This window comes from Duganella sp. FT27W (assembly GCF_009295655.1).
GTDB classification, from domain to species: domain Bacteria; phylum Pseudomonadota; class Gammaproteobacteria; order Burkholderiales; family Burkholderiaceae_D; genus Rugamonas; species Rugamonas zoogloeoides.
Map to the genome: position 1 here is coordinate 278,635 of NZ_WHIV01000002.1, position 57,671 is coordinate 336,305.

Below are 57,671 nucleotides of genomic sequence, written 5' to 3' on the forward strand. Positions count from 1 at the left end.
TCCTGAAGAACGATAAAGGGAACCCAGTTTACTACCATTTGAGCTTATTTTTTGCGTTCGCCGTGCACCATCTGGCGCGCGTGCTTGCGGCGCAGCGCCTGTTCCCAGCGCTGTTTTTGTTCGTCGGTTTCCAGCACCAGCTTGGGTACCGGCAGCGGCTTGCGGTGTTCGTCCACGGCCACCATGGTGAAGTAACAGCTGTTGGCGTGGCGCACCAGCCGCTTCTGGATGTTCTCGGTCACCACGCGGATGCCCACTTCCATCGACGTGTTACCGGTGTAATTGATCGACGCCAGGAACGTCACCAGCTCGCCCACGTGGATCGGCTGCAAAAACATCACCTGGTCCACCGACAAGGTCACCGTGTAGCTGCCGCAGTAGCGGCTGGCGCAGGCATAGGCCACGCTGTCGAGGTATTTCAAAATGGTGCCGCCGTGGACGTTGCCGGAGAAATTGGCCATATCGGGCGTCATCAGCACGGTCATGCTCAACTCGTGAGCGACCCAGGCCATCGGTTTTTCCATCTGCTGCTCCCTGGTTTTTAGTTCCTGTCATGCTATCTGCTAAGCTTGCCATCCGCAAATAATTAACGACAATATTGCCGGATATCGTATGCTTTATGCTTCAATACAAGGAGCGCATATGAAATGGAAAGTCCTGGCCGCCAGCATACTGCTCGGCATGGCCGCCACCGCGCAGGCCAAGGAAGCGAACCTGGCCGACGAGGTGCAGACCTTCACGCTGGCCAACGGCATGAAGTTCATCGTGCTGGAATCGCACACCATCCCCAACGCCAATATGTACACGTTCTGGAAAGTCGGTTCGCGCAACGAGGCGCCCGGCACCACGGGCCTGTCGCACTTCTTTGAACACATGATGTTCAACGGCTCGAAAAACTTCGGCCCGAAAATGTTCGACCGCACCATGGAAGCCAAGGGCGGCTCCAACAACGCCTATACCAGCAACGACCTGACCGTGTACCAGGACTGGTTCCCGGCCAGCTCGCTGGAGACCATCTTCACGCTCGAGAGCGACCGCATCGCCCACCTGAACATCGATCCGAAAATGGTCGCCAGCGAACGCGGCGTAGTGCTGTCCGAGCGCAGCACCGGCCTGGAAAACTCGAATATCCGCGCCCTGCACCAGGCCGTCAATGGCGTGGCCTTCTCGGCCCACCCGTATTCCTGGCCCGTGATCGGCCACGAGTCCGACATCAAGGCCTGGACCCAGCAAGACCTCGAACACTACTTCAAAACGTACTACGCACCGAATAACGCGGTGGCGGTGATCGTCGGCGACGTCAAGGCCGATGAAGTGAAGAAGCTGGCCACGCGCTACTTCGGCAAGATTCCGAAAGGCGCACCGCCGCCGGCCGTGCGCACGGTGGAGCCGCCGCAAACCGGCGAGCGCCGCATTTTCGTGACCAAGGAATCGGCGACGTCGCCCAACCTCGCGGTCGCCTTCAAGATCCCGGCGGCCAACAGCCCCGACTACTACGCGCTGGAAGTGCTGCAAAGCATACTGGCCGACGGCAAGACCTCGCGCCTGTACAAGGCGCTGGTCGAGCAGCAACTGGCCACGCAAGTGTCGGCCAATGCCGCCGAGGGTTTCGATCCCGGCCTGCTGTACGTGTTTGCCGTGGCGGCCGCCAAGGTCGATCCGGGTACGCTGGAAAAAGCAGTGCTGGCCGAGCTCGATAAAGTGGTCAAGGATGGCGTCACCGCCGAGGAACTCGACAAGGTGCGCAACCAGAAGCTGGTCAACCTGTACCGCGAGCAGGAAACCATCAACGGCAAGGCCCAGCAACTGGGCAATTACGAGATGTTCTTCGGCGACTACAAGAAAATGTTCGACGCCCCCGCCGCGTACGCCAAGCTTACGCCCGCCGACATCCAGGCCGTGGCCGCCAAATACCTGAAAAAGTCGCAGCGCACCATCGGCGTGCTTGCTGCGAAGGAGGACTGATTACATGACATACACCAAGATAGCTGTTTTGGCAGCAGGCACCGTGCTGGCCGCCGCCACACTGCCGGCCACCGCCGCTGAATTCCGCCTGCCCGCGTTCGAGACAGTCAAGCTGCCCAACGGTCTGACCGTGTACTTGATGGAACGCCACGAAGTGCCGCTGATCTCGGTGCGCGCCGTGGTCAAGGCTGGCGCCGTCAACGACGCCGCCCAGCCGGGCCTGTCCAACCTTACCGGCGACGCCCTGCTGCTGGGCACCACGTCCCGCAACAAGAAGGCCATCGACGAGGCGTTCGACTTCCGCGGTGCACGCCTGGCCGGCGGCGCCGGCGCCGAAGCCAGCACGGTGCAAGCCAACTTCGCCCGCAAGGATGCCGCCGCCCTGCTGCCGCTGTTTGCCGAAATCGTCCAGCAGCCGTCGTTCGACGAGGCCGAACTGGCCAAGCTGCGCGACCGCAAGGTCATCGGCCTGAAGCAAGCCAAGGAAGCGCCGCGCAACGTGGTGAACACGTATTACCGCGCCATGCTGTTCGGCAGCGCGCCGTATGGCATTCCCGCCAGCGGCACCGTGGGCAGCGTCAGCGCGCTCAAGCAGGCCGACGTGCAGCGCTACTACGGCCAGTTCTACCGTCCGGACAACGCCGCCATCGTGGTGGTGGGCGACTTCCAGAAGGACGAGATGCGCCGCCAGATCGAATCGCTGTTCGGCGCCTGGAAAGCCACCGGCCCGGCGCCACAGCAGCAGGACAACGGCAAAGTGCAGGCCGACAAGTCGCGCGTGTGGCTGGTGAACAAGCCCGACGCCATCGAGACCACGTTCCTGATCGGCGGCGCCGGCATCGCCCGCAACGACGCCGACTACGTGCCGCTGCAAGTGCTCAACACCATCCTGGGCGGACGCTTCACGTCGTGGCTCAACGACGAGCTGCGCGTGAACTCCGGCCTGACCTACGGCGCCAACAGCCAGTTCAGCGTGCTGTCGCAAACCGGCACCTTTGCCATCTCGAGTTTCACGGCCTCGGCCAAGACCGGCGATGCGCTGGCCCTGGCGCACAAGACCTACCAGCGCCTGTGGGACAAGGGCATCGACAAGGCCACGCTCGATTCGGCCAAGGCCTACGTGAAAGGCCAGTTCCCGCCGCGCTATGAAACCGGCGAGCAACTGGCCGGGCTACTCGGCGATATGTACGCGTCCAACGTCGGTCGCGAGCAGATCGACAACTTTACGCGCGACGTCGACAGCCTCACGCCCGAGCGCGCCAAGGCACTGGTGAACCAGCACTTCCCGCGCAACAACCTGCAAACGGTGTTGATCGGCAAGGCTGACGATATCCGCGACGTCGCCAAAAAATATGGCGACGTGACGGAGCTCGACATCGGCACCGACGGCTTCCAGCCAGCCGCCAAATAGGGAGCGGATCATGCCGGCTTTGCGTATCGAGGTCGATGATGTGGTGGTGGCGACAGTCAGCACGGCCGGCATGACCATGATCGATGTGCGGCCCGCTAACTAGTACTGGGGCATGCAGCAGTATGCTGCCCTCCCGGTACTGCAAGCGCTAGTGCTTTAGCAGTCAAACCGCAGGTGGCGCAGCAAGCGTCGCAACCAGCGCGGCAATCTCGTCGCCCAATCCTGTGGTTTCCTCCACTACCGGCCTCAGTACCTCCCAGGCGTCCGGCGCGTTCTTCAACGCGATTTCCGCCGTGCGCGCCAGCGCTTGCAGGCGTTCGGCGCCGATGGTGCCGGCCAGTCCCTTCAGGGTATGCAGCGGCAGCAGTGCGGCCTGCACATCATGGATCAGGCGGGCGCTATCGATTTGCGCGAGCAGCCGCGCGGCTTCCTCGACGAAACCGTGCAAGGCCATCAGGTAGATCGACTTCAGGCCGCCCATGCGCTTGAGCGCGGCTTCGCTGTTGATGCCGGGGGCGGGCAAGCTGCGCTCATGCCCCAGGGACACAGCGGCGATCTCGGACGTCGATGCCGGCGTCAATACGGGAATCACTGCGTCCACCGGCGATACCGACAATACCGGTGCACGACCCACATGGCGCAAGATCACATCGATCAACTGCGCCAGATCGAACGGCTTGCCCACATGGTCGGCCATGCCGGCGTTGAGCGCGGCGGTGCGGTCGGCGGCCATGGCGTTGGCGGTCATGGCCACGATCGGCGGTGCTGCCGGGCCCAGCTGGCGCAGGATCGCTTGCGTGGTTTCGTAGCCGTCCATTTCCGGCATCTGGATATCCATCAGGATCAGGTCCGGCAACGGCGCCTGGCCGGAGAGCGCCTGCAGCGCCAGCAGGCCGGAACTGGCCACCTGCACGCGGGCGCCGTCATTGCTCAACAGCTCGCTGGCCACTTGCTGGTTGGCCGGATTGTCGTCCACCAGCAGCAGCCGCAATCCCGCCAGGCGGGCGCCGGCCGGCATCGGCACGGCCGGGCGGTTCACGCGGTGCTCGAGGCGGGCGTCGGCCACGGCGTCGAACAGCATCGACGCCGTCACCGGCTTGACGACAAAGCCGTCGAGCACCGGCGACAGGTCCTGCTGACGTTGGGCCAGCATTTCGCGGTCGTAGGCGGTGACCATCACGATCAGCGGCAACTTGCCGCTGGCACCCAGCTGGCGGATGCGGCAACTGGTTTCCCAACCGTCGAGCTCGGGCATGCGCCAGTCGATGAACACCACGTCGTAGGCACTGCCAGCTTCGATCCTGGCCGAGATCATCGCCAGCGCCTGCTCACCGCCGGCCGCCAGGTCCACCCGCCAGCCGAACGAGGTGGCCATTTCGCCCAGCACCGCGCGCGCGGTGGGATTGTCGTCCACCACCAGGCACGACAGGTCGGCCAGCGCATGGAACGGCACCGGCGCCAGCGCCGCGCCGTCGCCGATTTCGAACTCGAGCGTGAAGTCGAAAGCGCTGCCCTTGCCCACCGTGCTCTGCACGCCCAGCTGGCCGCCCATCAGCGCCACCAGGCGCTGGCTGATGGCCAGGCCCAGGCCGGTGCCGCCGTAACGGCGCGCGGTCGATGCCTCGGCTTGTGAGAAGCCGTCGAAAATGCGCTGGCGCTGTTCGTCCGAGATACCGATGCCGGTATCGCTGATGGCAAAGCACACGGCCAGCCGCGTGCCGCTGCGCGCTGCCAGCCGCGCCGACACCACCACTTCGCCGCGCTCGGTAAATTTGATGGCGTTGCCGGCCAGGTTGAGCAGGATCTGTTGCAGGCGCAGGTCGTCCCCCACCGCTGCCGCCGGCAGCGCCGGGTCGATGCGGAACAGCACCTCCACCTGCTTGGCGCCGACGTTGGCCGACAGGATCACCGCCAGGTCGCGCCACAATTTATCGAAGCGGAACGGGTGTGGGTCGAGCGCCAGCTTGCCGGCCTCCACCTTGGAAAAATCGAGGATGTCGTTGAGCAGACCCAGCAATGCACGTGCGGCCGAGCCGGCCTTGGCCACGTAGTCCTGCTGGCGCTCGTTCATGCCGGTTTGCTGCAGCAACTGCAGCATGCCGAGCACGGCGTTCATCGGCGAGCGGATTTCGTGACTCATATTGGCCACGAACTCGGTCTTGGCGCGGCCGGCCTTGAGCGCCTCCTCCTTCGCCAGCAACAGCGCCTCGTGGGCCGCGCGCGATTCGGTGCGATCGGTGCTGCTGCCCACCCAGCTCAGCACGTTGCCGTGGGCATCCTGCTGGGCCAGCGCATGGTGGTCGAACACGCGCCACACGCCGTCGTGGCGGCGCAGGCGGGCATCGCAACGAAACTCGCGTCCGTCCTGCCTGGCGCGCTGCCATTCGGCAGCGAGCGGGGCCATGTCGTCGGGATGGATCACGCGCGACCAGTTACCGTCGCCCATCATTTCCTGTGCTGCAATGCCGCTGAACTCTTGCCAGTGGTGGCTCAGAAAATCGAGGCGCAGGTCGGCACGCGCGGTCCACACCATTTGCGGCAAGCCTTCGGTCAGCGAGCGCCAGCGTGATTCGGAAGCGGTCAACCGCGCCAGCGACTGTTGCAGCGCGTCTTCGGCCTCCACCAGTTGCTGCACCGATTGCCACTGCTTGCGCAAGCCGACCCGCAAGCTCTGCAGCAGCGCAGCGGCCAGCAGCAACATCAGCGCCATGAAGATGCCGACGTTGCGAATTTCCTTGTGATACCACGGCGCCAAAAAATCCTTGCTGGCAAGGCCGACGACCACGTACACCGGGTAGCTACCCACCTGCTCCATGCTCAAGGTGCGTTCGAGCTGGTCACGCGGGCTGATCACGGTAAACGTACCGCGCCGGCTCTTGCCGTCGAGGATGTCCTGGGTGAGCGGGTTGACCTTGATAACGCTGCCGATCTCCATACCCTCTACCTGCGGATACCGGTGCAGCACGCGCTTGCGCGCATCGAGCAGCACGATCGACCCGTGGGCGCCAATCTTGAGCGCGGCAAACGATTCATCCAGCGTACTGCTGTTGATCGTGACATAGGCCGTGCCGCCGAAGCTGCCATCGGGCAAAGTAAGCGGCGCCGCGACCGGCAACACCCACTTGCCGGTAATACGCGACTGCACCGGCAAGCCAAAGGTCAGCTTGCGCTCCAGGCGGGCGCGCTGGAAGAATTCGCGGATGCTGAGGTCTTGCGGATGGGCGGGATCGACCTCGTCGCCAAAAATCACCCGGCCGCTGGCGTCGGACCCGCGCACCGCCTGCGCCTGCGGCACGCGCTCCTTCAGGCTGCTCAGATAGGTGCTGAACGCCTGGTCGGTGTAGGTGCCGGTCGCGTGCATGGCGCCAAACTCGGCGTTGGCGCGCCGCAGCGCCAGGTCTACTTCCAGGAAATGCGCCTGTAAAAAGCCTTCGAGCGTGATGGCCAGATTGCGCGCGGTTTCATCGGCCGTGGCGTAGTAGCGCAGGCGGCTCTGGTTGAGCACATGGGTCAGGCCTATGACGAGAATCAACACCACCACCGCGACGGCGACCACCAGCACGCCGAACAGCTTCCTGAATTTTTGCAGGGTATCGATTCTTTTCACGGGCGGCGCAGTGGTGTGGTGGCAATGCTAGGATACAACAAAAAAAAACGCTCCAGCGGAGCGTTTTTGGTGATACCTGGTCGTTACAGACCCTGTTGTTCGATATCGGCCAGCGATTCGCGGCCCTTGTCGGAAATCTCGAAGCCGCCTTCGGCGCGCGGCACGATATGGGATTTTTTGCCGAGGAACAGGGCCACGTCGGCACCGATCGGGCTTGCGCCATCGTCGGCAATGGCGCGCAGCGCCAGGATGCAGCGGCGCAGGAACAGGGTCTGCTCGCCCTTGTCGGTCAGGGAAATACGGCCGTTGCGGGCAACGCTGAACAATTTCAGGCCAGCTAAGCGCTTGGTATTGCGGCCCACGCAGGCGCTGTAGCGCTCGGTCTTGACGCCGGCCTTGATCTCATCGAGCGCGTTGTATTCGTCTTGCGTTAATTTGTCGTTCTTCATTGCCATTTTTTCCATAAGAGACTGCTGCGGCCCTCATGGTACGCGCACCACGGCACGACGGCAAGGCGCGTAGCCCTGCATCGTCCGCAGGCAAGGCAATTACAACGCGCGGATCAGCAGCCAGACCGCGCCGATGCTGGCAAACGCCGCTACGCACAGCAGTGCTTGTACGCGCTTGGTGCCCAGGGCAACGCTACGACGGCCGAGGTAGATTTTATTGTGCAGTGAATTGCCCATGATGCTCTCCGTTGTGAAAAACGATGATCTGACTAAATTATAGAAACACTTCGATGACAGCAGTGTGACGCACCGAAGAAATATGAAAATATGTAACTCAAGAGCAACAACTGTCACACTTTCTATCATGTTTGCACCACCGCCAGCGCGTGCGCCGGACCGGGGATGAACATGCTAGGCTGTGACGACACACCAACGGGAGACCATATGAATCAAGCAGCCAAACCGGGCACCAGCGACCACGATCCGGCGCGCGATGCAGACCACCTGACCGAGGAAGCCGATATCGGCAGCGGCGAACCTTCGCCAGGCAAGCAGGAGACTGACGAAGCGATCAAAAGCATTCCGCCGTTACCGAAGGACGGTAACGCGGCGCCATCCAAACCTTAAACCTTCATTGGCGGCTGCTTGGGGGTAGGCTCTTCGATCGGAGGCTCCTCCGGCAGCGGCGTGTTGTCGGGCGGTGGATCTTTTTCCGGCGGTGGTGGCGGCACGTCCGGGTCAGGAGTAATGTGCGCGTGCAGCTCGGCTGGGGTATTTGACATGGCAGGCATGGTGCTCTCCTCATTGAATACCGCCATTCTCGGCCATGCGGTCCAATTACTTAGTGCGCCACCGCACCCAAGCCTTACCAATTGCTTGCAATACCAGCCGTCGTGTTGCAACGGGTACAATGTCGCCTCGATTAGCCCACCACCAGATTGCCGCCATGCTCAACACTCCGCTCAACGATGACGAATACGACCAACTCGACGACCTGCTGGCCGCAATTTCGCCGCAGGCGCTGGACGTCGCCGGACTTGAGGGTTTGTTGACGGCGCTGGTGATCGGCCCCGGCGAGGTCGCCCGCGCAGCGTGGTTGCCCGTGGTCTGGGGCGATGCCGCGCCGGCCGACACCAAAGCGGTCGAGGCAGCTACCGTGCTGGTGTTGCGCCATGAACAGTACATGCGCACCTGGATGCAAAAAGATTCGGCCAGTTTCGAGCCGATCTATGAATGCGGCGGCGCCTGGACGCCCGAAGCCTGGACCGCCGGCTTTGAAGCCGGCATGCAACTCGACGCCGCTAGCTGGGATGCCTTGCGCGCCGCCGAGCCCACCTGGTTGGCGCCATTCGCGCGCGCCGGCGAGGATTGGGAGGCGGCAGTGACGCCCTCCGTGATCCGTATCCACGCCCACTTCCACCCGGCCGCCCCCGCCAAGACCGCCAAGGTGGGCCGTAACGATCCCTGCCCTTGCGGCAGCGGCAAGAAGTACAAGAAGTGCTGCGGCGAAGGCAAGTAAGCCGGGTTAATTCACCGGCACGCGGTTGACCAATTCTTCGCCGCGCTCGAAAGCGGTGATGCTCTCGATGGTGGTGCGCATGATCTGGCCGATCGCTTCCACCGTGAAGAAAGCCTGGTGGCCGGTAACGATGACGTTGGGGAACGACACCAGGCGCTGGATCACGTCGTCGCAGATGATGGTTGACGATAAATCCTGGAAGAACAGGTTCGCTTCCTGTTCATAGACGTCGATCGCCAGCCCACCCAACTGGCCCGTTTTAAGGGCCTGGATGGCGGCGTCGGTGTCGATCAGGCCACCCCGGCTGGTATTGACCAGCACGCTGCCGCGCTTGGCCCGCGCCAGCGATTCGGCGTTGACGATGTGACGCGTGTCGTCGGTGAGCGGACAATGCAGCGACACCACGTCGCTGCAGGCGAGCAATTCATCGACTCCCACGTAGCGCCCGCCCAGCGCCTCGAATGCCGGTGACGGGTAACGATCATGGCCCACCACCGTGCAGCCGAAGCCGGCCATGATGCGGGCGAAAATGGTGCCGATCTTGCCGGTGCCGATCACGCCCACGGTCTTGCCGTGCAAGTCAAAACCCATCAGGCCGTCGAGGTCGAAATTGCCGTCGCGCGTGCGCGCGCTGGCGCGGGCGATCTTGCGGTTAACCGCCAGCAGCAGGCCCACCGCGAACTCGGCCACCGAATGCGGCGAGTAGTCGGTTACCCGCACCACTGCAATGCCCAGCCGCGCCGCCGCTTCGGTGTCGATCTGGTTGTAGCCGGTGGAGCGCGTGGCCACCAACTTCGTGCCTTGCGCGGCCAGCAGCGCCAGCACTTCGGCATCGACGGTATCGTTGACGAACACGCACACGGCGCCGCAACCTTCGGCCAGCGCCGCCGTGTGGGCGGTGAGGCGGTCTTCCAGGAAGCGCAGCGTGTGGCCGCCCTGCTCATTCGCTTCCTTGTTGGCCTGCCCCAGCAGTGCCTTGTCGTAGCGCCGCGCGCTATATACCGCAACTTTCATGGTCTCTCCCTGGTCGATTGTGCTGCATGGCGACCATGTTAGCCCCTGCTTGCAATAAAGTCATCACCAACGACCGGGGCATCGTCCACTAGCGCGGCAATGCACGGCGCGCGGTCCGGGAAGTGCCGGCGACTACCGTTGCTGCTCCGGCGCGCAGCTTGAACGCGCTGACCACCTGCGCCAGCTGTTGCGACTGGTTCTGCATGGCGGCAGCGGCCGCGGCCGACTGCTCGACCAGCGCGGCGTTCTGCTGGGTCACATCGTCCATCTCGGTGACGGCCTGGTTGATCTGCTCGATGCCGGCATGCTGCTCGACGCTGGCGGCGCTAATCTCGGAGACGATGTCGGTCACCCGGCGCACGCTATCGACCAGCTCGGTGATGGTATCGCCGGCCTGGTTGACCAGCGCGCTGCCGCTGGCCACCGTGCTCGACGAGGCGTCGATCAGGTCCTTGATTTCCTTGGCGGCGGCCGCCGATCGCTGCGCCAGGTTGCGCACCTCGGTGGCGACCACCGCGAAGCCACGGCCCTGCTCGCCGGCGCGGGCTGCTTCCACGGCCGCGTTCAGCGCCAGGATGTTGGTCTGGAAAGCGATCCCGTCGATCACGCCGATGATGTCGCCGATCTTGTTCGACGACTGGTTGATCTGCTCCATGGTGGCCACCACCCGGGTAATGACCTCGCCGCCGCGATGGGCGATCACCGACGCCGATTCGGCCAGCTTGTAGGCCTGGCGCGCATTGTCGGCATTCTGCTTGACGGTGGAAGTGAGCTCCTCCATCGACGATGCGGTTTCTTCCAGCGAGCTGGCCTGCTGTTCCGTGCGGGCCGAAAGATCCATGCTGCCGGCCGCCACTTCGCTGGCCGACATGGCGATACTGTCGGTACCGCTGCGCACCGTGCTCACGGTATCGGCCAGGCCGTCGTTCATGCGCTTGAGCGCTTCGAGCAACTGGCCCATTTCGTCGCGCGACTCGACCACGATGTCGCTGGTCAGGTCACCGGCAGCCACGGTATTGGCCACCAGCAGCGCGCGCGCCACCGGCTTCGTAATCGAGGCAGTAATGATGTAGCCGAGCAGCGCCGCCAGCACGATGGCTGCCCCGGTGAGCACCAGCATTAGGTTGCGGGCGTTGGTATAAGTCTGGCCGGCATCGACGCCGGCCTGGGCGGCGTTGGCGTTCTGCGACTTGATTTTCTCAGCAACCAGGTCCTTGAGCTGGCCCAGCGCCGGACGCAACTTGTCCGACAGGTAGGCGCGGCTTTCCTCCGGCGTACCTTGCAGAATCAGCTTGATCAGGTCGAGCTGGCCCTGCGTGTAGCGAACATTGGCGGCGGCGATGCGGTTCAGTTGCTCCGCGTCCTGCGGCAGCAGCGACAGGCGTTCGAGCGCCGCGATGTCCTTGAGCGCGTCCGCACGGTTGGTCTCGATAATCTTGAGCTGGTTGGCGCGGTCAGTCTCGTTATCGGTCAGCATCATGTTACGCAGCGAAATCGCGATATTGTTGACCTTGTTGATCAGGTCGTTCGAGTGCTCGAGCTGCGGCATATTGTTTTCAACAATATTGCTGGTGCCATGATTCAGACGGCCCAGCATGATGATGCTGATGATGGCAATCGCCAGCAAAAGTGCACCGATGGCGGCAAGTGCGACCGTGAGGCGTACGCCGATATGAAGGTTCTTAAAAAATTGCATGGAAATCCTGGCAGAGGCGGAAGGTGGCGAACATGCTAGCCCGTCTGCAACAATTTTTCCACAAGGAAATTACAGTTCTGTTACATTTACGCACCATGCCCGTGCAATGCGCACCTGTTTGGACACTACCGTATCAGTTTGAACACGCTGACCACGCCGGCCAGGTGCGCGGATTGTTCCTGCATGGCGGCAGCAGCGGCGGCCGACTGCTCGACCAGCGCGGCGTTCTGCTGGGTGACGTTATCCATGTCGATCATGGCCTGGTTCACCTGCTCGATGCCCGCTTGCTGCTCCACGCTGGCCGACGAGATTTCGGCCACGATATCGGTCACGCGCTGCACGCTCCCCACCAGTTCGCTGATGGTGGCGCCCGCGTCATGCACCAGCACGCTGCCGCTGGCAACGGTGCGGCTGGAGTCGTCGATCAGGGACTTGATTTCCCTGGCGGCCGCCGCCGAGCGCTGCGCCAGGTTGCGTACTTCCGATGCCACGACTGCGAAGCCCCTGCCTTGTTCGCCGGCGCGCGCTGCTTCCACCGCAGCGTTCAGCGCCAGGATATTGGTCTGGAACGCAATGCCGTCGATGACGCCGATGATGTCGCCGATCTTGCCCGACGATTGATCGATCTGCTCCATGGTACTGACCACGCGGCCGATTACCTCGCCGCCGCGCCGGGCAATCACGGAGGCCGACTCGGCCAGCTTGTGGGCCTGGCGCGCGTTGTCGGCGTTTTGCCTGACAGTGGCCGTGAGTTCTTCCATCGACGACGCGGTCTCCTCCAGCGAACCGGCTTGCTGTTCGGTCCGGGACGACAAGTCGAGACTGCCTGCGGCCACTTCCGCAGCAGCGGTGGCGATGGTCTCGGTGCCGCTGCGCACCGTGCTCACGGTGTCGGCCAGGCGCTCGTTCATGGTCTTGAGCGCTTGCAGCAACTGACCGATTTCGTCGCGCGACTCGATCTCGATCACGCTGGTCAGGTCGCCCGCTGCCACCGTGTTGGCAACCGCGAGCGCGCGCGCCACCGGCTTCGTGATCGACACGGTCAATACGAACGCCAGCACCGCGCCCAGCGCCACGGCCGCCGCCGACAAGCCTGTCATCAGGGTCCGCGTGGAATCATAGGTATCGTGGGCGTCCTGCCCCGCCTGCCTGGCGGCTGTATTCTGCGCCTTGAGCTTGGCGTTGACCAGATCCTTGAGTTCGCCAAGCACCGGGCGCAGCTGGTCGGACAGGTACGCCCGGCTTTGCTCGGGTGTGCCCTCCTCGACCAGCTTGATCAGGGCGATCTGACCGTCGATGTAGCGGCCGTTGGCGGCCTCGATGCTGGCGACGCCGGCGCGGTCCTGCGGCAACGACACACCCGCCAGTGTGGCGATCACCTTGCGCGAACCTTCGCGGTTGGCCTCGATCACTTGCCGCTGGGTGGCGCGGTCGCTGTCCTTGTCGGTCAACATCATGTTGCGCAAGGCGATGGCGATATTGTTGACGTTATCGATCAGGTCGTTCGACATTTCCAGCTGGGCGATATTGACTTCGACCAGGTCGGTGGTGTTCTGGTTGATCTTGCCCAGCATGTGAACGCTGGTGGCTGAAATCAGCAGCAGCAGTGCGCCAATCAGCGCGAGCGACAAGCTGAGTCGCTTGCCGATATTCAGATTCTTGAAAAATTGCACGGTAGTCCCCGATAACGATGTGGACGCCATGCTAGCCGCGCTACGATTAATTTTCCACAGAGAAATACTATTGTGTTGCAAGTAATTTTTATTTTGGTTCGGCAGCGTACTGAGGACGTTATTTATGCTAAACATGAAACTGCGTTCATGCTAGATACCGAAGATCAGGCGCCGATATGCAAGGTTGCCACCAGGTGCGCAATCAGTGCTTGCACCTTGGGCGCATGCGAACGGCTGCACTGCCAGACGATGTGCAGCGGCAAACCCTGCGTGGTCAGCTGCGGCAGGATCGCCACCAGCCGTCCTTCGGCAATCTGGCGCGCCACCAGCCAGGTCGCCAGTTGCGCCACGCCGAGGCCGGCCTCTACCGCACTGACCAGGGCTTCGGCGTTACCCAGTACGGCGCGCCCGGTCATGGGCTGTCGCACCACCGGCCCCGATTCTGCGCGGAGCAGCCACGGCGATGCGCTGCCGTCCGCTCGGCCGTACAACACCGCTGCATGCTCGAGCAATTCCACACGGGATGACGGTGCGCCATGGATGTCCAGGTACGCAGGCGCCGCGCAAAAAATCAGTTCCTCGTGTCCCAGCGTGCGATGGTCGAGCGCGGCCGGCCAGACGTCATTGTCGGCGCCGCCGATGCGCACAGCTACATCCACACCGTCCTCCACCAGGTCCACGAAACGGTCGGTGAAGGAAACGTGCGGCATCACTTGCGGGTGCATGCCTGCAAATTGCAGTAACGCCGGCCAGGCGCGCAAGCGGCCGAAGGTCGCTGGCAAGTCCACCCGCAAGCGCCCGGACGGCACCGCATCGTCGGACGTCAGCGCGCGCTCGGCCGCTTCCAGGTCTTCCAGCACCTGCACGCACACCTGCCGGTAGGCGTGGCCGGCGTCGGTCAGGCGCAGGCGGCGCGTGCTGCGCTCGAACAGCCGGTTGCCCAGCCGTTCTTCCAGGCGGGCAATCGCCTTGCCCACCGCCGAGTTGGTGAGATTGAGGCGCTGGGCGGCAGCGGTAAAACTGCCAACTTCGGCAACGGCAACAAAGATGGCAATGCCTTTTAAACGTTCGGTCGGATGCACTGGAATTATTTTCTTAAATTGAGTGGAATTCTTATCCAACAGTGGAATATTTTTCTTTTATATCATATGTCCCTGTTTAACCTGACAATTCACAAGAAAAACATGGCTACCTCATCTTCGAGAGCCTCGATTGCCATCCTGGCGATTGCCGCCTTCATCATCGTCACCACCGAATTCCTGATCGTCGGCCTGCTGCCGGCACTGGCGCGCGACCTGGCAATATCCGTTACCTCGGCCGGCCAGCTGGTGACGCTGTTTGCCGTGGTCGTGATGGTGGCGGGACCTTTCCTGACCGCCGCGCTGGCCCACTTCGACCGCAAGAAGCTGTTCATTGCCATCCTGGCGCTGTTTGCCGCCGCCAATGCGCTGGCCGCCGTGGCGCCGAATATCTGGGTACTGGCGATAGCCCGCCTGTTGCCCGCACTGGCGCTGCCCGTGTTCTGGGGCACGGCCAGCGATACCGCTGCGCAAATTGCCGGCCCGGGCAACAGCGGCCGTGCCGTCTCGACCGTGTACCTGGGGATTTCGGCGGCGATGCTGTTCGGCATTCCGCTTGGCACCCTGGCGGCAGACGCCATCGGCTGGCGCGGTGCGTTCGCGTTGCTGGCCGCGCTGTCGGCCGTGATTGCAGTATTGATGACCATCAGCATGCCCACCGTGCAGGCCACCGAAGCGGTGCCGCTGCGCACCCAGGCGGCCGTGCTCAAGCGCCCTTATTTCCTGGCCAACTTGGCGCTGTCGGTGCTGGTGTTTACTGCCATGTTTACCGGCTACACATACCTGGCCGAACTGCTGGAAAAATCGGCCGGCATTGCGCCGTCGCTGGTGGGCTGGTGGCTGATGGGCTTTGGTGCGGTCGGTTTGTTCGGCAACTGGCTCGGCGGCCTGTGGGTGGACAGCAAGCCGCTGGCCACCACGGCGCTGTTTTGCGTAGTCCTGGCGCTCGGTATGGCAGCCACCACGGCGCTGGCCGGCTTCGGCAGCAATAGCGTGTGGTTTGCGCTGGCGCTCGGCGTGTGGGGCATTGCCAACACGGCGCTGTATCCGATCTGCCAGATCCGCGTGATGAAGGCCGCGACCGGCGCCCAGGCGCTGGCGGGCACCATCAATGTGTCGGCGGCCAATGGTGGTATCGCGCTGGGGGCGGCGCTCGGTGGCCTGGCCATCTCGACCTGGGGCGTGCATGCGGTGGGGTATGCGGCAGCGGCGCTGGCCGTGGTGGCGGTGATCGTGGCGGCAGTAGTGTCGGCAGCGATTGCGCCAACGGCAGTCCAGCACGCGCCGGCCGCGAAGCCGGCGCGCTAATTCACCCTACTCTCAGGATTCCGCTACCTGCACCGCGTCGCTGGCGCCAGTGCTGGCGGCGCGTACCTTTTCGGCTGCGGTCCGGCCGGCCAGGAACGCGTGGTCGGAATTGTAGTATTCCCACTCGCTGTATCGTCCGGCCAGCACGATGTCGTGCTGCGCCATCCAGTCGCGCACCACGGCCACATTGTGGGCGCGTTCGTGGTCGTACACCACGTAGGCGTACGGCATATCGACCTGGTTGGCCACCAGCACCCGGTCGTCCTCCGTCATCATGCCCACCGCGATGCAGTCGTCGATGCAGCGCTGGATCAGAGCGTCGCCGTCGAGCGGCAGCGGCTTCCAGGGCGAATACGAAATCTCGCAGGTGAAGCCGAAGCCGCCGGGGGCGTTGCACTCGGGGCTGGCGTTACCCTGCACGAAGATACGGTGGAAGATGCTGTCTTCCGGGTAGTAGATCCAGTGCTTGTCGGTGACGTTTTCGCGGGCAATGCCGATATTGACGCAGCGAATCGAGATATGGCACAGCCCGCGCGCAGCAAGCCGCACTTCCTCGGGTGCTTCGGCGCCGATCAGCTTGACGAGTTCCGGCAGCGGCATGGTGCTGACCAGGTTGTCGTAGTGGAAGCGGCGGCCGTCTGCCAGCGCCACCGCGTGCTCTTTCGGCAGCACCTGCACCACGTCGGCATTGAGTTCGATCCGGCCCTTGATATGCGGCAGGAAGCCCGACACCAGCGCCTGGAAACCGCCTTTTTTCGGATAGCCGAAGCGGGCGTTCGGGCCCATCGGCCGCGCCACCGGTTGCAGTGCGCCGTCGATGATCTGGCCCAAGTCCGGCAGCGGCACCCGGCCACCGAGCCACGAGGTTTCCATTTCCGACAGTGGCACGGTCCACAGCTTCTTGTTGTAGGGAATGGCAAAGTGCTTGGCGATGCCGCTGCCCCACACTTTATAGATGAACTCCTCGAAGCTCTGGGTGCGTTCCTGGCGCACCGCGCCGCTGCCGTTCGCCACGTCGGCGGTGCCATCGGCGCAGCAGTCTTCCACCGTGTCCGGTTCGCACGCAGGTGCGGCGGCGTTACCGTAGCGGGCGTCGATCGCGCCCACGATGCACTCCTTGATCACGTCCGGCGGCAAGCCGTACAAGGCGCCCTGGAACGGGTAGCGGGTAAATACCTGCTTGCTGTACACCCATGCCTCGCGCATCTGCCAATGCTGGTTGTCGCCGAGCAGGATGTCGTAGAGCTTGAGCACGTACGGGTCGTTGGAGAACATGATGTGGCCGGCGTAGTCGAACGTGAAGCCCGCATCTTCGATCGAGCGGCACCAGCCGCCCACCGTGGCGTTACGTTCGAGCAGCACCGTGTTGGCGTCGCTATGGTAAGCCGCCGACAGGCCGGTAGGACCGCCGCCGATGATCAGGCAACCGATGGCCGGAGCGCCCGCGCGCAGCGGGTTGATCTTGCCCGCTTCGCCGTAGTTGGGCACCTGGCCAGCAGCAAGCGCGGCAGTCTGCTCGACGGCCAGCGCTGCGACATTGCCCGGCAGGCGCGCCGAGGTGTTGGCAGGCATGCCTTCGATCAAGGTGCGCATCTGGTCGGCGGTGCCGTCCCACGAGGTGCGGGCGGCCACTTCGCGCATCTGGCCGGCCATCTCCAGGCGCCGCGCAGTCGTGAGTTGCAATGCCGCTTCGCAGTGGGCGATGAATTCGGCATGGTCGTGGCCGATCGCGACGATGTCGCCGTACGGCACTTCCACGTCGGTAATTGCCGTGCTGACGATCGGCAATTCGGCCGCCATGTATTCGAGCACCTTGGTCGGGCTGATGAATTTGGTCGATTCATTGAGCGCGAACGGCAGCAGGCACACGTCCCAGCCCGCCAGAAATTGCGGCAGCGCCTGGTAAGCCTGCTGGCCCAGGTAGTGGATGTTGGGCCGCTGCGGCAGCGCCGACGGCTCGATCTTGACCACCGGTCCCACCAGCACCATGTGCCACTCGGGATGGGCATCGGCCATGGCGGCGATCAGCGCGGTGTCGAAGCGCTCGTCGATGACGCCATAAAAACCCAGGCGCGGACGCGGAATGTCGGCGTGCAGCGGGTGGGCGTTGCTGCGGTCCAGCGCCTGTTCGAAATGTACGGTATCGACGCTGCTGGGGAAGCAATGCACGTTGGTATGGCGTGGACGCTTCGCTTCATACAGGCTGGGGCCGCCGGTAAACACCAGGTCGGCAATATTGAGCAAGGCGCTTTCGCGTTGCAGCAACTGCCTGGGCGGGTTCTTGAACGCGGACAGCTCGTCCATGCAGTCGTACACGACCAGCGACGGGTGCATGGTGGCCAGCAGCGGCAAGGCCATTGGCGTATAGAACCATACCACCGGGTCTTCGCCGTCCGGCACCAGGTTGTTCAGCAGTGCTTGCAGCACCGGGATCTGGTCGTCATGGAAACCGGGAGCGTGCACCGGCGTGTGGGGCTGGCACACGGTGACGTTGGGCGCCGGGTGGTAGGTGCGCAAGTGCGGTTCGGCCTCGTCGAACACCGGCTCTTCGACGAACAGTACTTTGTAGTGTTGGGCCAGGCGGGTCAGCAAGTGTTGCGGACGCTGATAAACGAAATCCCAGCGCAGGTGACAAAAAACGATTACGGTATGCATGACTCTCTCCCTGAGTTGCCCTTGCGGGTGATGGCCTGTTTCAAACTCTGCAAACAGGCGTGTGATCAGGCGCTGCCCCTGTTGCAGGGCAATGCCATATGGCGCCACCAGCTGCCGCGCCAGCGGGTCCGGACCGGCGCGGTCCAGATCCCACAGGCCGCTGCGGTGCCAGTGGTGTTCGTGCTCCCAGTCGTTGCGATCGACGATCGGGTAAAGACAGATGCCCTGCATGACCACGCCATGTTGCAGGGCCAGTGCGGTTTGACTGGCCATCTCGGCAATCCAGGCGCCCCTGCCGCTGCCGACGTGGCTGGTCTCGGCCAGCAGCACCGGGCGGTGGTAGCGCCGGTGCACGTCCAGCAGGCACTGATGCAGCGGCTTGCGGCGGATGTCGCCCAGGTGCCACCACAGGCGCGCATTGGTGCCGCTTTCCCACTGGTTGGTGTCGTAGTAATTGGCGCCGATAATGTCGAGGTAGCGCGGCGCGCCGCCCAGTTCCGGCTCGCGCTTGCCGCACAACATGTCCCAGGCGTCGTACTGGGCGGCGCTGGCGCCGTCCGCCTCAGGCTGCCATTCGGGACGGCCGGTGGGGGCAATCACGTGGATCAGGGGGTCGCAATGGAGGATGCGCGCGCCGGGCGTCACTTCCCAGATGGCGTCGCAGCCGGCCAGGGTGGCGCGCACCAGCTGGCGCTTGCCTTCGGTGGCGGCGCGCGGGTCGAACATGTTTTTGCACCGGAACATGTGGACCGACAGGCCCCAGCTGGTAAACGAAATCTCGTTGATCGGCGAGTACACCGGGGCCGCGCCTGTGAATGGCGCCAGGTACATGGCGGCGGCACGGCAAAAGCGCGCGAAGCGGGTGACGAATTCGGGCGCGTACACGTCGATCTCGGGCGGCCAGCCGTAGTGGCAGAAGGTCCAGCAAATCTGCATGCCCAGCTCGCGCGCGGCCAGCAGGCGCGCGTCGAGACTGGAGAAATCGAATACGCCGTCGCGCTCGGTCAGGCGCCAGCCGATCGATTCGCGCACGGTGGTGATGCCGAACTGCTGTAGTAGAAGATAGTCGGCGCGGGCGCGCTCGCGGTGGCCGTTGGCCGTGTTCATGTCGAGCGGGCGCTCGCCGTGGTTGACGTGGTCGGCCCCTTCGTAGCCGCCCTGCCAGAACGAATCGAAGGGCGTGGCGCGCGGCGGCCGGGCGGTTGGCGGTGTGGACATGGCGCGTTATCAGTACGGAACGTTGCGGGTAGCGGCGCTGATCTGCTCGAGGGGAATCTTGGGACTGCGGTCGGCATTGAGCAGGCCGTTGGTTTCCTGGAAGGTGTCGGCAAACTGGGTGTAGCAAAAGCCGCTGAACATCGCGGTTTCATTGACCACCCGCAGCAGGTCACGGTACAGCGCGTGAAAGGCCTCGGCCGTGTTGGTGCGCGAATAGCCCCAGGTGTGGTGTTCGGGCGCGCGCGGGTCGTAAGCCACGCCGCCAAATTCGGTCAGCACGATCGGCTGGCCGCGATGGGGAAAACCGTCGAGCGTGAGTATGCGGCCGCCGGGGCGGCGCCGGTCGAACAGGGTGTTGGACTGGTGCTCGGCCTCGTAGCGGGCGCGCAGCTTGTGCGGGTCGCCGTCGTAGTCGTGGATGCCGAGGATGTCGGTGGCCGAGGCTTCCCAGCCGTCGTTGCCGATCACCGGACGGGTGGCGTCGAGCATGCGCGTGAGGTGGTACAGCGCTTCGACCGCGTTGCGGTGCGCCTGCATGGCCGTGAGATTCGGCACGCCCCACGACTCGTTGAACGGCACCCAGACGATTACGCATGGGTGGCTGTAATCGCGTTCGATCGCTTCGGTCCATTCACTCACCAGGCGCGTCATCGCGCGAGGGCTGAACGCGTAGGCTGACGGCATCTCTTCCCATACCAAGAGGCCCAGGCGGTCGGCCCAGTACAGGTAGCGCGGGTCCTCGATTTTCTGGTGCTTGCGCACGCCATTGAAACCCATGGCCTTGGCCAGTTCCACGTCGCGCCGCAGCGCCTGGTCGGACGGCGCCGTCATCAGCGTGTCGGGCCAGTAGCCCTGGTCCAGCACCAGCCGCAACTGGTACGGCCGACCGTTGAGCATCAGGCGGTCGCGGGTGATCGAGACCGAGCGCAGCGCAGTGTACGAGCGCACGGTATCGAGCACGGTGTCGCCGCAGCGCAGCACCACTTCGGCGTCGAACAGCGTGGGGTGTTCGGGACTCCACAGCAATGCGTTGCGCGAGTCGTCGATGCCGGGATCGGGCAGCGCGATCTTGCGCATGGTGTCCTGCCCCATCAACGAATACCGGTCGTCGGCCAGCAGCTTGTCGCCGTGCCACAGCCGTACTTCGACCGATAGGCCGGTGCGCTGGGCGCCGGCCACGGCCACTTCGCAGCCGATCTCGAAACCGTCGAAGATCGGCGTCCAGCGCAGGCGGTCGATATAGGTCTCGCCCACGGTTTCAAGCCACACGGTTTGCCAGATGCCGGTGGTGCGCGGATACCAGATCGAGTGCGGCTGCAACTGCCAGTCTTGCTTGCCGCGCGGCTTGGCCAGGTCGGCCGGATCGTCTTCCACCCGCACCACCAGTACTTGCGGAGCATCGCTCAACAGGGCGTCGGTGATGTCGGCAGTAAATGGCGTGTGACCGCCCTCGTGCTGCGCCACCAGGTGGCCGTTGAGCCATACCCGCGCAGCGTAATCGACCGCGCCGAAGTGCAGCAAGGTACGTCCGCCGGTCGCGATACCGTCGAGCGTGCGGCGGTACCACACGCATGGATGGAAACCCTGGTCGCCGATGCCGCTCGCTGCCGCTTCCGGTGCAAACGGCACCAGGATGCGATGGGTCCAGTCGATGGCATCCTGCGGACCGCGATGCTGGCGCGCATCGTCGAATGCCAGGTCCCACTCGCCGTTGAGCGACGTCCAGCCATCGCGTACCAGCTGGGGCCGCGGATATTCAAACTGGAGCATGGGATTCTTTCGCTGACAGCGCAGTGGATGAGAAAAAACATTACAAAAATAGTAGCAATTCTTATATGTTTTTTTCTACTGCTTCCACCCGCAAGCGAGTAGGACACTACCTACGGTGCCTACCGTCCCACCGCACGGAGTGACCGCCGGTCCCCTGCCATGCTGGCAGTTCAGCAACCCAACCCACAAGGAGTAGCCATGAGTTCCATAGCCAAACCACGCGATGCCGTCGCCCTGCTCAAGCAGGACCATGACGAAGTCAAAGCGATGTTCAAGCAATACGAAGAACTGGGTGACCGCGCGTTTGCGACCAAACAGAAGCTGGCCGAAAAAATCTGCCTGGAATTGACCAAGCACGCGATTGCGGAAGAAGAAATTTTCTATCCGGCCGTGCGCGCCGACGTCAAGGAAGGCGACGACCTGGTCGATGAGGCGACGGTCGAACATGCCTCCGCCAAAGACCTGATCGCGCAAATCCACGCCATGGATCCGCACGACGACCTGTACGACGCGAAAGTGAAAGTGCTGGGCGAATACATCGACCACCACGTCAAGGAAGAAGAAGAGGAAATGTTCCCGCAGGCTAAAAAGGCCGGCATCGACCTGGTCGCGCTCGGCGAGCAGATCCAGGCGCGCAAGGACGAGATCGAAGAGATTCCTCCGCCGATGATCCCGCCAGGCGCCATGGAAGGCCGGCGCCCTTCGCTGTAAGGGCAGCGCATACCGCGACAGGTCAGGCAGGCTGCTGTTTGCCTGGCATGTCGGACAATCCACGCTGCGGCCGGTGCGCCTGCGCGCACAGCGCCACGCCACCGAGCAGCAACAGCAGCGCTGCGCCCTCCGCGACCGTGGGCCAGCGCTGCTCCCACATAAATCCGTACAACACGGCAAACACCGTCTCAAATACGATCAACTGGCCGGTCATGGTGAGCGGCAGCGTACGGCTGGCAACATTCCACAGGCCGTTACCGATCACCGAGCACAATACCGCCACCCCGGTGACAATGCCGATGAATACCAGCCAGCCCGAGGTGCCATGGTCGGCGTTTGGCGCGGCCAGCAGAAAGGCCGGCACTGCCAGCACCAGCGCCAGCGCGCCCGTCACCAGCCCGGTCAGCAAGCTCCACTCATGCGCCGATACCTGCTGCAAGCGGCCCAGCCAGCGGCTGTTGGCAACCACGTAGGCCGTCCACGACAGCAAGGCGCCCAGCGCGCACAGCAGCCCCAACGTCGATTGATGACCAGGCGCGGCCAGCGATTGCCAGCTAATGCACAGCAACCCCGCCATGCTCAGCGCCAGCGATGGCAGCAGGCGTTTGAGCGGCACCGCGTGGCGGTCGCGCGCGCCCACCAGCGTTACGATCACCGGCAACAGCCCGATCACCAACGACGTCATCGCCACCCCGCCGGCCTGAACGGCCTTGGCCAGCAACACGTAATAGACCAGGTTGCCGGTGAGCGCCAGCCACACCAGGCCGCGCCATTCACGCCAGGTCAGACGCCCGCGCAGGCGGCGCCAGCCCGGCCCGATCAGCAGCGCCGCCACCAGCCCGTAAGCCAGGTAGCGGCCGGCCGACAATTGCAGCGGCGTGAAACTGGGCGTGAGTTCGGGCGCCAGGAACACCAGCCCCCACAGTGCGCAGGCGAGCACGCCGGCGGCGATGCCCAGTCGATGATTGTTCAATAGCATGGAGATCCTTCCGAAAGAAGTGATTCTCCCTGCTGGCGCGATGAAATTCTTGGCGCTGGCTACTGCTTTGTTGACGCCAGCTCCTGCTTGCTGCGGCGATAGGCGGCGGGGGTGGTATCGAGGTGAGTGCGCATGGCGCGGGTGAGCGCGCTCTGCTCGGAAAAGCCGCAAGCGAGCGCCACCTCGGCGAGCGGCCGGTTGCCCTCCGCCAGTTGCGCGCAGGCCAGATCCAGACGCTGGTGCAGCAGCCACAGGTGCGGACTGGTATCGAGTTCTTCGCGAAACAGCGCATGCAGGCGGCTCGTGCTCAGGCGCGCAAACCTGGCCATCGACTCGGTGCTCCACGCGGCACCGGGATCGGCCGCCACCTGCGCCAGCAATGCGGACAGGCGCGAGCGCGCTTGCGGCACGCCGAGCGCCAGCGTATCGAGCAACAACGGCGTCCAGCCGCGCAACATGCCAGGCTGCACGGTCTGCTGCTCGGCCATCAGGTGCATGAACTCGATCAGCTTGCGCGCAGCCGGGCCGATGGCAGCAAACGGCCGCTCCAGCAGCAACTGGCGGTTCGGCTGTTCGAGCTCGGCCTGGTCGAAATCGAGGATGATGGAGCGGTTATCCACGTCGCTGCGCTGGGCATGCCAGGCACCGGCCACCACCACCGCGCCATGCAACGGATCGAGCCGGGCCTGGCGACCCAGCACCTCGACCTCCACCACCCCGGCAACCGGCAGCACCAGCTGCGCAAACTCGTGGCGATCAGTCCCCCAGCGCTCACCGTAGCTGCGCAGATCGATATCGACAAAGGGAGGGACAAGCGCAGACATGGCGGACGGACGGAATGTGTAACGCCCGAGTCTAGCATGGCGGGGCGTTCGTCGCAGCGGGCAACGGTGTAGTGAGCAATCCAATATCAACAGGGCCAATAAGCGGCAGCCACTACCGAGTCATCACGACTGTAATGTGTAAGGGACGATGACCCCAATATTTTTATAACCCGAGGGCAGCTGTGCCAACGATGCGAAGTCCTTGGGGTCGCGCGTAACAATGTCCCAGCCATTGAGTAGCGCAGTCGCGTGAATAACGGAGTCTGGCAACCTCGAACGAGTCTGCTTTCTCACCTCGATCGCAAGCTCGGCGGTCGGATCATCAATTGGCAGTATGACGAAAGTATTGCTGATCCAGAGACGGGTGACTTTTTCAGCGCTGAGAAGCGCATCATCATAATTGTCCGGAGTAGCCATGCGCACCAATGCGGAATACTTGCATCCGACCATCACCTCCATATACGCAATTTTGCTGATCGCCGGATAAGCGCAAGCATCGATTACTGAGAGCGCGTCGAGATTGCCGCCCAAGTAGTCGATCAAAATATTGCTATCGAAGATAGCGTGGTTCATTCGTTACGCAACGCGTTCTGGTACGCAACGCCATCAACATTAGCGCCCTTCCAGGCACCGAACACACTATGGTCGCGTTGAGGATGTTTTAACGCGGCAAAGATCGCATCACGCCGGGTATCGTAAGCGACATCCACCAAATACTTTTCCACTGCCTCGCGTACCAGATTTTGCGGCGGTTCGTTGCGACTGCGGGCCAGGGCAATCAGCTGTGAATTTTGCGGCTCGTTTAATTCGTAGCCTTCGTAAGATGCGATCTCTTCCATGGAAAACCTCCAGGTCCGATTATTCACTCAAGTGTACACCCGCAGCTACAAACGCCACGTGGGCCACGTCTGAGAAGACTACTGCCGAGTAGTCTTTTCGCGTCATGTTATCGTCATGGAATTCCCCTTCATTGCGGAGCTGCCCATGCCTGTCGTCGACCCACGCATCGATGCCTATATCGCCAACTCGGCCGGGTTTGCCCAGCCCATTCTGCAACATCTGCGCGCAGTGGTGCACCAGGCTTGTCCCGAGGTGGAGGAAGCGATCAAGTGGAGCATGCCGTTTTTCCTGTACCGGGGCATGTTATGCAATATGGCGTCGTTCAAGGCGCACTGCGCCTTCGGTTTCTGGAAGGGCGAGCTGCTGCTGGCGCACACCGACAACAAGGGACGCGAGGCGATGGGCCAGTTCGGCCGCATCACTGCCGTTGCCGACTTGCCACCGGCAGACGTATTGGAAGGTTATATCAAGCAGGCGATGGCACTCAACGCCGATGGCGCCAAGGCGCAGACCAGGCCCAAGGTGGCGCGAACGACCGAACTGCCGGCCGACCTGCTGGCGGCACTGGCCGACGACGGCGCCGCAGCGGCGCACTTCGAGGCCTTTCCGCCCAGTGCCCGGCGCGAGTATGGCGATTGGCTCATCGATGCCAAGACTGAAGCGACCCGGCTGCGCCGGCTGGCCCAGGCCATCGAGTGGATCGCCGAAGGCAAACCGCGCAACTGGAAATACAAGAAATAAAAAAAAACCCGCCGAAGCGGGTTTTTTCACATCCTTGGCGGAGAGGGTGGGATTCGAACCCACGGATAGGTTGCCCCATCGCTTGATTTCGAGTCAAGTACATTCGACCACTCTGCCACCTCTCCTTTCCGCTGTTGCCAGCGGAGGCAGGATCATAGCAGGCCGCCGTCAAAAACGGAAGGGCCAACCATGCCTGTTGTGCAAACTGTTTAGCTAGATTTTTTGCCGCAGAAAAGAAAAAACCCGCCGAAGCGGGTTCTCTCACATCTTTGGCGGAGAGGGTGGGATTCGAACCCACGGATGGGTTGCCCCATCGCTTGATTTCGAGTCAAGTACATTCGACCACTCTGCCACCTCTCCTTTCTTGCAGCTGGCACTAACGTGTTGCTGCGAGAAGGCAAGATTATAGCAGGCCTTCCGGAAAATGGAAGGCCTTTTTTCAGCCCGCGATCAGGCGGCTTTCAGATGGGTCAGGCCGCCCATGTACGGACGCAACACTGCTGGAATCTCGACGCTGCCATCGGCTTGCTGGTAGTTCTCGAGCACGGCCACCAGCGTACGGCCCACGGCCAGGCCGGAACCGTTAAGGGTGTGCACCATTTCCGGCTTGCCTTGCGGATTGCGGAAACGCGCTTGCATGCGACGCGCCTGGAACGCTTCGCAGTTCGACAGCGACGAAATTTCGCGATAGGTGTTCTGCGCCGGCAGCCACACTTCCAGATCGAACGTCTTGGTGGCGCCAAAGCCCATGTCGCCGGTACACAGCGACATCACGCGGTACGGCAAGCCCAAGCGTTGCAGGATGGTTTCGGCATGGCCGACCATTTCGTCCAGCACCGCGTACGACGTGTCGGGATGGACCACCTGCACCATCTCGACTTTGTCGAACTGGTGCTGGCGGATCATGCCGCGCGTGTCGCGGCCGTAGCTGCCCGCTTCCGAGCGGAAGCACGGCGTGTGGGCAGTCATCTTCATCGGCAGCGCGTCGGCGGCCAGGATTTCGTCGCGGGCCAGGTTGGTCAGCGTGACTTCCGAGGTCGGGATCAGGTAGAAGCTCTCGCCCTCGCCTTCCACGCCGCCTTTTTTCACCGAGAACAGATCGGCTTCGAACTTGGGCAACTGGCCGGTACCGCGCAGCGAATCGGCGTTGACCATGTACGGCGTGTAGCACTCGGTGTAGCCGTGCTCGTCGGTGTGGGTGTTGAGCATGAACTGCGCCAGCGCGCGGTGCAGGCGCGCAATGCCGCCCTTCATGACCGAGAAGCGCGAACCGGTGAGCTTGGTGGCGACGTCGAAATCGAGGCCCAGCGGTGCGCCCACATCGACGTGGTCTTTCACTGCAAATTCAAACGTGCGCGGCGTACCGACCTTGCGCACTTCGACGTTGCCCGACTCGTCGGTGCCCTGTGGTACGGACTCGTGCGGCAGATTCGGGATCGCCTGCATGAAGTCGCTGATCTTGGCCTGTACCGCCGACAGCGCGATTTCGTTGGCCTTGAGTTCGTCACCAAGGCCGGACACTTCGGCCATCAGCGCGGTGGTATCTTCGCCCTTGCCCTTCATCATGCCGATCAGCTTGGACTGCGAATTGCGCTTGCCCTGCAGTTCCTCGGTGCGCGTCTGGATCGCTTTGCGTTCCGACTCGAGCGCGTTGAACGCGTCCACATCGAGCTGGTACTTGCGGGTGGCCAGTCGTGCGGCGACGTTGGCGATGTCTTTACGGAGGAGTTGGATATCAATCATGGGAGCGCAGTGCCGTTGTATCGAAAACGTCAATTGTACCAAGAGGAAGTCCGTTCCCAGCGAGTTTTACACAGCCCGGCGGCTGCCCCGATCAGGGTGGCGATTACAATGAGGCTTTTTCAGCGGCGCTCAAGCGTTTGGCTGCCACAACCACGACTTGCATCTTGGCGTGGTGAATCACCGTTTGGGTCACCGGGGCGCTGAGCGCCAGGCGGGTGGCGTCGGCATCGGCGGCGCTGGCGAAGCTGGTGGCGCCGGCGATCACAGCGGCGGCGAGGAAGATGCTTTCCATGTGTTTGGTGATGTTCATGATGCGCTCCTTTGGTTGGGTGGTCTACAAGTTGTCCTGCGATGGATGTACTGTAGCTAAAGGGCGTATGGCTTGCGCGGTGGATGCGATGAAGCGCTGTAAATGGCGGATGGAATGCAAAAAGACGGCGCCGATGCAGCCAGACTCAGCGCTTGAATGGGGACTTGTGGGAGACTTGCTTGCAGGATTTCAACTACGCAACTAATCGTGCGCCATGTCGGCATTGAAATGTGTACGATGAGTCAACAACAAGCCTATCGGAGAATAACTTGAAAACACAATTCCTGAAAATGGGCGCCATGGGCGCATTGATGGCACTGGCTGCCGGTTGCTCGACCATGAGCGGCCCACCGGAAAACGAAGCGCCGCCACCGGCCAACCCTGCGTTTGCTGGCATGATGGCCAAGTTCAACGCCCAGTTCCCCAGCGACAAGGCGACCAAGTACGAAGAAGTTTCGCTGAACTACAACAATACCCACAAGCTCGATGATCGCGGCAACTGCCACGACATGTCCAAGTACCCGGTCACCATCATCCTGACCCTGGACAGCGCCGGCAAAGTCGTCAGCAGCACCACCGACGTGGACAACAAGAAAGCCGACTGCTTCCGCAAGGCCTACGCCGACGTGCAACTGCCGGCACCGCCGTTCGCTCCCTACATCAAGCCGATCCGCCTGCGCTGATCAGTTGTATTGTCAGGCTGCCGCATCATCACCGGCGGCGGCCTGCTCCTCTGTAACAACGACTTCCCCATCCCCTTCTTCCTTCGGCGCCGCCTCGGCCACGCCATCTAGCCAGTCCAGCACGACCTGGTTGAACCGCTCCGGCTCGCTCACCATGGGCCAGTGCCCGGTATTGAACGCCACCACCTTGCACCCTTTTCGCGCCGCCAGCATCTCCGTCCACGGCCCCGAATGGAACATGAACGGCTTGCGGATGCCATAGATGAACAGCATCGGCACGCGCGGCTTGAACGGCACCAGCGCCCGGTACGAACCGATATTGCCGGCCGTGAGGATGTAATACGGATAATTCATGCCCGAGTAAATATGCTCGCGCGGCGACGGCACTTTCAGGATGCCTGCCATGGTGCGGGTGATCAGGTTGCCGATCCCGCCGCCGATGGCCCAGCCGAGCGCCAGCACATTCTGATAGCCGTTGAGCATCATGCGCTGCCCCAGCGAGCGCGAGCGCAGCGTGGTCTCGGAATTGGCGTCGCCGATATCGACGCCGACGATGCGCGACACCGCAGCCCGGTGACGCATGTAAAACTCGTAGCCGAACACGCATCCCCAGTCATGCGTCATCAGGATCACCGGCTGCTTGCGGTTGACGCTGTTGACGATGTGCAGCAGGATGCGCATGGTTGCGTCCAGCGTGTACGACCGGCGCTGCTTGCTGTTGTCAAAACCGGGCAAGGTAAAGCGCACGCAGCGGTAGCGATGCTTGAGCTCGGCCACTTGAGGCTCCCAGAGCCGATACGTATCGGGCCAGCCGTGGATCATCACGATGGTCTCGGCGTGCTCGTCTTCTTCGGGACCATCGATGTAGATGTCGATGCCATCGACCACGAGCTGTTGCATGGGGTTCCTCTAGACAGGGATCAGGTTTTGCCGGCGTCGGCATCGAGCTGGCGCAAGAATGCCAGCTTATCCGCAATTTTGCTCTCCAACCCACGCGGCACCGGCTGGTACCAGCCCGGTTCGCGCATATCGTCAGGGAAATAGGTTTCACCGGCGGCGTAGGCGTTCGGTTCGTCGTGGGCGTAACGGTATTCGTGGCCGTAGCCGAGTTCTTTCATCAGCTTGGTGGGGGCGTTGCGCAGGTGGACCGGTACTTCGCGGCTCTTGTCGGTTTTGACGAACGCCCGGGCCTGGTTGTAGGCGTTGTAGCCGGCGTTGCTTTTGGCGGCAATCGCCAGGTAGATCACTGCCTGGCCCAGCGCCAGTTCGCCTTCGGGCGACCCCAGCCGTTCGAACGTGGTGGCGGCGTCGTTGGCGATCTGCATCGCGCGCGGATCGGCCAGGCCGATGTCTTCCCAGGCCATGCGCACGATGCGGCGCGACAGGTAGCGCGCGTCCGCGCCGCCATCGAGCATGCGGGTGAGCCAGTACAGCGCGGCGTCCGGGTTGGAGCCGCGCACCGATTTATGCAGCGCTGAAATCTGGTCGTAGAAATTGTCGCCGCCCTTGTCGAAACGGCGCGCGTTGAGCGTGAGCGCGTTTTCGATAAAGGCCGGCGTGATCTTGTTGGTCTTGGCGGCGTTGGCGGCGGTGCTGGTCTGTTCCAGCAGGTTGAGCAGGCGGCGGCCGTCGCCGTCGGCGTAGCCGATCAGCGTGTCGAGCGCAGCATCGTCAAACTCCAGGTGCGACAACACCCGGGCCCGGGCCTTGTCCACCATCTCGCGCAACTCTGTTTCGTCGAACGACTTGAGCACATAGACTTGCGCACGCGACAGCAACGCCGAGTTCACTTCGAACGACGGGTTTTCGGTGGTGGCGCCGATCAGCGTGACCAGCCCCGATTCCGCGTATGGCAGCAACGCATCCTGCTGCGACTTGTTGAAGCGATGGATCTCGTCCACGAACAAGATCGTGTGCTTGCCCAGCACCAGGTTCTGCTGGGCCTGCTCCATGGCGGCGCGGATATCCTTGACGCCCGAGAACACGGCCGACAAGGCGATGAATTCGCAATCGAAGGCATTGGCGGTCAGGCGCGCCAGCGTGGTCTTGCCCACGCCGGGCGGGCCCCATAAAATCATCGAATGGGGCTGGCCCGATTCGAATGCCAGGCGCAGCGGTTTGCCCGGCCCCAGCAGGTGGCGCTGGCCGATGACCTCATCGAGCGTTTTGGGACGCAGGGCTTCGGCCAGGGGTTGGCGGGGTTCGTTGGTGAAGAGGTCTGCCATGGTGTTGAGATGTGCGACGCTGAACGACTGGCAGCGCCCTGCTACCTAGTTGTTGAACACGTCCGCGCCCTTGGGCATCACGAACTTGAAGCTGGTGGCCGTCAAGGCCGGATTCTTTTCGATTTTCGACAGCGCCAGCACCGAGGTCTGGCCGAACGAATCTTTCAGTTCCATCGCCTCCGGCAAGCCATTGCGCAGGCCGATGGTGATTTGTTCGAAGCTCGAATCCTTGGCTTTCGGTACGGCTTTGAGCCACTCGAGGCCGTCACGGGTACCCGCTTCCGACAAGGTAAAACTCTTTTCCAGGTCATTGCTGCCGAACAGGATGGCGGCCGGCGACGAGCCGAGCGCATCGCCGAGTTTCTTGGTGGTGACCTGGTTCAAGTCCTTGTCGAAGATGTAGAGCTGATCGCCATCGGCCTGCAGCACCTGTTCGTACGGCTTGGTGTAAGTCCAGATGAACTTACCGGGGCGGGCGAACAGGAATGTGCCGCTCGACGGTGGCGTGGGCTTGGCCTTGGCGCTGCCCTCGCTCTTGACCTGGCGCTGGGTGAATTCGCCCTTGGCGGCCTTGGTGGACGCCACGAACGATTTGAACTGTTCCAGCGCGCTGGCGTGGACCGAGCCGGCAAACAGTGCGCCAGCCATAGCCAGCAAGACAGCCGACTTTTTCAATTGCATCATATTGCTTTCCTTATTCTGCGCTGGCAGCGGGCACCAGGATGTCGCGGTTGCCGTTCGATTGCATGGCCGAAACCACGCCGCTATTTTCCATTTGTTCCAGCAGGCGCGCCGCGCGGTTGTAGCCGATGCGCAGGTGACGCTGCACCAGCGAAATCGACGCCCGGCGATTTTTCAGCACCACTTGCACCGCCTGGTCGTACATCGGATCGGCTTCGCCACCGGGCTCGCCAGCCGCACCGCCTTCGGCACCGCCCTCGCCTTCCAGCGTGCCGCCCTCGAGGATGCCCTCGATGTAGTTCGGCTCGCCAGTGGTCTTCAGGTGCGCCACCACGCGGTGCACCTCTTCATCCGACACGAAGGCGCCGTGCACGCGCACCGGCAGGCCGGTACCGGGCGGCATGTACAGCATGTCGCCCATGCCAAGCAGGGTCTCCGCGCCCATCTGGTCGAGAATGGTGCGCGAGTCGATCTTGGACGAAACCTGGAACGCGATCCGTGTCGGGATATTGGCCTTGATCAGGCCGGTAATCACATCCACAGATGGGCGCTGGGTGGCCAAAATCAAGTGCAGGCCGGCCGCGCGTGCTTTTTGCGCGATCCGGGCAATCAGCTCTTCCACCTTCTTGCCGACGACCATCATCAGGTCGGCCAGCTCGTCGATGATGATGACGATGGTCGGCAGTTTTTCCAGCGGCTCCGGCGAATCGGGCGTGAGGCTGAACGGGTTCGGGATGTGTTCCTCGCGCTTGGTCGCCTCGGCAATCTTGGCGTTGTAGCCAGCCAGGTTACGCACGCCCAGCTTGGACATCAGCTTGTAGCGGCGTTCCATCTCGTTCACCGCCCAGTTGAGGGCGTGGCCGGCCTGGCGCATGTCGGTGACCACGGGCGCGAGCAAGTGCGGAATGCCTTCGTACACCGACATTTCCAGCATCTTCGGATCGATCAGGATCATGCGCACGTCAGCCGGATCGGACTTGTACAGCAGCGACAAAATCGTCGCATTGATACCGACCGATTTACCGGAGCCGGTGGTACCGGCAACGAGCAAGTGCGGCATCTTGGCCAGGTCGGCCACCACGGCCTTGCCGGCGATATCCTTGCCCAGCGCCACGGTGAGCGGCGACGGGTTGTCGTTATAGACCTTGGAACCGACGATCTCGGACAGGCGCACGATCTGGCGCTTGGCGTTGGGTAGTTCCAGCGCCATGAAGTTTTTACCGGGAATGGTTTCCACCACGCGGATCGAGGTCAGCGACAGCGAGCGCGCCAGGTCGCGCGCCAGGCCAACGATCTGGCTGCCCTTGACGCCGGTGGCCGGTTCGATTTCGTAGCGGGTGACGACAGGGCCCGGATAGGCGGCCACGACCTTGGCCTCGACGCCGAAGTCCGACAGCTTTTTCTCGATCAGGCGGCTGGTGAACTCCAGCGTTTCGACCGCCACGGTTTCCTGCACCTCGGGCGCCTCGTCCAGCAGCGACAAGGTAGGCAGTTGCGGATTGCCGTTCAAATCCTGGAACAGGCTGGCCTGGCGCTCCTTTTCCACGCGCTCGGACTTGACCACGGTAACCACTTGCGGCTCGATCTTGACGATCGGTGCGGCAACCGGATGTTTTTCCACGTGCTTGGCGCGCTCGATCACCACGGTTTCTTCGCGCTTGACGGCAGCGACTTCACCCTGGCGGCGGTCTTCGCGGTACTGGTAGCGCTGGATGAACCAGACGATGCCCGATTCGATGGTGAAGCCGATGCGCTCGGCCAGCGCCAGCCACGAGACCTGGAAGAACAGCGAAAAACCGAGGCCGAACAACAACAGCAGTAGCAAGGTGGCGCCGGTAAAGCCGAACGCCACGTGGGCCGAATGGCCGATCAGTTCACCGAGCACGCCGCCCGAAACGCGCGGCAACTCCGCGTGGCGCGTGAGCGAACCGAGGCGCAGGTATTCAAGGCCCACGCTGCCGACGAACAGCAGCACGAAGCCGATGCCGCGTATCAGCGGCTCTTGCGCATGCTCGGGCTCGGCCGGCTTGGTCATGACAAATTTTTGCGTAAGGCTGCGGTAGCCTTGCCACACGTAGCGCAGCACGCAAAACGCCCACCACCAGGCCGAGATGCCGAAAATGTACAGCAGCAAATCGGACAGCCAGGCGCCGGCGCGGCCGCCAAGGTTGGTTACCTTGGGCACCAGCGTTTCGTGCGACCAGCCGGGGTCGAGCTTGTTGTAGCTGGCCAGGATAAGGACAAAATAAAGGCCGAGCACGGCCAGCGCCAGCCAGCGCGCTTCGGACAGCAGCTTGACCAGGCGATTGGGCAGCGGCTGGCGCTCGGTGGGCGTGCGTTTGTAGCCGTTGGCGGACGCTGCGGACGAGGTCGTTCCGGCGCCTGCGCCAGACTTGGAAGAGCGTTCCTGAACTTTTTTACTGCTCATAGGTATTAAGGTGTTGCAACGTTATCGCACAGGAAAGATTCAGAGACAGCTATTCTAAGGCATACAGGCCACATCCGCCCCACGATTCATCCTGATCTTCTGCTTGCACTATAATCTTGTATTGCCTGCGTGAATGCAAGAGGCATTGCCCTTGCCTCCACCGCAGATGCCCCCAACTCCGATGTACTCCAATCTACAAAGAAGCCCGCCATGACCACTACCAAACACGCCCGCGTTCTGATCCTCGGTTCGGGCCCTGCCGGCTACAGCGCCGCCGTCTATGCCGCCCGCGCCAACCTGAACCCGATGCTGGTTACCGGCGTGGAACAAGGCGGCCAGTTGATGACCACCACCGACGTCGAAAACTGGCCTGGCGACCCGATGGGCGTGCAAGGCCCGGACCTGATGCAGCGCCTGCTGCAACACGCCGAGCGTTTCAAGACCGAAATCGTGTTCGATCACATCCACACGACCTTCCTGTCGGAAAAACCGATCCGCCTGCTGGGCGACAGCCATGAATACACGTGCGACACCCTGATCATTGCCACCGGCGCGTCGGCCCAGTATCTGGGCCTGCCGACCGAGCAGGAATTCATGGGCCGTGGCGTCTCCGCTTGCGCCACCTGCGACGGCTTCTTCTACCGCAACCAGGAAGTGGCCGTGATCGGCGGCGGCAACACTGCGGTCGAGGAAGCGCTGTACCTGTCGAACATCGCCAACAAGGTCACGCTGATCCACCGCCGCGACAAGTTCCGCGCCGAAGCGATCCTGATCGATCGCCTGCACGCCAAGGTTGCCGAAGGCAAGATCGAGATCAAGTACAACCACACCTTGCAGGAAGTGCTCGGCAACGAAGGCGGCGTCACTGGTCTCAAGCTCCAGTCGACCGAAGACGGTGCCGTCTCCGAAATCACCGTGCACGGCCTGTTCGTGGCGATCGGCCACAAGCCGAACACCGGCATCTTCGAAGGCCAGCTGGAAATGCACAACGGCTACATCAAGACGCGTTCGGGCACCGAAGGCATGGCGACTGCCACCACCGCCCCGGGCGTGTTTGCCGCCGGCGACGTACAGGACCATATCTACCGCCAGGCGATCACGAGCGCCGGCACCGGTTGCATGGCCGCACTGGACGCCCAGCGTTACCTCGAAGCGCAGGAGTAAGCCGCGATGAAAGACTTCTCGGAACTGAAATCGCTGAGCAAGCAGCTCAGGGAGCAGACCGAGGCGCGCGCCGCCGCCGAGGCGGAGCGCGTCAAGCGGGAAAAGACGCAGGTGGTGGAGGCGAATATCTTCCAGTCGGCGCTCGGCGGCGTCAAGCGCCTGCCCGAATCGGACCGCCATGTGCCGCAGATGCCGAAAACGGCCGGTGTCGCCCCGCCCGTCAAGCGCAAGCTGACGCAAGCCGAGGACGACGCCGAAGTGCTGCGCGAGTCGCTGTCCGACCTGTTTGAAGTCGATCACTACCTGGAAGAAGACCCGGCGCTCAATTACGCCGCACCCGGCGTCGGCTCCGACGTGGTGAAAAAACTGCGCAAGGGCCACTGGCCGGTGCAGGACGAACTCGATTTGCACGGCATGCGGCGCGACCAGGCGCGCGACGCCATCGGCGACTTTTTACGCCGTTCGACCATGCGCAACCATCGCTGCGTGTGCGTCATTCACGGTCGCGGTTTTGGTTCGCGCGGCCAGGAACCGGTGCTCAAATCGATGGTGCACAGCTGGCTGGTGCAGAAGGAAGAAGTGGTAGCATTCTGCCAGGCGCGCTCCTCGGAAGGTGGAGAAGGCGCGCTGATGGTGCTGCTGAGGGCCGCACTGCGGCCCGAGCGCTGAATTATCCGCGACGATACTTTTCCAGCCAGTGCGCATACGGCGCTGGCAGCAGCCACGTGGGACGCTCCACTTTCAGCTCCGCCGCCATCTGCGCGGCGTAGTGCGGATTGGCCAGGAAAGCGCGGCCGATCATCACCAGGTCCATCTGCTGGTCGGCCACCACGCGGTTGGCCACCTCCGGCACATCGATTCCCCAAGACGACGCCACCGGCAAGCCCGCCTCGCGGCGCACCCGTTCGGCGATCGGCGCCAGGAACGGTGTTCCCCACGGCACGTTGCCATTCGGTGTCGAGAAGCCCACGCTCACGTTCAGCAGATCGAGTCCGCCCTCGTGCATCGCGCGCGTGACATCGATCGACTCCGCCAGGGTCTGCCCGTCGCGGCCGTCATATTCGATCACGCCGAAACGGGCCGTCAGCGGCAGGTGCTCGGGCCATACCGCGCGCACGGCCGCCAGGGTTTCCAGCATGAAGCGGCTGCGGCCGGCAAAGTTGCCGCCGTAGGCATCATCGCGCTGGTTGGCATCGACGTTGAAGAAACTCTGCGCCAGATAGCCGTGGGCGAAATGCAGTTCGAGCCACTGGAAGCCGGCGTCACGCGCACGCTGGGCGGATGCGACGAAATCGGCTTTTACCCGTTCGATATCGTCTAGCGTCATGGCCTTGGGCACCTGCGGCAGGTTGGCGCCAAACGCCACGGCCGACGGTGCGATGGTTTGCCAGCTGCGCGGATCGTCGGCAGCGATGTGATCGTCGCCTTCCCACGGCTTGTTGGCGCTGGCTTTGCGGCCGGCATGGGCGATCTGGATGCCGGGCACGGCGCCGGCGGCCTTGATGCCGGCCGCAATGCGCGCCAGGCCGGCGGCCTGCTCGTCGTTCCACAGGCCCAGGCAGCCAGGGGTGATGCGCCCTTCGGGCGACACGGCGGTCGCTTCCACGATCACCAGGCCGGCGCCGCCACGCGCCAGGGCCGGGTAATGCACCTGGTGCCAATCGTTGGTGAGGCCATCGTCGGCGCTGTACTGGCACATCGGCGGCACCGCGATACGGTTGCGCAGCGTGACATCCTTGAGGGAAAACGGGGTAAATAATGCGGTCATCGCTCAAACTTTAAAGTTGATCTGGACAGCATCATAATTCATTAATGAATTATGAGTAGTCGGAGCGGCCAAATCGGCTAAGCAGGCGCAACAAGCTTCGCAGCGTGTCAGCCGAGCAACTAAGTTACACGGTGAGCGGCGCTCATGTTAACCTGAGCAATCTTCGACTTCCTCTACCGTTCGCACCCGATGCCCTACATGTCCCACGTTCCGGTTCACGTTTCCCTGGTCACCGTCATCGAGATCGTGGCGATCCTGGTGGGCGCGTTTTCCGGGTTCGTGGAGGCACGCCGCAAGCGCATGGACCTGGTGGGTGTATTCACGGTGGCTTTCATCACCGCGTTCGGCGGCGGGACATTACGCGACATCCTGCTCGACCGCCGGCCGCTGTTCTGGGTCATGCACCAGGAATACGCGATCCTGATTTTCGTGCTGGCCCTGATCGCCGCGCCGCTGATGCGCACCCTCAAGCAAATCCTGTCCGAACGCCTGATCGTGATAGCCGACGCCATCGGCCTGGGCCTGTTCGCGGTGGCGGGCGTGTCGCAGGCGCAAGCGGCCGGCATGCCGCTGTTCATCGCCTCGATGATGGGCGTGATCACCGGCATCTTTGGCGGCGTGCTGCGCGACATCGTCTGCAACGAAGTGCCGATGGTCTTCCGCGACGGCAAACCCTACGCCATCTGCGCCTTCTTCGGCTGCTGGATGTACATCGGCCTGCAATACACCGACGTCTCCGACGACGTCGCCCTGTGGGCCAGCGCCGCCTCGATCACGGTGATGCGGCTGGTGACGTGGAAATTCGACTTGCATTTGCCTTCAGACAAGTAACCGTCACCGGTAGCCCGGAAATTGGACCCAATCAGTTAAGTGATTTATTTGCAATTGTTGCATCGGCGGCGTTGACCGCCGCATGGCAACGCAAGACTATGTGTGTCAGCGTGCCGGCGCGCCCTATTCAATATAAATAATATATTTAGGGAGACACAATCATGGAAACCAATACCCTGCGCGTCCTCACCGGCGCGGCAGCGCTGTCCCTGTTCGCCGGTTGCGGTGGCAGTGGCAGTAGTACCAGTGACAGCAACATGCCAGCGGCCCGCACCCTCGCCACCACCACGGTCGCGGGCGCCGACGCCACCAGCACCACACAGGCCAATGCCGCAACCTTCGGCCTCACCCAGGACACCAACTTCTACACCGTCGATACCGGCGCCGGACTGGTGTTCAAGATCCGCCGCACCGACAATGGCGTGAGCACCCAGTCGGCCGGCGATATCGCCTCGATGATCTACAACGGCGTGCAGTACCAGGACCAGGCGCGCGGCACCCAGCTGAACTCGGGCTTCGACTACCTGTACAACAATGTCTCGGCGGTGGCCGTGACCGCCACCACCGTCGGCGCCGACACCATCAAGATCACCGTGCAAGCAGGCGACCTCACCCACTACTACATGGCGCGCCGGGGCGATCCGAATATCTACATGGGCACGTACTTCACGACCGAACCGAGCACGCTGGGCCTGGCGCGCTTCATCGTGCGGGTACCGATCGCCGCGCTGCCCAACGGCCCGGTGCCGTCCGACCTGCGCGGCACCAACGGCGCCATCGAATCGGGCGACGTGTTCGGCATGCCCAACGGCGAAACCCGCTCCAAGCACTACTCGAACATGCGGCTCAAGGACTGGCGCTACATCGGCGCCACCAGCGCCACCGCCGGCCTGTGGATCGTGCGCGACAACCACGAAGGCGGCTCGGGCGGGCCGTTCTACCGCAGCCTGCTCAACCAGGGCACGTCCACCAACCAGGAAATCACTTACATCATCAACTACGGCGAGGCGCAGACCGAAGCGTTCCGTCCCGGCATCCTCAACACCTACACCATGACCTTCACCGACGGCGCCGCACCTGGGGCCATCGATACGTCGTGGTTCGCCGGCATGGGCCTGCTCGGCTATGTGCCGGACAGCGGCCGTGGCGGCGTGGCCGGCGTGGGCATCGCCAACCGCGACACGCGCTATGCCTACACGGTGGGCTTTGCCAACGCCACGGCGCAATACTATGCCGACGTCAACCCGTCCAACGGTTACTACAGCAGCGCCGGCATGCTGCCCGGCACCTACACCATGACGGTGTACAAGAACGAACTGGCAGTCGAGTCACGCAGCGTGACGGTCAACGCCGGCGCCGTCACCACGCTCAACACCATCACCGTCGCGGGCGACCCGAGCAGCGTCACGCCCAAGTGGCGCATCGGCGACTGGGACGGCACCCCCAACGAGTTCATCAACGGCGACAAGCTCACCACCATGCACCCGCAGGATGTACGCATGGCTGCCTGGACGGTGCCCGACTACGTGATCGGCACATCCACCCCGGCCACCGGCTTCCCCGCTTACCAGTGGAAGGAAGTGAACGGCAACCTGGTGATCCGCTTCAACCTCAAGCAGAGCGAAATCCGCGCCTACACGCTGCGCGCCGGCATCACGGTCGGTTTTGCCGGCGGTCGGCCGAAGATTTCAGTCAATGGCTGGAGTTCGGCCAATCCTGCCGCGCCAAACCAGCCGAAAACCCGCACGCTCACGGTTGGCACCTATCGCGGCAATAACACCATGCTGACCTTTAATATCCCGGCCAGCGAGCTGCTGGTGGGCCAGAACACCTTGACACTCACGGCCATCAGCGGCTCGAGCGGGGTCAAGTACCTGAGCCCCGGCTATGCCTGGGATGCCGTCGATCTGATTCCAACCCCATAACTCATAAGGAGAACCCATGAATCTGCATACCCTAGCCCTCTCGGTGCTGCTGGCCGGCGCCGCCGGCAGCGCCGCAGCGGCGGTCACCGCCACCACCGGCAACAGCGCCACCCTCGCCGGCTACAACCACGCCGCCACGTTCGAAGGCAATACGGCCTTGTCGAACACCTGGACCGAAGACGGACTGCTGTTCTTTGCCAGCGGCTCGGCGAGCAACAACGGCTGTGGCTACGCCGGCATCGACTGCTACGACGCGCCGGATGAACTCAGCCCTTCGTTCTCCGGCAATTACCTGGCGACGGCGGGCAGCAATGCCTACATCGGCATCCGCGTGGCCGATGGCCGCGACTTTACCAGCATCGAGTTCGGCGTCGGCTCTGGCTACCTGAACCGGCACGGCTACTGGACCACTTACCTGGACGGACTGTTGACGGGGTCGGGCAATTTCAGCGGCGCTTCGGTGCTGGGACTGAGCGACGCACGCGGGATGGACGAAGTGCGGTTCTACGCGTTCTCGACCGCCAACCGGACCAGCGGCTTCAGCGCGGCTGCAATCGACAATGTGCGGGTGCTGGCGGTGCCGGAACCGCAGACGTGGGCAATGCTGATGGGAGGATTGGCGCTGATCGGATGGCGCCGCAGGGCCAACCGCCGTTAAAACGACGGCGGTGGCCGCGTCACTCCCGGGCGGGAGTGACGTATTGAACTGATTTACACTGCGTCCGGGCCGGTTTCGCCGGTACGAATGCGGATCACCTGCTCGACGTTTTGCACGAAGATTTTGCCGTCGCCGATCTTGCCGGTGCGGGCAGCCTTGATGATGGCGTCCACCACCTGCTCGGCCACGCCATCGTCCACCACCACTTCAACCTTCACCTTCGGCAGGAAATCGACCACGTATTCGGCGCCACGGTACAGTTCGGTGTGGCCTTTCTGGCGGCCGAAGCCCTTGACCTCGGTCACCGTCAGGCCGGTCACGTTCACTTCGGCCAGCGCTTCGCGCACTTCGTCCAGTTTGAACGGCTTGATCACTGCGGTAATCTGTTTCATGACTTCTCCTAATATTTGAATCAAAAATTCTTGGTCAGCAATAGCAATGGATCTATTGTAATCGACAACAGCGCACTTACCAGCCGCCTTGACGCCGAGTCCGGACTTTTGTCAGTCGTGCACCGGAATGGCGCGTAATTCTTCCATCCAGACAACGCTTTGGCCGTCGCTAGGCGCGCGCCAGTCGCCGCGCGGCGACAGCGAGCCGCCGCTGCCCACCTTCGGTCCGTTCGGCACGCAGCTACGCTTGAACTGGCTGGTACGGAAGAAACGGTCGAGGAAAATCCCGAGGTTGTGCTTGATCGCTGCCAGGTCGTACTCGTTGCGTGCCACGTGGTCGCCATCGGGCCAGCGGCCGAGCGTCCTGTCGCGCCAGGCATTCAACGACAGGAACGCCACCTTGGACGGCGCAAAGCCGAAGCGCAGCACGTAGTACAGGTTGAAGTCTTGCAGTTCGTATGGGCCGATGGTGCTCTCGGTACGCTGCTCGGGCTGGCCGCCGGCGGTGCCGGGCACCAGTTCGGGGCTGATTTCGGTGCCGAGAATGTCGAGCAGCACTTGCGCATCGTTGCGGCCGATCACGCCCGATTCGGCCACCCAGCGCACCAGGTGCGAGATCAACGTCTTCGGCACGCTGGCGTTGACGTTGTAGTGCGACATGTGGTCGCCCACGCCGTACGTGCACCAGCCCAGCGCCAGCTCGCTCAGGTCGCCGGTACCGACAACGATGCCGCCGTGGTGGTTGGCCAGGCGGAACAGGTGGTTGGTGCGCTCGCCGGCCTGCACGTTCTCGAACGTGATGTCGTACTGCGCCTGGCCCTCCGAGTACGGGTGCCCCAGGTCCTTGAGCATCTGGATGCAGCTGGGGCGGATATCAATTTCCTGGGCCGAACAGCCGACCAGCTGCATCAGCGCGTGCGCCTGCTTGAGCGTGCGCTCGCTGGTGGCAAAGCCGGGCATGGTGTACGCCAGAATGTTGGTGCGAGGCAAGCCTAGCTTGTCCATCACGCGCGCGCACACCAGCAGCGCGTGGGTGGAATCGAGCCCGCCCGAAACGCCGATCACCACCTTCTTGATGCCGCTAGAACTCAAGCGCTGCGCCAGCGCCTGCACCTGGATGTTGTAAACCTCGTGGCAGCGCTCGTCGCGGCGGCGCGCATCGGCCGGCACGTAAGGGAAGCGCTCGACGCAGCGGCGCAGCGCCAGCGGTTCTTCCCGCGACAGTTCCAGCTCGAAGAATACGGTGCGGAACTTGTTCACTTCGGCCGCGTGCCGCTGCACCGATTGGGCGAAGGTATTCATGCGCATCCGTTCGCGCGACAGGCGCTCGAGGTCGATGTCGGCAAAGGTGAGCACCGGTTCGTCGGTAAAACGTTTCGATTCGGCCAGCAGTTCGCCGTTCTCGAAGATCACGCCCTGGCCGTCCCACGCCATGTCGGTGGTCGATTCGCCGCCGCCAGCCGACGTGTACAGGTAGGCGGCGATGCAGCGTGCCGACTGGTTACCGACCAGCTGGTTGCGGTAGCCGGCCTTGCCGATCACCGCGTTCGAGGCCGACAGGTTGACCAGCACCGTGGCGCCGGCCAGCGCCGCGAACGACGACGGCGGCACCGGCACCCACACGTCCTCGCAAATCTCGACGTGGAATTTGAGCAGCGGCACGTCGGCCACCTCGAACAGCAACCCGGCGCCGAACTGCACGCGTTCACCGAGCAAGTCCATCTCGACCGCCACCGCGTAGTCGCCGCTGCTGAACTGGCGCGCTTCGTAGAATTCGCCGTAGTTGGGCAGGTACGACTTGGGCACCACGCCCTGGATCTGGCCGTTGGCCACCACCACCGCGCAGTTGTAGAGCTGGTGCTCCACCCGCAGCGGAACGCCCACCACGACCGCCATCTTCCACTGCAACGAGGCGTTGACGATTTCCGCCAGCGCATCGAGGCAGGCGTCGAGCAGCGCGCGCTGGTGGAACAGGTCGTCGCACGTATAGGCGGCCAGGCCCAGTTCCGGGAACGCCACCAGGGCCGCGCCCTGCTCCGCCGCCTGGTTGGCCAGCAAAATGGTCTGCTCGGCGTTGTAGGCCGGGTCGGCGATGCGGCACACCGGCGCGGCAATGGCCACGCGGGCGAAATCGTGGGTGTACAGATTGAGGAAATTCGAGCTCATAAAGGATCTTTCCGACGGTGGTGCACAGGCATGGAATCCAATTATCGCATGCGCACCGCCAACGCAAAGGTCGTGGATACGCTAGACTTGGCCCACCATCATGGGCAGGAGGCAGTGTGTCAGAAGCAGAGTTTTCGATCATCGAGTCGCTGGAGAGCGTGGACGAGCAGCAGTGGCAAGCGCTGGCCGGCGACAATCCCACGCTGGCATACCGCTTTTTGCACACGCTGCACACCACGCGCTGCGCCTGCCCGCAAACGGGCTGGACCCCGCGCTACCTGGTCATGTACCGGGACGACGTGCTGCACGGCGCCATGCCGCTTTACCTCAAGCATCACAGCCGCGGCGAATACGTATTCGACCACGCCTGGGCCGACGCCTTCCACCGCAACGGCATCGAATACTATCCGAAGCTGCTCTCGGCGGTGCCGTTTTCGCCGGTGACGGGCAGCCGCCTGCTGGCGCGCACGCCTGACGACCGCGCCCTGCTCGCACGCGCCGTGCTGCAAGTGGCGCAACAGCTGGAAACCTCGTCGCTGCACATTTTGTTCCCCGACGAGCAGGACCGGCAAGCGCTGCAAGCGGCTGGGTTCATGCTGCGCGAAGGCGTGCAGTTTCACTGGGAAAATCCCGGTTACGCCGATTTCGACGCGTTTCTGGCCAGCTTCAAGATGGACAAGCGCAAGAAAATCCGCCAGGACCGCCGCCGCGTGGTCGAAGCCGGCATCACCTTCCAGCACCTGGCCGGCGCCGCCATCACGCAGGAGGTGATGGCGTTCTTTTACCGGTGCTACGTGTCCACGTACCAGGCCCATGGCAACAGACCCTACCTGAGCCTGGCCTTTTTCGAGCAATTGCGCGAACACATGGCCGACAACTTGATGATCGTGCTGGCGCAGCGCGGCGACCAGCCGGTGGCGGTGGCCCTCAACCTGGTCGGCGGCGGCATCATGTACGGACGCTACTGGGGCACGACGGAATTCGTCTCGGGCCTGCATTTTGAAACCTGTTACGTGCAAGCGATCGAGTATTGCATTGCGCACGGCATCGCCCGTTTCGAGGGCGGCGCCCAGGGCGTGCACAAGATGTCGCGCGGCCTGTCGCCCACGCCCACGTGGTCGGCGCACTGGGTGGCGGACCCGCGTTTTGCCGCCGCCATCGGCGATTTCCTGGCGCAGGAAACTGCCGCCATCGAAGAATATATCGACGAACTGGCCGAGCACGCACCCTTTAAATAAGGGCAACCCTTACGTAATTATGTGAGGATTTCGTTAAACGGGTAGAATGTTAGCGGTAGCAACTATCTGACCATGGATGAAACCAGTTTGCTTCACAGCATTTTCAATCGCGCCTATACTCTATGCCCGTTGACGGTTTTGTCACAACACGTGACGTAAAACAATGAATGCAGATTTTATAAAACAACGGAACCGCTTCAAGGCCGCGACGATGAAACGTCTCGGTGTCACTGAAGAGGCTTATACCAACGTAACCGACCAGCTGGCGCACATCGCCCAGCCGTTCCATGTGCGCAAGGGCGAGTTCCTGCAGCGTGCCGGCGCCGTTGCCACCCAGGTACACTGGCTGGCCAGCGGCGTGGCGCGCAGCGGGTTCTTCAACCGCGACGGCGTGGAAGTCACCCTGCGCTTTTATCGCGAAGGGGAATCGGCCACCACCCTCACCGACCTGATTGCCGGCGAGAATGGCCAGCCGGCAGTGCAGTTCCTGGTGGCGGAAACCACGATCCACGGCTTTACGCTTGACTGGACCCAGGCCAGCGCCCTGCGCGCCCAAAGCGAGGTGATGCAGCATTACCACCTGCAAGCGGCCATGCACGGCATGCACAACCTGGCCCAGCGCGCCTACGCCACCGGTGAGACCTCGGCCCAGGAGCGCCTGGCCGCATTCCGCGAGGAATATCCGGGCCTGGAAGCACGCATCTCGCAGCGGGCCATCGCTTCGTACCTGGGCATCACGCCGCAGTACATGTCGCGCCTGCGCCGCGAGGCGGAAGCCGAACTGGCCGGTATCGAAGCCGGTGCGGAAGCCAACGCCGAGGCTTACGCCCGCAACTGACGCGGCATGACCGGGCGCGGCCATATCGCACGCGCCCGGCCTTCACCTTCTTGCGCATAGACGCAGCAATCGTTACCACCACCTGCGCAATCGATTGCAGACTGTTTTCTGCGCCTACCCTGTCGCCAGGTAAAGCACCAACCTGCGGCTGACCACGCTTTTCGGCCCCGCCCTTGCACGCGGTATCTCGAGACCATAAAAAAAGCCCGGCTGCGCAATGCAGCCGGGCTTTTTGATGGAACGCGCTGGCGGATTAGCCGGCAGCGTTTTCCTTGTTGTACGACGCAACGCCGTTCAGGATTTCTTGTTTGGCATCTTCCACGCCGTACCAGCCGTCGATCTTGACCCATTTGCCTTTTTCCAGGTCCTTGTAGTGCTCGAAGAAGTGCTGGATCTGGCGCAGGCGCAGTTCATTCAGGTCTTCCGGCTTTTGCCAGTGGCTGTAAATCGACAGTACTTTATCGACCGGCACGGCCAGGACCTTGGCGTCTTCACCGGATTCGTCGGTCATTTTCAGCACGCCGATAGGACGGCAGCGCACGACCACGCCAGGGATCAGCGGGAACGGAGTGATCACCAGCACGTCAACCGGGTCGCCGTCGTCCGACAGGGTGTTCGGCACGTAGCCGTAGTTGCATGGGTAATGCATGGCGGTGCCCATGAAACGGTCCACGAAAATCGCGCCGGAATCTTTATCGACTTCGTACTTGATCGGATCGGCGTTCATCGGAATTTCGATGATCACGTTGAAGTCGTTAGGCACATCGCGGCCCGAAGGCACTTTATTCAAGCTCATGGGTTTTCCTTGTTGGAGGGGTGCTGACAATTGGACAATTGATTAACCGCGTAATTATAGCGAAGTACAGCTTGCTTGTGCGGCGCAGCACCCGTGCGTGCGGCCGATTGTTGGTGGTGGCGCACACGCGGGAGGGATGTTATGATCAACCAGATGAGAATGATTAGCATTTAATATCCAAGCCAACTGTGCCGCCAATTACCCTCCACGACGACAGCACCGCCACCCTGTACAGCGACCACCACGGTTGGCTGCACGGCTGGCTGCGCCGCAAGATGGGCAATGCCGGCGATGCCGCCGACCTGGCGCACGATACCTTTGTGCGCGTGCTCACCCGCAGCAGTCCGGTCCAGGCGCCGGCACTGCGTGCACCGCGCGCCTACCTGGGCACCATCGCGCGCGGCCTGATGGCCGATTTTTTCCGGCGCAAGGATGTCGAACGCGCTTACCTCGATGCGCTGGCCGCCCTGCCCGACGTCCACCAGCCGTCGCCGGAAACACGCGCCATCATGCTTGAAGCGCTGGTGGCCATCGACACCATGCTCGACGGCCTGAAACCGCAGGTGCGGCAGGCGTTCCTGCTGTCGCAACTCGATGGTCTCACCTACGAGCAGATCGCGGTGGAACTGGGCGTCACCAGGCGCACGGTCGGCAACCACATGTGCAAGGCCATCGAACACTGCTACCTGCTGGCGCCATGAACGCCCGTTTGCCCGCAACCGATGCGCAGGCGCCGCGCGACGAGACCGTGGTCCGCAAGGAAGCGGTGGCGTGGTACGCACGCCTGTGCTCGGGCGCCATCACCGATGCCGAACGCGCGGCGTGGCGCCAGTGGCAGGCCGCCCACCCGGACCACGGGCGCGCCTGGCAACGGATCGAGTCCATGCGCGCGGCGCTGCTGCAAGTGCCCGCCAATATCGCCGCGCCCGCACTGCGCATGACCGAACAGGCGCGCAGCCGGCGCCAGGCACTGCGCGGCGTGGCGCTGCTGGCATCCGCCGGCACGCTCGGTTACGTGGCCTGGCGCGGCGCGGGCGAACAGGGCTTTGCCCGGCCGTTGCTGGCCGACTACCGCACCGGCATCGGCCAGCAACGCGAGGTCGTGCTGGCCGATGGCTCGCTGCTGGTGCTCGATACCGCCACCGCCGTCGATGTGCGCTATACCGGTACCGAACGCGTGGTGCGGCTGTGGGCCGGCGCCGTACTGATCGAGACGGCGCATCTGCGCCAGCCGCAGCAGGCAGCCGATCCGCGCCCATTCATCGTGCAGACCGCGCACGGCAGCGTGACCGCGCTCGGCACGCGCTTTACGGTGCGCCAGTACGATGATCCACTTGATGGCCAGTCCGGTGGCTATACCGAAGTGGCGGTGCTAGAGCACGCGGTGGCGATACGCGCTGGCGCTGCTGCCGGAGCGGGTGCTGCGGCAGGCAATCCAGCAGCAACCAACGCTGGTCATCAGCCGGTGCTGCTACGCGCTGGCCAGCAGGTGCGCTTCACCCGCAACAGGGTCGAGACACCGCAGGCCGCACCGGACCATGCCGGCCAGTGGCGCTCGGGGCATTTGCTGGTCAACAACGGCAGCCTGGCCGAGGTGCTGGCCGAGCTGTCACGGTATCGTCACGGGCGCCTGGGCTGCGATCCGGGCGTTGCCGGCTTGCGCATTTCCGGCGTGTTCCTGCTGACGGACACCGACCGCGCGCTGGCCCTGCTCACCCGCACCTTCCCGCTACGCCAGCGCAGTCTTACCCGGTACTGGGTCACGCTGGGGCCGCGCTAAACGCAGGCGCTCAACTATTTTTAAAATAATTTTCCACTTTTTGCATCTCATCCGGCCTACAGGACAGGAACTCCCTGATCGTCCAACTTTATAAGGCCCCTATGTTCAATATCCGCATGACCCCTCTGGCACTAGCGCTTGCCATGCCTTTCGCTGTCTCAGCGCCCGCCGAGGCCACCCGCAACTACCAGATTCCCGCCGGCCCGCTGGCGTCCGTGCTCAACCAGTTTGCAGCCGCCGCCGGCGCCGCGCTGTCGTTCGATCCGGCACTGGCCGCCGGCCACACTTCGCCGGGCCTGCAAGGCGCGCACACGCCAGCCTCCGGTTTTGCCGCGCTTTTGGCCGGCAGCGGCCTGGAAGTAGTGCCGCAGGGAGAGCGCAGCTACAGCGTGCGCCGCATCGCCGCGCCAACTGCTACTGCGCCCATCGCGCAGACACTGGCCGCCATCAGCGTCTCGGCCCGGGGCGAAGCCGACAACGTCACCGAAGGCAGCGGCGCCTATGGCATCCGTTCGATGAGTACAGCTACCCGCCTGGGCCTGTCCACGCGCGAAACGCCGCAGTCGGTGAGCGTAATCACGCGCCAGCAAATGGACGACCAGGCACTGGTCACCGTGCCCGACATCCTGGAAAAAACCGTGGGCGTGACCGTGGGCCGCAATGACAGCGAACGCGCCACCTTTTATGCGCGCGGCTATACCATCGAAAACTTCCAGTTCGACGGCGTGCCGAACACCCTCGACAGCTCCAACCAGTACACCACCGCCATTGGCGACAGCGCCATCTACGACCACGTGGAAGTGGTGCGCGGCGCGGCCGGCCTCTTGACAGGCGCCGGCAATCCGTCCGCCACCATCAACCTGGTGCGCAAGCGGCCCACCAGCGAGTTTGCCGGTACCCTCAATGCCAGCGCCGGCTCGTGGAGCCGCTATCGCGGCGTGGCCGACGTTTCCGGTCCACTCAACGCCAGCGGCAGCGTACGCGCACGCGTAGTGCTGGCCGCGCAAAATGCCGACTCGTACATCGACTACTACCAGCGCGACACCCGCAACGCCTACGCCATCATCGAGGCCGACCTCGGTCCGCGCACGCTGCTCACGGCCGGCATCGATTACATGCGTTCGCGCGCCGATGGCGCCACCTTCGGCCATATTCCGCTGTTCTACAGCGACGGCACGCAAACCAATTTCCGCCGCTCGCTCAACCCGGCCGCGCGCTGGTCGTACTGGGACAACAACAGCACCAACACCTTCGCCTCGCTCAAGCACAGTTTCGACAGCGGCTGGAAGCTCGACCTTTCGGCCAGCCATCTCAAACAGTCGAAGGAAGTGGAATACGGCTCGGCCTACAACGGTGCGGTGGACCGTGCAACCGGCGCCGGCGTGCGGCTGCTGGCCGGCGTGCTGCCCACCCAGGCCAATACCGACAGCGCCAACCTGGCCCTGAGCGGCCCGTTCACGCTGTTCGGCCGCCAGCACGAGCTGATGCTCGGCGCCGGCTATTCGCGCGCGGTGAAGGACGCCCAGCTCTACACCAGCCCGGCCCTGATCGCGGTGCCCGATTATTTTGCGTGGGACGGCTACCTGGCGCAGCCGGCGTCCTATGCCAAGCGGGCCGACCGCGAAACCACCATCACCGAAAAAGGGCTGTCGCTGGCCACCCGTCTGCGCCCTACCGATCAATTGTCGGTGATCCTCGGCGCGCGCATGAGCTGGTACAAGCTGTATGACTTCCAGGTCAATAACGCCGGGGTGCGCGCCGTGGCCGACAACCTCGACATCGGCGAAAAAGTGGTGCCGTATGCGGGCGTGGTCTACGACGTCAATCGCCACTGGTCGGTGTACGCCAGCTATACCGACATCTTCCGTCCGCAAACCTATTACAAGGACGCCAGCGACCGTTCGCTCGATCCGCTGACCGGCAAGAATGTCGAAGCGGGCATCAAGGGCGAGTTCTTCGACCAGCGCCTGAACGCCGGTATCGCCGTGTTTCGTACCGAGCAAAACAACTCGGCGCAATACGTGGGCATCAACGCGGCCACCGGCGGCGAGATCTACCGCCCGATCGAAGGCGTGACCAGCAAGGGCGTGGAACTGGAAGTGTCGGGCCAGGCGGCGCCGGGATGGAATGTGGCGGGCGGCTACACCTTCCGCACGTCGCGCATTCCGTCGCAGCCCGACGTGATCCTGAGCGCGGTCAACACCAACCAGCCCAAGCACCTGTTCAAACTGAGCACGGCCTACAAGCTGGCGGGCGCGCTGGACCAGCTGACCGTGGGCGGTTCGCTGACCTGGCAGAGCGAGACTTATTATCAAACCTCGGACGCCCGCCGCTGGCGCGCAACGCAGCCGTCTTACGCGGTGCTGGGACTGATGGCGCGTTATGACATCAACCGGCGCGTGAGCGTGGCCTTAAATGTCAACAACGTGCTCGATAAGACCTATATGCCGGGGATGGGGTCGTACGGGACGGGCGTGTATGGCGATCCGCGCAGCGCGGTGGTGACAGCCAACTACAAGTTCTAGGCAAATTGGACCGCGCTGCGGTCCAATTTTTTTACAAAACGGTTGCCAGCGCGCATTGCCGGTAGTGGCTGGCCGCCTCCTCCGTCTGCTGCAGCGCTTCGTGCAATTGCGCCAGCTTCAGGTGGGACTCGCGCACCATGCGCGGGTCGGCAGCGTCGGACAACGCCTGCTCCAGGTGGCGCTGGGCCTTGCCCCACAGCTTTTGCTTGAGGCACAGCGAGCCGAGGGTAAGCGCCAGTTCGGCGTCGGTCGGGCGGGTTTGCATCCAGCGTTCGCAGTGGTCGATCTGGGTGAGCAGCGCGGCCGAGCCGGCGGGCGCCGCCGCTTCGCGGTAGGTGCGTACCACGCGGTCGTCCCAGTCGGCGTTGAGCGACTCCTCTGCCACCAGGCGCGCTTCGTCGTGCAGGCCACGGGCATTGAGCGCGGTGGCGGCGCGGCAGGCAATGTATGGCTTGATGCGGTCGGCGTTCGGCACGGTGGACCACACGCGCAGCAGCGACTCGGCGTCGTGGGTTTTATCGGTGAGCAAGTCTTCGTAGGCCAGTTCGCGCAGGCGCGACGACAGTGCCGGATGCAATGCGCGGTGCTTGTCGAGCGAACGCACCAGGCGCAGCACCTCGGGCCAGTTCTTGGCCTGCTGCTGGGCCTTGAGCGACCATTGCAGCGCGTGGATGTGGCGGGTGCCGCTGGCGTTCAGTTCGCGCACGGCGGCCAGCGCGGCTTCTGGCTGGTGGTCGTCCACCAGCAATTCCGTCATGGTCATCAGGCGCGCCGTCTTCATGGCGTTGTCGTCCTGCAGGCGTGCCAGCCACTGGTCGCGGCGCGCGGCCTGGCGCATGCGGTGGGCGGCGCGGGCGCCGATCAGCGCGGCCACGCCGGCGTTTTCCGGCAATTCCGCCGCGCGCAGCGCAGCCTTTTCGGCATGGCCGAAGCGGCCTTCGAACAGTGCCTTCAACGCTTCGCGCAGGCCCTTGTTGCCGTCGCGTTCGCGCTTTTGCTGGCGATAGGCGGCCACCTTGCGCGGCATCTTGACGGTGGCGCGCACTGCGCGGATCACCACGTACAGCAGCACGAAGAGCAGCGCCAGCAGCACGCAGAACAGGTTGAGCGACAGGTCGATGCGGTGCGGCGGGTAGAACAGCACCACGTTGCCCGGGTTGAAGCGGGCTGTCACGGCGATACCGATGGCCGCAGCCATCAGCGCGACTAACCAGAGAAATATCCGCATGCTATGGCTTTGCCTTGTAGTTGCGTACCGCGTTCAGGCTGTCGGACAGGGTGGGCATCTCGATGGCCAGGTTGCTGCTTTGAACCTGGCGCAGCAGCGCCTGCACGCTTTGCGTGGCACGGGTGCGGGTGTCGTAGTACTTGACCAGCGCTTCCTGGGCGGCGGCCAGGTCGGCGCGGAACGCGGTCTCGTTGCGCGACAACAGCGCCATGCGGGCGTTGAGCAGGCGCAGCTTGAGGTTTTCGCGCATGAAGTAGGCCTGGGTGGGCGAGACCATCAGCGCATCGGGATGATCGACACTGCGCACGCGGATCAGCTGGCGCACGTCGGTCCACATCTCGGTGCTCCAGCCGGTCCAGGCGCCTTGCAGCGATTGCAGCCACGGCGTCGATTCCGGTTCGGCGTTGGCAGCGGCAGGCACCGGCTTGCCGTTTTTGTCGAGCACTGGCTTGCGCGGCTTGCGCTCGGGCGCGGCCGGCAGCGTGGGCTTTTCGTCGGACAGCATGGGCAGCGTGTCGATCTGGGCGATCACGTTATCGAGGCGCAGGGCCACGCCCACCGAATCCACATTGGGTAGTGCCTTGAGTTTTTCGGTGTCCTTGGCGATCGCCCGGCGGATGGTGATGAACTGTGGCTTGTCCGAGCGCGACAGGCTGCGGTCGGCGTTTTGCAGCGCGATCAGCGCGCCTGGCACGTTGCCGGCCAGTTGCAGCTGCTGGCTGGCGGTGGACAGCACTTGCTCGATTTCGGTCAGCGCCCATTCGTCGCGGTTCTTGGACAGGTCCTGGTACAGCTGTTCGAGCGCCAGTTGCTGGCTTTGCGACTCCTGCTGCCGGCTTTCCAGCACGGCGACCTTGGCTTGCAGCTCGCGGCTGGACTCCTGCACCTGGCGCGCCAGGTTGCTGGTTTCGCCGTTGATGGTGTCGCCCTTTTGCAGGCGCAGCGCCATTTCCTGGCGCAGCTTGCTCACTTGCCGGTGCGACGACCAGGTTTGGCCGGCCAGCAGCAGCGCCAGCACCACCACGCCAATCAGCAGCACCTTGGGCTGCTGCAGCGTGGAGAGCAAGGTGGGCTCGGAGGACGACAGGACCGGCTTGGACGGCGCGGCCGAAGGATCGGCGCCGCCGGGAGCGGAAGCGCCGGAGACGGCGGGGTCGGGTAATGTAGGCAGTTCGTTCATAGGCGTGATTGTAGCGCGGCCAGCAGGCGTTCGTCGCCTGATCCGGTGAGGGAGGTCCGGGAAAAACCGAGATTATGCGCAGTCTCCGCGATCCGGGCATGCGGTACGATCAAATGCTGTTGTTGCATCGATACAACACATGACGTTTCCCCTGCCGGTGCGCGCGCGTCGAGTTCGGCCAGGATGTCGCACAGGCCGCGCAGCGCCTCTGAGCTGGTGATGATCCAGTCGTTGTCCCGCGCCAGCAGGCGGCGCAGCGTGGCCTCGAGTTCGGCGGTGAGCGCTGGCGGCGCGCGCCGGTAGGCGGGCACCACATCGACCTGGGCGCCAGCCGCGCGCAGGCCATCGGCCAGCAGTTCCCGGCCGCCATCGCCGCGAATGATCAGGGCGCGCTTGCCGTTCAAGGCAGCCAGATCGAGGGTTTGCAGCAGGTGTTCGGAATCGCTGTGGGCGGTGTCATGCGGACTGACCACGTGGGCAGCGGGAGACGCCACGCCATGGGCGGCCAGCGCCAGCCGGCTGCCCTCGCCCACCACCGCCCAGGTCACGCCGGGCGGCACGGTGGTCAGATGGGCGAAAGCGGCATCGATGGCGTTGGGAGAGACAAAGGCGACCAGCTGGTAATAAGGCTGGGGGTGAAGCTGGGGGTGCGGCTGCGATTGAGGTTGCGAGTGAGACTGATGAGCGGTGAGGCGCGCCAGGGCTGCCAGCAGTTCAACAGGCTGCGCCAGCGGCGTAATTTCGAGCAGCGGCAGCACTTCCACCGCGTGGCCCAGGGCCGCCACGCGCGCGGCCAGCGGGCGCGCCTGCGCCAGCGGACGGGTGATGATGACGGCGCCGGCCATCACGGACTCTCGCTTGACATCGGCGCCGGGCGTGCCACTCAGGTCCCGGTCCCGGACTGAACTCCGGGCAGGCTCGGGGGCTGCGGCTGCCCCGCCGGCTGAACTTCAGGCTGGTTTTGCGCCACGCCGGCTTCGACGTCAGCCTGGGCGTCGGCCTTCAGTTCGGCCGAGCGGGCCGCGTCGTCGGCTTGCGCCGCTTCACTCAGGCATGCTGCCAGGATCTCGACCGCGCCCTGCTCGCCCAGCATCTGCGCCACTTGCGCGCCCAGCACGGCGGCGTCAACCGCCGGGCCGCGCGCTTCGGCGCTGATCATGCGCGCGCCATCGGGCGTGGCCACCATGGCGCGCAGGTGCATTTGATCGCCATCGATGGTGGCGTAAGACGCCAGCGGCACCTGGCAGCTGCCGCCGAACACGCGCGAGACGGTGCGCTCGGCGATCGACACCAGCGCACTGTCTTCGTGGTGCAAGGGCGCGAGCAGCGCCACCAGGTCCACGCCGTCGCTGCGTTGGGGAATTTCAATCGCCAGCGTGCCCTGCCCGGGAGCCGGCAAGCTGGTCTCGGGATCGAGCACCGAGCGGATGCGGGCGGCCAGGCCCAGGCGCTTGAGGCCGGCGGCGGCCAGGATGATGGCGGCGTACTCGCCGCGATCGAGCTTGCCCAGGCGCGTATCGAGGTTGCCGCGCAGCGGCTTGACGATCAGATGGGGGAAGCTGGCGGCGATCAGCGACTGGCGGCGCAGGCTGCTGGTACCGACGATGGCGCCGTCGGGCAGGTCGGCCAGGGTGGCGTAGTCGTTGGAGACAAAGGCGTCGCGCGCGTCTTCGCGCTCGAGCACCGCGCCCATCACGAAGCCTTCGGGCAGCTCCATCGGCATGTCCTTGAGACAGTGGACGGCCAGGTCGGCGCGGCCTTCGGCCATGGCGACTTCGAGTTCTTTCACGAACAAACCCTTGCCGCCGACCTTGGACAAGGTGCGATCCAGAATTTGATCGCCGCGTGTCGTCATTCCGACAATTTTGACATCGCACTGCGGATATAATAATGCCAAGCGTTCGCGCACATGCTCGGCCTGCCACATGGCGAGCCGGCTTTCGCGCGAAGCGATCACCAATCTGGATGGAGTACTCTGGACTACTTCGGATGTTTTCAAAACTGTTCTTTCACTGTCGCTGCTGCCCAACCGGCGCAGACCAGTCAAGCGTGTATGGCTAAGATCACAAATTTTACCATGCTCACCCTCTTGCAGACCCGGGCCACCCGCCTTTGCACCGACATTTTATTTCTTTGCGGCATAACTCATGGCAAACCAATTTAGTGCAACTGACGACTTCCAAGCTGAAAATATTCCCGAACAAGCCGGCGCCGATAAAGACGCGCCGTTGAAAGAAGATATCCGCCTGCTCGGCCGCCTGCTCGGCGACGTGCTGCGCGACCAGGAAGGCGAAGAAGTATTCGCCGTGGTCGAAACCATCCGCCAGACCGCCGTGCGCTTCCGCCGCGAAGACGACACGGCCGCCGCCAACGAACTGGACGGCATGCTGAAAATCCTCACGCGCGAACAGACCATTACCGTCGTGCGCGCATTCTCGTACTTCTCGCACCTGGCCAATATCGCCGAGGACCAGCACCACATCCGCCGCCGCCGCGCCCACCAACTGGCCGGCTCCGACGCCCAGAAGGGCAGCGTCAGCTACGCGCTGGCCAAGCTGAAAAGCGCCGGCGTCGAACGCGATACCGTCGAAACGTTTTTCCAGGACGCCCTGATCGCACCGGTGCTTACCGCCCACCCGACCGAGGTGCAGCGCAAATCGATCCTCGACGCCGAGCACGATATCGCGCGCCTGCTGGCCCAGCGCGACCAGCCGTTGACGCCGAAGGAAGACGCGGCCAACCTGCACCTGCTGCGCGCGCGCGTGGCCACGCTGTGGCAAACCCGCATGCTGCGCTACACCAAGCTGACGGTGGCCGACGAAATTGAAAACGCCCTGTCCTACTACCGCATCACCTTCCTGCGCGAACTGCCAGGCCTGTACGACGACATCGAAGGCGATATCGCCAGCCACTATGGCGAAGCCGACACCACCACCATCGACGCGCCGTACGTGCAGATGGGCAGCTGGATCGGCGGCGACCGCGATGGCAACCCGAACGTCAACGGCGGCACCATGCAGCACGCGCTCACGCGCCAGGCCACCACCATCCTCGATTTCTACCTCGAGGAAGCGCACACGCTGGGCGCCGAACTGTCGATTTCCACCCTGATGATCGGCTGCTCGCCGGCGCTGCAGGCGCTGGCCGACCAGTCGCCCGACACGTCCGACCACCGCGCCGACGAACCGTACCGCCGCGCCCTGATCGGCGTCTATGCGCGCCTGGCCAGCACGGCGCGCGCGCTGGGCGCCACCAACATCCTGCGCAAGGAAGTGGGCCACGCGGAACCGTATGCCACGGCCGCCGAGTTTTCGGCCGACCTGCAAGTGCTGGTCGAGTCGCTGGGTGCCCACCACGGCGCGGTGCTGGTGCGTCCGCGCCTGTCCACGCTCAAGCGTGCGGCCGACATCTTCGGTTTCCACCTCGCTTCGCTCGACATGCGCCAGTCGTCGGACGTGCACGAACGCGTGCTGGCCGAACTGTTCGCCAAGGCCGGCGCCGAAGCCGATTATTCGGCACTGGACGAAGACGCCAAGGTCGCGCTGATCCTGTCCGAGCTGGGCCAGGCGCGCCTGCTGTCGTCGCCGTACATCGCCTACTCGGACGAAACCCAGTCCGAGCTGGGCGTGCTGCGCGCCGCGCGCGAAATTCGTCAACGCTACGGCGTGCGCGCGATCCGCAATTACATCATCTCGCACACCGAGACCGTCTCCGACCTGCTCGAAGTGCTGCTGCTGCAAAAGGAAATGGGCCTGCTGCGGGTGGCAGAACAAGAGCTGGACCTGATGGTCATTCCGCTGTTCGAAACCATCCCCGACCTGCAACGCGCAGCCGGCATCATGGAAGCCGTGATGGCGATCCCGCTGGTCAAGGCGCTGATCGCCAAGCAGGGCCAGATCCAGGAAGTCATGCTCGGCTACTCGGACTCCAACAAGGACGGCGGCTTCCTCACGTCCACCTGGGAGCTGTACAAGGCCGAGACCCACCTGGTCACCGTGTTTGCCAACGCCGGCGTCAAGCTGCGCCTGTTCCATGGCCGGGGCGGCACCGTCGGTCGCGGCGGCGGTCCGTCGTACGAAGCCATCCTGGCGCAGCCGCACGGCACCGTCAACGGCCAGATCCGCCTGACCGAACAGGGCGAGATCATCGCGTCGAAATTCTCGAACAAGGACATCGGCCGCCGCAACCTGGAGCTGCTGGTTGCCGCCACGCTGGAAGCGAGCCTGTTGCCGCAGCCGGAAGACGCGGCCCACGTGGCGCAGTTGCAGCAGTTCGAGTCGGTGATGGCGGAGATTTCCGACCGCGCCTACAAGGCCTACCGCAACCTGGTGTACGAAACCCCGGGCTTTACCGACTACTTCTTCAGCGCCACCCCGATCGCCGAGATCGCGGAACTGAACCTCGGTTCGCGTCCGGCTTCGCGCAAATCGACCAAGCGCATCGAAGACCTGCGGGCCATTCCGTGGGGCTTTTCGTGGGGCCAGTGCCGCCTGCTGCTGCCGGGCTGGTACGGCTTCGGCAGCGCCATCGGCGCGTGGGTGGCCGATGGCGGCGCCGAGCAGGAACAGCGCCTGGCGCAGTTACAGGTGATGTCGCGCGAGTGGCCGTTCTTTGCCACGCTGCTGTCCAATATGGACATGGTGCTGGCCAAGACCGACTTGGCAATCGCTTCGCGCTACGCCGAACTGGTGCAGGACAAGGAACTGCGCGAGCGCATCTTCAAGCGCATCACCGAAGAGCATGCGAACACGCTGGCCATCCTGCAGCGCATCACCGGCGCCGAAGAACGGCTGGTGAACAACCCGCTGCTGGCACGCTCGATCCAGAACCGCATTGCCTACATCGATCCGCTGAACCACTTGCAAGTGGAATTGATCAAGCGCCACCGCGCCTTGACCACGGAAGCGAAAACCGATGAGCGCGTGCATCGCGGCATCCACCTGTCGATCAACGGCGTGGCGGCAGGGTTGCGCAACACGGGTTAACCGGCGCCCCTCCCTTCGGGGAGGGGGTGTATTCCGGCAAGTTTACGTAAAACCCGGTATCCTTGCACTATGAAATTCATCACAAGTTGGATCGTTTCCCTCATCTGCTTGCTGACGCTGGCGGCATCCCCGCCAGCACACTCTTCCCCTGCTCCCGGCCTGCTGGACCTGTATGCCCACCGAGCGTGGACTGCGGCCCATGGCGCACCTGCGCAAATCCAGGCGATTACCCAGACCCCTGACGGCTGGTTGTGGATTTCCACGCCGACCGGCCTGTACCGCTTCGACGGCGTGCGCTTCGAGCGTCACGACGCCATCAATGGCCACGCGCTGCGTTCATCGATCGTGCTGCCGCTGCATACCGCGCCCGACGGCACCTTGTGGGTGGGCTATCGCTTCGGCGGCGCCAGCGCTTTCCTCGGCAACCGGGTGCGCCACTACGGCGCCGACCAGGGTTTTCCGCCGGGCGCCACCCACAGTTTTACGGTAGCGCCGGACGGCGTGACGTGGGTGACCACGGCCGCCGGCCTGGCATGGCTCGACAGCCGCCAGGATCGCTGGGTGCAGGTGGGGCCCGAGGCGGATTTCGCACCCGGGGCGACGATCTGGCAGGTGCTGTTCGACCGCGCCGGCACCCAGTGGGTTTCGACGTCGCGCAAGGTGTACTA

At 63.5% G+C, this 57,671-nt stretch carries 49 protein-coding genes and 2 tRNA genes (1 of these 51 running past the window's edge); 20 read left to right on the plus strand and 31 right to left on the minus strand.

All coding sequences use genetic code 11. The annotated features are described in order from the left end of the window. Positions 1-44 precede the first annotated feature (44 nt). On the minus strand, positions 45-524 hold the full coding sequence (locus F8197_RS07500; RefSeq protein ID WP_056138676.1) for an acyl-CoA thioesterase: 480 nt from the start codon (positions 522-524) through the stop codon (positions 45-47). A gap of 118 nt (positions 525-642) precedes the next feature. Here F8197_RS07500 and F8197_RS07505 point away from each other — a divergent pair, with 118 nt between their 5' ends. Further along, a complete protein-coding gene (locus F8197_RS07505) occupies positions 643-1,965 on the plus strand; it encodes a pitrilysin family protein (protein ID WP_152881382.1) in 1,323 nt (440 codons plus the stop codon). Between the two features lie 4 nt (positions 1,966-1,969). Further along, entirely contained in the window at positions 1,970-3,376 is a 1,407-nt protein-coding gene (locus F8197_RS07510; protein WP_227012149.1) for a pitrilysin family protein, read from the plus strand. Between the two features lie 163 nt (positions 3,377-3,539). On the opposite strand, the gene F8197_RS07515 is transcribed toward F8197_RS07510, so the two are convergent. The 3 genes from F8197_RS07515 to F8197_RS28545 all read right to left on the minus strand — a co-directional run bounded on the left by F8197_RS07515 (position 3,540) and on the right by F8197_RS28545 (position 7,669). Further along, the gene (locus tag F8197_RS07515) at positions 3,540-6,983 is read right to left on the minus strand and encodes a response regulator (protein ID WP_373996812.1); all 3,444 of its coding nucleotides are present in this window, start codon (positions 6,981-6,983) and stop codon (positions 3,540-3,542) included. A gap of 83 nt (positions 6,984-7,066) precedes the next feature. Beyond that, positions 7,067-7,432 (minus strand): hypothetical protein, encoded by a 366-nt coding sequence (locus F8197_RS07520; protein WP_019922056.1) that lies wholly within the window; start codon positions 7,430-7,432, stop codon positions 7,067-7,069. 99 nt (positions 7,433-7,531) lie between these two features. Beyond that, complete coding sequence (locus F8197_RS28545; RefSeq protein ID WP_019922055.1) at positions 7,532-7,669, minus strand: hypothetical protein; 138 nt, start codon at positions 7,667-7,669, stop codon at positions 7,532-7,534. 207 nt (positions 7,670-7,876) lie between these two features. Between F8197_RS28545 and F8197_RS07525 the strand changes: the two genes are divergently transcribed. Then, complete coding sequence (locus tag F8197_RS07525; protein ID WP_152881383.1) at positions 7,877-8,059, plus strand: hypothetical protein; 183 nt, start codon at positions 7,877-7,879, stop codon at positions 8,057-8,059. Here F8197_RS07525 and F8197_RS28550 read toward each other — a convergent pair. Further along, complete coding sequence (locus F8197_RS28550) at positions 8,056-8,223, minus strand: hypothetical protein (RefSeq protein WP_193333413.1); 168 nt, start codon at positions 8,221-8,223, stop codon at positions 8,056-8,058. The genes F8197_RS07525 and F8197_RS28550 overlap by 4 nt on opposite strands. Before the next feature lie 119 nt (positions 8,224-8,342). Here F8197_RS28550 and F8197_RS07530 point away from each other — a divergent pair, with 119 nt between their 5' ends. After that, positions 8,343-8,951 carry a UPF0149 family protein gene (locus F8197_RS07530; RefSeq protein WP_227012150.1) on the plus strand — a complete coding sequence of 203 codons (609 nt, stop codon included), beginning with the start codon at positions 8,343-8,345 and terminating at the stop codon, positions 8,949-8,951. 6 nt (positions 8,952-8,957) lie between these two features. Here F8197_RS07530 and F8197_RS07535 read toward each other — a convergent pair whose 3' ends face one another. The 4 genes from F8197_RS07535 to F8197_RS07550 all read right to left on the minus strand — a co-directional run bounded on the left by F8197_RS07535 (position 8,958) and on the right by F8197_RS07550 (position 14,416). Then, the gene (locus tag F8197_RS07535) at positions 8,958-9,965 is read right to left on the minus strand and encodes a 2-hydroxyacid dehydrogenase (RefSeq protein WP_152881384.1); all 1,008 of its coding nucleotides are present in this window, start codon (positions 9,963-9,965) and stop codon (positions 8,958-8,960) included. An 88-nt stretch (positions 9,966-10,053) separates the two neighbouring features. Beyond that, the gene (locus F8197_RS29270) at positions 10,054-11,661 is read right to left on the minus strand and encodes a methyl-accepting chemotaxis protein (RefSeq protein ID WP_152881385.1); all 1,608 of its coding nucleotides are present in this window, start codon (positions 11,659-11,661) and stop codon (positions 10,054-10,056) included. A gap of 125 nt (positions 11,662-11,786) precedes the next feature. Next, the gene (locus F8197_RS29275; RefSeq protein WP_373996813.1) at positions 11,787-13,334 is read right to left on the minus strand and encodes a methyl-accepting chemotaxis protein; all 1,548 of its coding nucleotides are present in this window, start codon (positions 13,332-13,334) and stop codon (positions 11,787-11,789) included. Between the two features lie 164 nt (positions 13,335-13,498). Then, positions 13,499-14,416, minus strand: coding sequence for a LysR family transcriptional regulator (locus F8197_RS07550; protein ID WP_373996814.1), 918 nt, complete (start codon positions 14,414-14,416; stop codon positions 13,499-13,501). Positions 14,417-14,518: 102 nt separating this feature from the next. Between F8197_RS07550 and F8197_RS07555 the strand changes: the two genes are divergently transcribed. Beyond that, on the plus strand, positions 14,519-15,721 hold the full coding sequence (locus F8197_RS07555) for an MFS transporter (RefSeq protein WP_152881388.1): 1,203 nt from the start codon (positions 14,519-14,521) through the stop codon (positions 15,719-15,721). Positions 15,722-15,733: 12 nt separating this feature from the next. Here F8197_RS07555 and F8197_RS07560 read toward each other — a convergent pair whose 3' ends face one another. Together F8197_RS07560 and F8197_RS07565 are read right to left on the minus strand one after the other, a co-directional pair. Further along, the gene (locus tag F8197_RS07560; protein ID WP_152881389.1) at positions 15,734-19,594 is read right to left on the minus strand and encodes an NAD(P)-binding protein; all 3,861 of its coding nucleotides are present in this window, start codon (positions 19,592-19,594) and stop codon (positions 15,734-15,736) included. Positions 19,595-19,603: 9 nt separating this feature from the next. Further along, the gene (locus tag F8197_RS07565; RefSeq protein ID WP_152881390.1) at positions 19,604-21,364 is read right to left on the minus strand and encodes a glycoside hydrolase family 2 protein; all 1,761 of its coding nucleotides are present in this window, start codon (positions 21,362-21,364) and stop codon (positions 19,604-19,606) included. A 198-nt stretch (positions 21,365-21,562) separates the two neighbouring features. Here F8197_RS07565 and F8197_RS07570 point away from each other — a divergent pair, with 198 nt between their 5' ends. Then, a complete protein-coding gene (locus F8197_RS07570; RefSeq protein WP_152881391.1) occupies positions 21,563-22,075 on the plus strand; it encodes a hemerythrin domain-containing protein in 513 nt (170 codons plus the stop codon). Between the two features lie 22 nt (positions 22,076-22,097). Here the strand turns inward: F8197_RS07570 and F8197_RS07575 are convergent, their stop codons facing one another. The 4 genes from F8197_RS07575 to F8197_RS07590 form a co-directional block, all read right to left on the minus strand. After that, the gene (locus F8197_RS07575; protein ID WP_152881392.1) at positions 22,098-23,054 is read right to left on the minus strand and encodes a DMT family transporter; all 957 of its coding nucleotides are present in this window, start codon (positions 23,052-23,054) and stop codon (positions 22,098-22,100) included. Between the two features lie 59 nt (positions 23,055-23,113). Then, positions 23,114-23,878: an AraC family transcriptional regulator gene (locus F8197_RS07580; protein WP_152881393.1), complete on the minus strand. Its 765-nt coding sequence runs from the start codon at positions 23,876-23,878 to the stop codon at positions 23,114-23,116. Positions 23,879-24,001: 123 nt separating this feature from the next. Then, positions 24,002-24,451 (minus strand): PIN domain-containing protein, encoded by a 450-nt coding sequence (locus F8197_RS07585; protein ID WP_152881394.1) that lies wholly within the window; start codon positions 24,449-24,451, stop codon positions 24,002-24,004. Next, positions 24,448-24,717, minus strand: coding sequence for a hypothetical protein (locus tag F8197_RS07590; RefSeq protein ID WP_152881395.1), 270 nt, complete (start codon positions 24,715-24,717; stop codon positions 24,448-24,450). Before F8197_RS07590 ends, F8197_RS07585 begins: the two co-directional genes overlap by 4 nt. 145 nt (positions 24,718-24,862) lie before the next feature. Between F8197_RS07590 and F8197_RS07595 the strand changes: the two genes are divergently transcribed. After that, complete coding sequence (locus tag F8197_RS07595; protein WP_152881396.1) at positions 24,863-25,459, plus strand: YdeI/OmpD-associated family protein; 597 nt, start codon at positions 24,863-24,865, stop codon at positions 25,457-25,459. Between the two features lie 35 nt (positions 25,460-25,494). Here F8197_RS07595 and F8197_RS07600 read toward each other — a convergent pair. The 4 genes from F8197_RS07600 to F8197_RS07615 all read right to left on the minus strand — a co-directional run bounded on the left by F8197_RS07600 (position 25,495) and on the right by F8197_RS07615 (position 27,512). Beyond that, positions 25,495-25,584 (minus strand) — tRNA-Ser (locus tag F8197_RS07600). 145 nt (positions 25,585-25,729) lie between these two features. Beyond that, positions 25,730-25,819: transfer RNA gene (locus tag F8197_RS07605), tRNA-Ser, on the minus strand. 90 nt (positions 25,820-25,909) lie between these two features. Then, on the minus strand, positions 25,910-27,202 hold the full coding sequence (gene serS / locus F8197_RS07610) for a serine--tRNA ligase (RefSeq protein ID WP_152881397.1): 1,293 nt from the start codon (positions 27,200-27,202) through the stop codon (positions 25,910-25,912). A 103-nt stretch (positions 27,203-27,305) separates the two neighbouring features. After that, positions 27,306-27,512, minus strand: a complete 207-nt coding sequence (locus F8197_RS07615; RefSeq protein WP_152881398.1) for a hypothetical protein — start codon at positions 27,510-27,512, stop codon at positions 27,306-27,308. 269 nt (positions 27,513-27,781) lie between these two features. On the opposite strand from F8197_RS07615, the gene F8197_RS07620 reads away from it, so the two are divergent. Next, positions 27,782-28,195, plus strand: coding sequence for a hypothetical protein (locus tag F8197_RS07620; protein WP_227012151.1), 414 nt, complete (start codon positions 27,782-27,784; stop codon positions 28,193-28,195). 12 nt (positions 28,196-28,207) lie between these two features. Here F8197_RS07620 and F8197_RS07625 read toward each other — a convergent pair whose 3' ends face one another. From F8197_RS07625 to F8197_RS07640, 4 genes are read right to left on the minus strand one after another with little or no spacing between them, the layout of a single operon-like run. Further along, the gene (locus F8197_RS07625; protein ID WP_152881399.1) at positions 28,208-29,095 is read right to left on the minus strand and encodes an alpha/beta fold hydrolase; all 888 of its coding nucleotides are present in this window, start codon (positions 29,093-29,095) and stop codon (positions 28,208-28,210) included. 20 nt (positions 29,096-29,115) lie between these two features. Next, a complete protein-coding gene (locus tag F8197_RS07630) occupies positions 29,116-30,420 on the minus strand; it encodes a replication-associated recombination protein A (protein WP_152881400.1) in 1,305 nt (434 codons plus the stop codon). A gap of 45 nt (positions 30,421-30,465) precedes the next feature. Then, complete coding sequence (gene lolA / locus F8197_RS07635; RefSeq protein WP_152881401.1) at positions 30,466-31,104, minus strand: outer membrane lipoprotein chaperone LolA; 639 nt, start codon at positions 31,102-31,104, stop codon at positions 30,466-30,468. A gap of 10 nt (positions 31,105-31,114) precedes the next feature. Continuing rightward, a complete protein-coding gene (locus tag F8197_RS07640) occupies positions 31,115-33,529 on the minus strand; it encodes a DNA translocase FtsK (protein WP_152881402.1) in 2,415 nt (804 codons plus the stop codon). A 210-nt stretch (positions 33,530-33,739) separates the two neighbouring features. Here F8197_RS07640 and trxB point away from each other — a divergent pair, with 210 nt between their 5' ends. Further along, positions 33,740-34,693, plus strand: coding sequence for a thioredoxin-disulfide reductase (trxB, locus tag F8197_RS07645; protein WP_056138722.1), 954 nt, complete (start codon positions 33,740-33,742; stop codon positions 34,691-34,693). Positions 34,694-34,699: 6 nt separating this feature from the next. Beyond that, positions 34,700-35,362 carry a Smr/MutS family protein gene (locus F8197_RS07650; RefSeq protein WP_152881403.1) on the plus strand — a complete coding sequence of 221 codons (663 nt, stop codon included), beginning with the start codon at positions 34,700-34,702 and terminating at the stop codon, positions 35,360-35,362. A 1-nt stretch (position 35,363) separates the two neighbouring features. On the opposite strand, the gene F8197_RS07655 is transcribed toward F8197_RS07650, so the two are convergent. Next, entirely contained in the window at positions 35,364-36,461 is a 1,098-nt protein-coding gene (locus F8197_RS07655; protein ID WP_152881404.1) for an NADH:flavin oxidoreductase/NADH oxidase, read from the minus strand. A 198-nt stretch (positions 36,462-36,659) separates the two neighbouring features. Between F8197_RS07655 and F8197_RS07660 the strand changes: the two genes are divergently transcribed. From F8197_RS07660 to F8197_RS28860, 3 genes are all read left to right on the plus strand, one after another. Further along, positions 36,660-37,292, plus strand: coding sequence for a trimeric intracellular cation channel family protein (locus tag F8197_RS07660; RefSeq protein WP_152881405.1), 633 nt, complete (start codon positions 36,660-36,662; stop codon positions 37,290-37,292). Between the two features lie 161 nt (positions 37,293-37,453). Then, complete coding sequence (locus F8197_RS07665) at positions 37,454-39,217, plus strand: rhamnogalacturonan lyase B N-terminal domain-containing protein (RefSeq protein ID WP_152881406.1); 1,764 nt, start codon at positions 37,454-37,456, stop codon at positions 39,215-39,217. Between the two features lie 16 nt (positions 39,218-39,233). Beyond that, a complete protein-coding gene (locus F8197_RS28860; RefSeq protein WP_227012152.1) occupies positions 39,234-39,875 on the plus strand; it encodes a PEP-CTERM sorting domain-containing protein in 642 nt (213 codons plus the stop codon). Between the two features lie 53 nt (positions 39,876-39,928). Here F8197_RS28860 and F8197_RS07675 read toward each other — a convergent pair whose 3' ends face one another. Further along, complete coding sequence (locus F8197_RS07675) at positions 39,929-40,267, minus strand: P-II family nitrogen regulator (RefSeq protein WP_019922031.1); 339 nt, start codon at positions 40,265-40,267, stop codon at positions 39,929-39,931. A gap of 111 nt (positions 40,268-40,378) precedes the next feature. Further along, on the minus strand, positions 40,379-42,433 hold the full coding sequence (locus tag F8197_RS07680) for an NAD(+) synthase (RefSeq protein WP_152881407.1): 2,055 nt from the start codon (positions 42,431-42,433) through the stop codon (positions 40,379-40,381). Between the two features lie 116 nt (positions 42,434-42,549). On the opposite strand from F8197_RS07680, the gene F8197_RS07685 reads away from it, so the two are divergent. Beyond that, positions 42,550-43,671, plus strand: coding sequence for a GNAT family N-acetyltransferase (locus tag F8197_RS07685; RefSeq protein ID WP_373996815.1), 1,122 nt, complete (start codon positions 42,550-42,552; stop codon positions 43,669-43,671). A 211-nt stretch (positions 43,672-43,882) separates the two neighbouring features. Continuing rightward, positions 43,883-44,509, plus strand: a complete 627-nt coding sequence (locus F8197_RS07690; protein WP_056138738.1) for a Crp/Fnr family transcriptional regulator — start codon at positions 43,883-43,885, stop codon at positions 44,507-44,509. A gap of 253 nt (positions 44,510-44,762) precedes the next feature. Here F8197_RS07690 and ppa read toward each other — a convergent pair whose 3' ends face one another. Then, positions 44,763-45,305 (minus strand): inorganic diphosphatase, encoded by a 543-nt coding sequence (gene ppa, locus F8197_RS07695; protein ID WP_019922024.1) that lies wholly within the window; start codon positions 45,303-45,305, stop codon positions 44,763-44,765. Between the two features lie 188 nt (positions 45,306-45,493). On the opposite strand from ppa, the gene F8197_RS07700 reads away from it, so the two are divergent. The 3 genes from F8197_RS07700 (at position 45,494) to F8197_RS07710 (ending at position 49,610) form a co-directional block, all read left to right on the plus strand. Next, entirely contained in the window at positions 45,494-46,006 is a 513-nt protein-coding gene (locus tag F8197_RS07700; RefSeq protein WP_373996816.1) for a sigma-70 family RNA polymerase sigma factor, read from the plus strand. Beyond that, entirely contained in the window at positions 46,003-47,085 is a 1,083-nt protein-coding gene (locus F8197_RS07705; RefSeq protein WP_152881408.1) for a FecR domain-containing protein, read from the plus strand. The genes F8197_RS07700 and F8197_RS07705 overlap by 4 nt, the downstream gene beginning before the upstream one ends. 143 nt (positions 47,086-47,228) lie before the next feature. Continuing rightward, positions 47,229-49,610, plus strand: coding sequence for a TonB-dependent siderophore receptor (locus F8197_RS07710; protein WP_227012153.1), 2,382 nt, complete (start codon positions 47,229-47,231; stop codon positions 49,608-49,610). A 31-nt stretch (positions 49,611-49,641) separates the two neighbouring features. Here F8197_RS07710 and F8197_RS07715 read toward each other — a convergent pair whose 3' ends face one another. From F8197_RS07715 to hemC, 4 genes are read right to left on the minus strand one after another with little or no spacing between them, the layout of a single operon-like run. Next, positions 49,642-50,838: a heme biosynthesis protein HemY gene (locus F8197_RS07715; protein ID WP_152881410.1), complete on the minus strand. Its 1,197-nt coding sequence runs from the start codon at positions 50,836-50,838 to the stop codon at positions 49,642-49,644. 1 nt (position 50,839) lies between these two features. Beyond that, positions 50,840-52,018, minus strand: coding sequence for a uroporphyrinogen-III C-methyltransferase (locus F8197_RS07720; protein ID WP_152881411.1), 1,179 nt, complete (start codon positions 52,016-52,018; stop codon positions 50,840-50,842). Beyond that, entirely contained in the window at positions 52,015-52,863 is an 849-nt protein-coding gene (locus F8197_RS07725; protein WP_152881412.1) for a uroporphyrinogen-III synthase, read from the minus strand. Before F8197_RS07725 ends, F8197_RS07720 begins: the two co-directional genes overlap by 4 nt. Positions 52,864-52,901: 38 nt before the next feature. Beyond that, complete coding sequence (hemC, locus tag F8197_RS07730) at positions 52,902-53,978, minus strand: hydroxymethylbilane synthase (RefSeq protein ID WP_152881988.1); 1,077 nt, start codon at positions 53,976-53,978, stop codon at positions 52,902-52,904. A 187-nt stretch (positions 53,979-54,165) separates the two neighbouring features. Between hemC and ppc the strand changes: the two genes are divergently transcribed. Together ppc and F8197_RS07740 are read left to right on the plus strand one after the other, a co-directional pair. Beyond that, positions 54,166-57,003 (plus strand): phosphoenolpyruvate carboxylase, encoded by a 2,838-nt coding sequence (gene ppc, locus F8197_RS07735; protein ID WP_152881413.1) that lies wholly within the window; start codon positions 54,166-54,168, stop codon positions 57,001-57,003. 69 nt (positions 57,004-57,072) lie between these two features. Further along, positions 57,073-57,671: the 5' end (the start) of a sensor histidine kinase gene (locus F8197_RS07740; RefSeq protein WP_227012154.1), read on the plus strand. 2,431 nt of this gene lie beyond the right edge of the window; the window shows 599 of its 3,030 coding nt (coding positions 1-599); it begins with the start codon at positions 57,073-57,075; its stop codon lies off the right edge, out of view.

Bases quoted from the DNA above. Each gene is read 5' to 3' on its own strand.
- F8197_RS29270 (WP_152881385.1), bottom strand. From the start codon at position 11,661: ATGCAATTTTTTAAGAACCTTCATATCGGCGTACGCCTCACGGTCGCA.
- ppa (WP_019922024.1), bottom strand. From the start codon at position 45,305: ATGAGCTTGAATAAAGTGCCTTCGGGCCGCGATGTGCCTAACGACTTC.
- F8197_RS07680 (WP_152881407.1), bottom strand. From the start codon at position 42,433: ATGAGCTCGAATTTCCTCAATCTGTACACCCACGATTTCGCCCGCGTG.
- ppc (WP_152881413.1), top strand. From the start codon at position 54,166: ATGGCAAACCAATTTAGTGCAACTGACGACTTCCAAGCTGAAAATATT.
- F8197_RS07510 (WP_227012149.1), top strand. From the start codon at position 1,970: ATGACATACACCAAGATAGCTGTTTTGGCAGCAGGCACCGTGCTGGCC.
- F8197_RS07615 (WP_152881398.1), bottom strand. From the start codon at position 27,512: ATGAACATCACCAAACACATGGAAAGCATCTTCCTCGCCGCCGCTGTG.
- F8197_RS07525 (WP_152881383.1), top strand. From the start codon at position 7,877: ATGAATCAAGCAGCCAAACCGGGCACCAGCGACCACGATCCGGCGCGC.
- F8197_RS07630 (WP_152881400.1), bottom strand. From the start codon at position 30,420: ATGGCAGACCTCTTCACCAACGAACCCCGCCAACCCCTGGCCGAAGCC.
- F8197_RS28860 (WP_227012152.1), top strand. From the start codon at position 39,234: ATGAATCTGCATACCCTAGCCCTCTCGGTGCTGCTGGCCGGCGCCGCC.
- F8197_RS07580 (WP_152881393.1), bottom strand. From the start codon at position 23,878: ATGTCTGCGCTTGTCCCTCCCTTTGTCGATATCGATCTGCGCAGCTAC.
- F8197_RS07720 (WP_152881411.1), bottom strand. From the start codon at position 52,018: ATGAACGAACTGCCTACATTACCCGACCCCGCCGTCTCCGGCGCTTCC.
- F8197_RS07595 (WP_152881396.1), top strand. From the start codon at position 24,863: ATGCCTGTCGTCGACCCACGCATCGATGCCTATATCGCCAACTCGGCC.
- trxB (WP_056138722.1), top strand. From the start codon at position 33,740: ATGACCACTACCAAACACGCCCGCGTTCTGATCCTCGGTTCGGGCCCT.
- F8197_RS07505 (WP_152881382.1), top strand. From the start codon at position 643: ATGAAATGGAAAGTCCTGGCCGCCAGCATACTGCTCGGCATGGCCGCC.
- F8197_RS07625 (WP_152881399.1), bottom strand. From the start codon at position 29,095: ATGCAACAGCTCGTGGTCGATGGCATCGACATCTACATCGATGGTCCC.
- F8197_RS07590 (WP_152881395.1), bottom strand. From the start codon at position 24,717: ATGGAAGAGATCGCATCTTACGAAGGCTACGAATTAAACGAGCCGCAA.
- F8197_RS07650 (WP_152881403.1), top strand. From the start codon at position 34,700: ATGAAAGACTTCTCGGAACTGAAATCGCTGAGCAAGCAGCTCAGGGAG.
- F8197_RS07710 (WP_227012153.1), top strand. From the start codon at position 47,229: ATGCCTTTCGCTGTCTCAGCGCCCGCCGAGGCCACCCGCAACTACCAG.
- lolA (WP_152881401.1), bottom strand. From the start codon at position 31,104: ATGATGCAATTGAAAAAGTCGGCTGTCTTGCTGGCTATGGCTGGCGCA.
- F8197_RS07660 (WP_152881405.1), top strand. From the start codon at position 36,660: ATGTCCCACGTTCCGGTTCACGTTTCCCTGGTCACCGTCATCGAGATC.
- F8197_RS07655 (WP_152881404.1), bottom strand. From the start codon at position 36,461: ATGACCGCATTATTTACCCCGTTTTCCCTCAAGGATGTCACGCTGCGC.
- F8197_RS07690 (WP_056138738.1), top strand. From the start codon at position 43,883: ATGAAACGTCTCGGTGTCACTGAAGAGGCTTATACCAACGTAACCGAC.
- F8197_RS07665 (WP_152881406.1), top strand. From the start codon at position 37,454: ATGGAAACCAATACCCTGCGCGTCCTCACCGGCGCGGCAGCGCTGTCC.
- F8197_RS07500 (WP_056138676.1), bottom strand. From the start codon at position 524: ATGGAAAAACCGATGGCCTGGGTCGCTCACGAGTTGAGCATGACCGTG.
- F8197_RS07570 (WP_152881391.1), top strand. From the start codon at position 21,563: ATGAGTTCCATAGCCAAACCACGCGATGCCGTCGCCCTGCTCAAGCAG.
- F8197_RS07535 (WP_152881384.1), bottom strand. From the start codon at position 9,965: ATGAAAGTTGCGGTATATAGCGCGCGGCGCTACGACAAGGCACTGCTG.
- F8197_RS07565 (WP_152881390.1), bottom strand. From the start codon at position 21,364: ATGCTCCAGTTTGAATATCCGCGGCCCCAGCTGGTACGCGATGGCTGG.
- F8197_RS07560 (WP_152881389.1), bottom strand. From the start codon at position 19,594: ATGTCCACACCGCCAACCGCCCGGCCGCCGCGCGCCACGCCCTTCGAT.
- F8197_RS07555 (WP_152881388.1), top strand. From the start codon at position 14,519: ATGGCTACCTCATCTTCGAGAGCCTCGATTGCCATCCTGGCGATTGCC.
- F8197_RS07705 (WP_152881408.1), top strand. From the start codon at position 46,003: ATGAACGCCCGTTTGCCCGCAACCGATGCGCAGGCGCCGCGCGACGAG.
- F8197_RS28550 (WP_193333413.1), bottom strand. From the start codon at position 8,223: ATGCCTGCCATGTCAAATACCCCAGCCGAGCTGCACGCGCACATTACT.
- F8197_RS07530 (WP_227012150.1), top strand. From the start codon at position 8,343: ATGTCGCCTCGATTAGCCCACCACCAGATTGCCGCCATGCTCAACACT.
- F8197_RS07675 (WP_019922031.1), bottom strand. From the start codon at position 40,267: ATGAAACAGATTACCGCAGTGATCAAGCCGTTCAAACTGGACGAAGTG.
- F8197_RS28545 (WP_019922055.1), bottom strand. From the start codon at position 7,669: ATGGGCAATTCACTGCACAATAAAATCTACCTCGGCCGTCGTAGCGTT.
- F8197_RS07585 (WP_152881394.1), bottom strand. From the start codon at position 24,451: ATGAACCACGCTATCTTCGATAGCAATATTTTGATCGACTACTTGGGC.
- F8197_RS07640 (WP_152881402.1), bottom strand. From the start codon at position 33,529: ATGAGCAGTAAAAAAGTTCAGGAACGCTCTTCCAAGTCTGGCGCAGGC.
- F8197_RS07715 (WP_152881410.1), bottom strand. From the start codon at position 50,838: ATGCGGATATTTCTCTGGTTAGTCGCGCTGATGGCTGCGGCCATCGGT.
- F8197_RS07520 (WP_019922056.1), bottom strand. From the start codon at position 7,432: ATGAAGAACGACAAATTAACGCAAGACGAATACAACGCGCTCGATGAG.
- F8197_RS07725 (WP_152881412.1), bottom strand. From the start codon at position 52,863: ATGGCCGGCGCCGTCATCATCACCCGTCCGCTGGCGCAGGCGCGCCCG.
- serS (WP_152881397.1), bottom strand. From the start codon at position 27,202: ATGATTGATATCCAACTCCTCCGTAAAGACATCGCCAACGTCGCCGCA.
- F8197_RS07575 (WP_152881392.1), bottom strand. From the start codon at position 23,054: ATGCTATTGAACAATCATCGACTGGGCATCGCCGCCGGCGTGCTCGCC.